Origin of the sequence: Tateyamaria sp. (assembly GCF_039940735.1) — a bacterium.
Lineage (GTDB): Bacteria > Pseudomonadota > Alphaproteobacteria > Rhodobacterales > Rhodobacteraceae > Tateyamaria.
Genome location: NZ_JBDVGB010000014.1, coordinates 1 through 56,186 on the forward strand (window position 1 = coordinate 1; position 56,186 = coordinate 56,186).

Consider the following 56,186-nt stretch of genomic DNA (forward strand, 5'->3'; position numbering starts at 1 on the left):
TCTTTTGCCGATATTGACGACAGCGCACACCCCCTGTCGCCCTTCGCGCCACGAGGGTTTGCAGGCGCGTCGAACGCGTGGGCAGCCGCCGCATCACGATCTGCCTCGGGGGGGACATTACTGGCCAATGACCCGCATCTGGGCTTATCCGCACCTTCTGTATGGTATCTTGCCCGGCTCGAACTTGGCAGTGGCGGCGTTATTGGCGGCACCATTCCCGGCATGCCGATGGTGCTGACGGGGCGCTCTGATCGGCTTGGCTGGGGGCTGACCTCGGCCTATGTCGATGATCAGGACATTCTGATCGAAGAACTGAACCCGGCCAATCCAAAGCAATATCGCACACCCGATGGGTTTAAAGACTTTGAACAGCGCGATTCAATCATTCAGATCAAGGACGCCGACCCAATCACCCTAACCCTCAGCTGGAGCGACAACGGGCCGATATTGCCCGGCCGCTTTCGCGATCTGGAAACCATTACACCACCCAGCCATGTGGCGGCGTTGTCCTGGACAGTGCTGTCCCCTAGCGACACCTCCGTCAGCGCCGCAATTGGTGTGATGAAAGCCCAAACTGTCGCCGAAGCGATCACAGCCGCTGAATCCTACATCGCACCCGCCCAGAACCTAACATTGGCGGATCGCGGATCGATTGCGATGAAAACCATCGGCGCGATCCCGCGCCGTGACACCGCGCATCAAAGCCAAGGGCGGATGCCCTCGCTTGGGTGGCAAAAAGAAAACCGCTGGCAAGGGCGCATGCCCTACGCGACCAACCCCGGTTTTGTGTCACCTGCAGGCGGCATTCTTGGCAACACCAACAACAAAATGATCGATCGCCCGTTTCCAAACCACGTCAGTTTTCTGTGGGGCGACACGCAGCGCGTGCAACGATGGCGGCGCTTGATGCAAGCACGCGAAGTACACACGCGCGACAGCTTTATCGAAGCGCAACTTGACACTGTGTCCTTCACCGCGCGCACTCTGCTGCCACTCATGGGGGCCGAACTGTGGTTCACAGGCGAAGCAGCACCCGAAGGCACGCCCGAACGGCAACGGCAACGGGCGCTGGCCCTGTTGGCTGGATGGAATGGCGCCATGAACGAACATTGGCCCGAACCGCTGATCTATGCCGAATGGCTGCGCGCGCTTCAGGACCGGATGGCACGGGACGAACTTGGCCCCATGGCCGACGCGCTTACCCATGTCGAACCTCTGTTTATCGAACGTAGTTTTCGCAACATCGACGGTGCTGCAAGCTGGTGCGACGTGCGTCAATCCGCGCCTGTGGAAACCTGTGCCGATATGGCACGGCTTGCCTTGGATGACGCGCTGCTATCGATCAATGAAACCTACGGGACGCAATTGGAATCCTTGCGCTGGGGCGACGCGCATCAGGCGCATCAAGACCACCAAGTGCTCGGCGAAGTTCCCGTGCTGAAGCATTTTGTGAATATTCGCCAATCCACCTCCGGAGGTGACAACACACTTCAACGCGGATTGACTAAGGGCAGCGGCCCGAACCCATTCGCAAATATTCACGGAGCCGGGTATCGCGGCGTCTATGACTTTGCGGACCCCAACAGCTCGGTCTTTGTCATCTCAACAGGACAATCGGGACACTTTCTGTCGCGCCATTATGACGATCTCGCGCAGCTTTGGAGACGCGGCGAATACATCCCAATGTCACTCGACGAAGGTCTGGCACGCGCCGCAAGTGTCGGCGTCACCCGCCTCGAACCTCTAAAGTGAAACGCAGCCTGATGCTTCATTGTTCAAAAAATACTCATGTACTGTCAGCCAATTTGACATGACCACGATCTTGTTCAACAAACCTTTCGGAGTGCTTTCGCAGTTCACCGACAAAGGCACTGAAGGCTCTCCGCGCCCAACCCTGTCACACTATATCGATTTGCCCGGTGTCTACCCCGCAGGACGTTTGGATCGTGACAGCGAAGGGCTGATGGTTCTAACCAGCGATGGGGCCTTACAGGCACGTATCGCAGATCCAAAGTACAAAGCCGCAAAGACTTATTGGGTACAGGTCGAAGGCACAATCACACACGATGCCTTACAGGCCCTCGCAACGGGCGTAACACTGAAAGATGGGCCAACCCGCCCAGCAAAAGCGTTGGCAATTCCAGAACCCAAAGGGCTCTGGCAACGCGACCCGCCCATCCGCATGCGAAAGACCGTACCAGACAGCTGGCTGAAACTCAGCATCCGTGAGGGGCGCAACCGACAGGTGCGACGCATGACGGCCCATGTTGGGTTCCCCACCCTACGGCTCATCCGGGCCGAAATCGGTGCCTGGTCTTTGGACGATTTGCCAGTCGGGACTTGGCGCAAAGTCGGAGACTGACACAGTCTCCGACCCAGAAATCGTTACGATTTCTGATACGGTCTTTGTTTCAAAGACCGTCGTAGCGCGCCTTTTGAATAGCCGTCCAACGCACCCTCAATGTAAATCCGTTTTCATCCTGCGTTTCGTCTTGCACCACATCCTGATCATACAGCCATGCGCGTTTACGCCCGTCTGCATAAGGCAAAACAAACGTCTCGAATGACACGGTCGCTTGCAGCGTTTCGGCCACATGTTCCAGCACAGGCGTCAGCCCCTCGCCAGTCAAAGCCGAGATCGCAAAAACATTTTCCTCTCGCGCGGCGCGGGCACGCGCTGCATCAGCAGCATCATCCGACAACACGTCAAGCTTGTTCCAAAGTTCAATCTGCACGCGGTCGTTCCCAACCCCGAGATCGCTTAGAATGGTCGCAACATCTTCGGCCTGCGCTTCGGTTTCTGGGTGCGAAATATCGCGCACATGCACAATGATGTCAGCGGCCAGTACCTCTTCCAATGTCGCACGGAACGACGCGACCAATTCCGTGGGCAAATCCGAAATAAAGCCCACTGTATCGGACATGATCACTTCGGGACCTGTCTCCAACTCCACTTTACGCATGGTTGGGTCAAGCGTGGCAAACAGCATGTCTTTGGCCAGCACCTCCGCCCCGGTCAGACGGTTGAACAGCGTCGACTTACCTGCGTTCGTGTAGCCCACCAGCGCAACGATTGGATACGGCACTTTGGCTCGTGCCGCGCGGTGCAGGCTGCGGGTTTTAACCACTTTCTCAAGTTGGCGTTTCAGACGTACAAGTTGGGTGTCAATGGCGCGGCGGTCCGCTTCGATCTGCGTCTCGCCGGGACCACCAACAAACCCAAGCCCGCCACGCTGGCGTTCAAGGTGGGTCCATGCGCGCACCAAACGGGTGCGTTGATAGCTAAGTGCGGCCATCTCGACCTGCAACACACCTTCGCGGGTGGCGGCGCGATCGCTAAAAATCTCAAGGATCAAACTCGTACGGTCGAGTAACTTGACCTTCAACGCCTTTTCCAGATTGCGCTGCTGCACAGGCGTCACCGGGCCGTCGATCAACACCAATTCGATCTCTTCGTCGTGAAACCGTTTGGCAAGCTCTTCGATCTTGCCCTTACCGAACAGCAAACCGGCCTGCGGGCGTTGAAGGCGTACGACGTCGCTGCCCACGACCTCAAGTTCGTGCAACGCATGCGCCAAAGAAACGGCCTCAGCCAGCGCGAGATTGGCCTCGCGCCGGTTAGGGTCAGATTTGATTTCGGGATGGATCACCCATACGCGGGTGACGTCCGGCGCGATATCGCTCAAGAGGCGTCTTCGCCCTCATACAAGCTGATCGGCTGGCTTGGCATGATCGTCGAAATCGCGTGTTTGTACACCAATTGGCTTTGCCCATCACGGCGTAGCAACACGCAAAAGTTGTCAAACCACGTAATAACGCCTTGTAATTTCACGCCATTGATCAAAAAAATTGTTACGGGCACTTTGGTTTTGCGCACGTGATTCAGGAATGCATCCTGCAAATTCTGTCTGTCCGAGGCCATTTTTGCTTCGCCTTTTTTTCTTGCTTGGTCTGCGGATCAGACCGTCCCATTGGGCTAAGTATGTCGTGGGGCCAAAGAACATTCCACCCCAAAAAACAGCCCCCCACGCAGGTTGTGCGAACACTGGCCTAGCCGCGCCACAAATCCGGCGTCAAAAGCGCAATAATCGCCAGCATTTCCAGCCGCCCAAGCACCATGGCCGCTACAAAAATGCCCTTGGCCAAACCTGCCAGATCAATCAACGAAATTGGCGTGCTGGTGGCCACATCCAAAAGCGGACCCGTCGTCGAAAGTCCTGCGACGGCAATCACAAGGCCGGTTTCGAAGGGCACGCCAGTTGCTGCCAAAGCGACCGTGATCACGGCCAGCGTCAAAGCGAACAACATGAAAAAGATCCATGCGATGAATGCGCCGCCCTTTTGAATACGGCGCCCCATTACGTGACCGCCCCCGATAGAAGACGGGTGCACAAGCTTTTCCATCTCGCGCAACCCATTGAGGTATAACGCAAAAACGCGCAGCAACTTGACCCCACCAGCCGTCGTCGCCACCCCACCACCGATCAATGCAAGCCCCATCAGCAACAGCCCCGGCGTCGCAAGGCCAGACCAAGATTGCGCATCAGACCAATTGGCCGAACTGAACCCCGTGGTGGTCAGAAACGACATCACCGTAAACGCACTGCCCCAGAACGCGCGAAATGCCCCCATCAGATCGGTTTCGGCATTCACATCGACCGCGCCTATAAAGTGACGCGCAAACAACACCACCGGCACCGCAATCACCAAGGCCAACCCGATCCGAAATTCAGGGTCGGCGCGCAATCCCCCCATATCCGACGTCGCCGTGTCCGTCGAAAACGTCAGGCGCGACAGGGCAAACAGCATGAACAAAAACATCACCATTTCACCCGTCAGGCCCGACTCTGCGCCAGTCAGTCCCCCCACAGGCGAAATTCCTGACGTTGCCAAGACCGACATGGCGTGAATGACCGCAACCAGCCCCGCATCGCCCCCAATTGCCAGCAGGACCCACAACAACAGCGTCAACGCACAATAAATAGGCACCAAAACCGCCGCGACTTTGGTGATACGAACACGCGCCTGCGGGGCGCTAATACTTGTGTCATGCGATGTGGTGCGCCCCGGCTCGGCCCGGGCTGTGACTTCGAAACCGCCAAGGTTGAGTGGCGCCAGAATGGCAGAGGCTGCGATCCACATCAAAAGCCCCCCCATCCACGCCACAAGCGCGCGCCACAGGTGCAGTGCCCCGTTCAAGCGCTCTGGGTCTTCGAATACCGTGGCGCCCGTCGTCGTGATCGCGCTGACCATCTCGACATAGGCGTTCAGGAACGTCGTGGTCCCCAATCCTTCGTAGAAAGGGACGGCCAAAATGGCAGGCAGAAAAACAAAGGCGGAAAACAGCGACATCAATGGCCCCAACGCCCCATGGCGTGGATCACGGCCCGCATGCGCCAGCCCAATCATGGCAAAAATGCTGAGCCCCAGTATCGCGCTGTATAGAAACGCACGCGCCGTTTCCAATTCGCGCACAACCCCGCCATAGATCGCCGGCACCAACATCATCGCCGAAAACACCCCAAACAGCAGCAAAAAAAGCGGCAATCGAATGAGTGTGCTGGAAAAACCGGTCGGGACGCGTTGATAAAGTTGCATTAGAAAAAGTCGATCGAGACCTGCATCAGGCGCTCTACCTCGGGGACATCTTTGGCCAGTGCAAACAATGCGATCACATCGCCCTCATCGATGCGGGTGCGTCCGACGGGGCGAATAACTTTGTCGCCCTTCCGCACTGCGCCGACCAACACGCCCTCTGGAAAGTCTATCTCGTTGATATTTTTGCCTGCCATTGGTGATGTGCCCAGCACTTCGGCCTCGATCACCTCGGCATCTGCGTCGCCAATGGAATAGACGGCGCGCACCCGGCCATGACGGATGTGGCGCAAAATAGAAGACACAGTGGTCGAACGCGGGTTGATATAGGCATCAATCCCAAGCGGTCCCATCATCGGCACAAGCGTTGGATCATTGATCAGAGCGATGGCATAAGGGCAACCTTCGGCCTTGGCGCGCACAGCCGCCAGCATGTTGGTTTTGTCATCGTCCGTAACGGCCAGCATTGCATCGGCGCGCGCAACACCCGCTTCAGTCAAAAGCGCCACATCCAGCCCGTCGCCATGTAGCACGATGGTCCGTTCCAATGCCTCAGCGGCGTGTTCGGCGCAATTGCGGTTGCGTTCAATCATTTTGGTGCGCACGCGGTTAGTGCGGTTTTCCAAAGCACTGGCCACAGCCAGCCCCACGTTACCGCCTCCAACGATCACAAGACGTTCCTGTTTGGCCATGGTTTTGCCAAACACCTCCATCGTGCGCGGCACGTCATCCACATGAGAGAACACATAGGTTTCGTCGCCAGGCAACAAATGATCCCCAGCATCCGGGGCAAAAAGCGTACCGTCACGGCGCACCCCAACCACCACAGCGCGCAGTGTCGAAAACAAGTCGGTCAACTGTTTCAACGGCGTGTTGAGTACGGGACAGTCTTCGTCCAATGCGATGCCAAGCAGTTGCGCTTGGCCGTCAATGAACATTTCGGTGTCAAATGCAGCTGGCGCGCTGAGGCGCTGCAAAGCGGCGGCCGCCACTTCGCGTTCGGGGCTGATGACCACGTCGATGGGCATGTGATCGCGTCGATATAGGTCAGCATAGATGGCCGAAAGGTAAGCCTGCGATCGCAGACGAGCGATCTTGCGATTGATGCCAAAGACCGAGTGCGCGACTTGGCAGGTGACCATGTTAACTTCGTCAGAATAGGTGGCGGCGATGATCATATCCGCATCCCGCGCCCCTGCCCGGTCCAGCACGTCTGGATAGCTGGCGAAGCCCGCAACGCCCTGTACGTCAAGCGTATCAGTGGCGCGGCGCACCAGATCTGGATCGTTGTCCACGACGGTGACGTCGTTGCGTTCTCCTGACAGATGGCGGGCGATTTGCCAGCCAACTTGACCTGCGCCGCAGATAATGACCTTCATGAGCGTCCCCGGTTTCGCGCGTTCAAAGTCGCCTGTTTCACCGGGGGTGCATGACAGACAGCACGCCTTCGGTCAACACAGGCTAAACGGGATCAAACGGTGCGAACAGTGGTTGTTGTCGCAACCTTTGCACAGCTCAAAACAGCCCAAGACCCCATTTATTTTCGCCACTATCTACGAAATGTAAATCGCCAATAAAACGATGCGTTTTCAGATCGCTACAGTTAAAGAGGTGTGGCTTTCTATGTTAGAAAACACCCGCAAACCGCATCGATTTGCGTCTTCTCAGTCTACATCAGCGTCAGCGTCTTCATCCAAATGCGCGACACGCGCACCTGCCTTTGATGACGTCACGACTCCCAGTGATTTCAGCTTACGGTGCAATGCCGAACGCTCCATGCCTACAAAATTCGCCGTCCGGCTGATATTGCCACCAAATCGGTTGATCTGTGTCAGCAAATACTCGCGTTCGAACGCCTCGCGGGCCTCGCGCAGTGGCAACGTCGCCAAAGCGCCAGACAAAACAACGCGCCCCTCTTCACCCGTTGGTTCCTCAGTACCGGGCAATTCGCGCGCCTCGATTGGGCCCGTGCCATCGCCAAGGATCAGCACTCGCTCCACCATATTTTTCAGCTGGCGTACATTGCCCGGCCAGACCATCGTTTGCAGCAAAGCCGAGGCATCATCGCTCAAATCTCGTTTCGGCAGACCTTGCGCCGTGTTGAATTCTTCGATGAAATAATCCGCCAGCAATGGGATATCTTCACGCCGTTCTTCAAGGCTGGGCACCGGGATCGGCACAACGTTTAGGCGGTGATACAGTTCTTCACGGAAGGTACCCGCTTCGATGGCCTGATCCAGATCGCGGTTGGTCGAGGAAATGACTCGCAAATCTACGCGCACTTTGTCCGTGCCGCCCACGCGTTGGAAGGATTGATCAACCAGCACTCGCAATATCTTGGTCTGGGTGCCAAGAGGCATATCCGCCACTTCGTCAAAATAGATGACACCGCCATGCGCCTGTTCCAACAGGCCTTTTTCAACACCCCGTTCGCCCGTTTCGCGACCAAACAACACGTCTTCCATGTTCTCGGGCGCAACACCCGCGCAATTGACGGTGACAAAGGGCGCTTCGGCTCGGTTCGAATTGGCGTGGATATAGCGCGCCGCGACTTCTTTGCCCGCACCCGCAGGGCCCGTCAGCATCACACGGCCATTGGATTTCGTAACTTTGTCGAGCTGCCCAACAAGGCCGCGAAAGCATGCGGATGCGCCCACCATCTTAGCTTGCGCCGCTTCCGGGCGACGCAACGACTGGTTTTCGCGTCGCAAGCGTGACGTTTCCATCGCGCGCCGGATTACCACAAGCAATTGGTCAATATTAAAGGGCTTTTCGATGAAATCGTACGCCCCTTGCTTGATCGCGGCGACTGCAATTTCGATATTGCCGTGACCAGAGATAATCACGACAGGCACATCCGGATTGTCGCGTTTCACAGTCTTGAGGATATCGATCCCATCCATCTGGCTGTCTTTCAGCCAAATATCGAGGATCATCAGCGCCGGCGCCTCGGTGTTCACGGCCGCCATCGCGTCGTCGGAATTGCCCGCCAAGCGCGTGGCATAGCCTTCGTCCTCCAAGATGTCCGAGATCAGTTCCCGAATGTCGCGTTCATCGTCGACAATTAAAATATCGCTCATACCGCTTGCTCCTGCTCAACGTGGGCCGAGGCATCGAACGGCAGTGTCACCACCGCCATGGCCCCGGAATGGGTGTGGCCCGTAAAAAGGGCCGCATCATCGAGGGTCAAAGTGCCCCCGTGTTCTTCGATAATCTTTTTGACAATCGGCAAACCAAGGCCGGTGCCTTCGTCGCGCGTCGTCACATAGGGTTCAAACAGCCGCGCCCGATCTTCGGGTAGCCCGATGCCGTTGTCAGAAATTGTGATGACAGCGCCAATCGCTTCAGACCGCATCGCCACCTCAACGCGGCGTTTATGGTCTTTGGGCGCTTTGTCTTTTCTGTAAAGCGTTTCAATAGCTTCACCGGCGTTCTTCACCAAGTTTGTAAGGGCTTGGGAAATCATCGTCGCATCGACGTCTATCAGAACTTCAGCCTTAGGAAGGTCGGCCACGATTTCGACTTCGGGTTGGCCGGATTGTTGCAAAACCACGGCATCTCGGACAATCGCGACAAGGTCATGGCGTTTGCGATCAGGTTCCGGCATCCGCGCGAATTTTGAAAATTCGTCGACGATACGACGCAAATCACCCGTCTGACGGATGATCACATCGGTCATCTGTTCAAGGCTATCGCTGTCCTCGCCCACTTTCGGTGCGAACTTGCGCTTAATCCGTTCCGCGCTCAGTTGGATCGGCGTCAGTGGGTTTTTGATCTCGTGCGCAATGCGGCGCGCCACATCGCCCCACGCGGCCATGCGCTGCGCGCTAACCAGATTGGTCACATCATCAAAGGCAACAACATAGCCCTCAAGCCGTCCATCATCGCGGCGGCGTTTCGCCATACGAACAAGCAGATTTTCCAATCGCCCGGCGCGCGTCACTTTAACCTCGTCTGCGGCCACTTCGGATTTACCTGCCCGCAACAGTGCAAATAGTGCTGCAAATTCCGGCACCGCAACGGCCAAAGGCACGGATTCGCGGTCTGCTTGCCAGTTTAGCAGCCGCGCGCCCGACTTGTTCACAAAGGTCACTTTACCCTTAGCATCGACCCCGACGACACCCGAAGTTACCGACCCCAACACAGAATCAAACAACCGCCCACGGCGCTCAATCTGTTGGGTGTTGTCCATCAAAGTTTGACGCTGCGCCTTAAGCTGTTTGGTCATTTGGTTAAAATATCGCGACAGCATGGCGATTTCGTCATCGCCTTCTTCTTCGCGCACTTGCACATCCAAATCACCCGCCCCGACGCGCTGCGCGGCACCTGTCAGGCGACCCACAGGACCGGACAGGCGTTCGGCAAACCAAAGGCCTAGCCAGATCGCCGCCAAAATTAGGATGACGGCAAATCCGATGTACAACAGGCCAAACTCGAACAAGACCCGGCCGCGATCGTTTTCCAGCTGTTCGTATAGCCGTACGGTTTCCTGCGTTTCATCCAACAAAGACAGGATTTCGCCGTCGACTTGTCGGCTGACGTAAAGAAACCGGTCAACATAGCTGCCCAATGGCACAAGTGCGCGGAACTCGTTGTTCGTCCAATCTTCTATGACCGTCCCACCTTCGTCGATGGCGACTGCAACTTGTTCGACTGAAGGTTGTTCAAAATCAAATAGATAAGATCGGCTGCCACGTGCGCGCATATCGCCTGTGCCATCCACTAAATAGGCTTCGCGCAGGCCGCGTTGAACTTGAACTTGCCCTTCGCTTAAAACTTCTCGGTCGCCGACCACTTGCTGTGCGCGCACCGTATCGATGTAGCGAGCCAATGCCCGTGCATCGGTCATAAGGTCTTCGCGCTGTTCGGCCTCGTAGGCTTCGGCCGCCGCCAAAGACGCCCCAACAACGCGGCTGACCCGATCCGAAAACCACCCCTCAAGCCCGATATTAACGGTCAGGCCGGCAAAGACCGCAACCGTCACCGTCGGGATCAGCGCCAACAATACAAACGCCCCAGTTAAGCGTAAGTGCAGCCGCGACCCCGCGGATTTTGCCCGGCGCGCCGCGATCAATCGCCCGACTTGCGACAACACAAGGGCGGCGACGACCAAAATGTAAACAAAATCCGTAAGGATCACCAAGCGCAACGAAGGAGAGCTGGACCCCTGTTCAAGTGGGCCAAGCACCAAAAACGTCAGCAACGCCAATACAGGCCCCAGAACCACCAAACCCAGCGTCGCGGCATTGCGCACACGTCTGCGACGACGCAAACGTCCAAGCTGCAACCACCAATTGGTGCGTGTCCGCGATGCCACGTGGCATATCCTCGATGATGTAGCACAGTGTGCCTAAACCGCTAAGTCCTGTGATCTATCACGCCATCACGGCGCAGATGCCACAGGTTGTGTGGCAGTATTACATCAATTTGCGGCGGCGTGTCACCTCTATATCGAGATCCGTGATTTTCTTACGCAAGGTATTGCGGTTAATACCAAGAAGATCGGCACATTTCGCCTGATTGCCACCTGTGGCGTCCAGTGCGATCTCGATCAATGGGATTTCCACTTCGCGCAGGATTCGCTGGTACAAACCCGGAGGCGGCAACATATTACCGTGCAAATCAAAGTAGCGCTTGAGATGGCGCGCCACGCTTGCCCCCAGTTTTTCCGTATCACCAGCGCTGCGGATCGGTTCAAGTTCGGGCTGGTTGCCAAGCACTTGTTCGACCTCAGCGGCGCTGATTTCGACCGCGCGGCTTGTCAGCCCCAAACGACGCACGGCGTTTTCCAACTGACGCACGTTGCCCGGCCACGAATAGGTGCGGAAAATCTCGGCGGCATCTTCGGACAAAACCCGGCGCGACTGGCCGCTTTTTTCGCCGCGCACAAGGAAATGTTCGGCCAACAGCGGGATGTCTTCAACGCGTTCGCGCAATGCCGGAACATTCAAAGTGGCCCCCGACAGGCGATAATAAAGGTCCTTGCGCACGTGCCCCGCTTCCATGGCGGCCGTCAAATCGCTTTGGCTTGTGGCCAAAAAGCGCGGCGCATATTCACCTGGCGTGTCCATCATGCGCACGACACGGGCCTGAAGTTCTTCGGGAATGTCGCCGATTTCATCCACCAACAACGTCCCCCCCTTAACCCGCGCCAATACGCGTGCCGGGCCTTCGAGGTCCTGTAAATCCACAGCCGTCGCCGTCACAAACGGCAACGAACGACGGTCGGAAAAGTCGTGAATGGCTTTGGCGATCAAAGACTTACCTGTCCCGCTTTCGCCCCAGATCAACACAGGCAAGTCGGTGTTCATCACCCGCGCAACGACACGGTATAGCGATTGCATGATCGCCGTGCGCCCCACCAAAGGCAATTCATCCGGGCGCCCGTCTTCGGGCACCGGCACGCGATTGTGGCCTTTTAATTCCAACGCCTTTGCCGTGCGTTTCATCAAGTCCGGAAGGTCAAAGGGTTTGGGCAAATAGTCATATGCCTCGGCCTCGGCTGCCTGAATCGCTGTCATGATGGTGTTTTGGGCCGAGATGACGATAACAGGCAGTCCGGGGCGGTCTTCGGCAATCTTTGGAAGCATTTCCAAACCATTGCCGTCCGGCATCACCACATCAGAGATCACCACATCACCTTTGCCCTCGCCCACCCAACGCATCAGGGTGGTCAGTGACGAGGTCGCATGCACTTTACACCCGGCGCGTGTCAAAGCTTGGGTTAGAACAGTGCGGATCGTGCGATCGTCATCCGCGACAAGTACAGTGCCATCCATCTGCTAGTCCTTTGTTTGTTCGTTACTATTGGTGTGGGTGGTGTCAGGTTTTGACGCCCGCGGCAGCGACAGGCGGAACACAGTTCTACCCGGCACGGACGTCACCGAAATCCAACCGCCATGGTCGGAAATAATCTTGGACACCAGCGCAAGGCCAAGCCCTGTGCCGTTTTCCTTGCCCGACACGAAGGGATCAAAGATGTCACCCGCAATGCCGTCCGGCAGGCCGGGGCCGTCGTCGATGATCTCGACTTGTAAGGGCAGCGATTGGCCCGTACCGTCAGCCCGGCGCAAGCGGAACGAGTGTTCAAAATAGCTGTGCAAACGGATTGTGCCCGTCGATCCTGCCGCCTCAGAGGCGTTTTTCAACAGGTTCAACACCACCTGCAACAGCTGATCCGCATCCCCCAACGCCAGCGGCAGCGAGGGGTCGTAATCTTCGATGATGTTCATGTGCCCGCCAAAGCCCAGCAAGGCTGAACGCCGCGCGCGATCCAACACATCGTGAATGTTGACGGGGTTGCGCACCGGTGGTGACAGGTTGCCAAACTGTTCGACCTGTTCCAGCAATTTGACGATCCGTCGGGATTCACCAACGATCAGGTCAGTCAATTCCAAGTCTTCTTGGCTAAGGTTCATCGACAACAGCTGTGCCGCCCCCGTGATGCCTGCCAGCGGGTTTTTGATTTCATGGGCCAGCATTTCGGCCATGCCAATGGCCGATTTAGCCGCCGATTTCACCGAATGGTTCTGCGTCATCCGTCCAGCCAATTCGCGCGGCGAAATCATCATCAACATGTGTTCAGGCGCACCCATCAGCGGCGAAATCTGCAATGCGCATTGCAAGGGTGCGCGCTGGCCATTGCCCACATCCACATCATTTACAAACAGTGGCGTGCCGTTCTTGCGCGCCCGCGCCAGGCTGTTTTCCAGCGGGGCATCGACCGCCAATTGGTCCCACAACGGCAGGCCAACCATGGTTTTGGCAGAGGCGTTAAAGAACCCTTCGGCTGCGGAGTTGATATCGACAATCTCGTCGCCCGGCCCGATCACAATCGTCGGCACCGGCAACGAGGCCCAAAGATCACCAACCCCGGTCATGCCGCGGCCTTCCCGGTACGCGGCATGAGCGCAGCGGGCAGCAAGGCCAGCGTTTCCTTGGGTGTTTTAGCAGTCAGTACGGCACGGCGCGCGGCGGTTTCAGTGCCTGCCGTGTCCATAAACCAACCCAAATGCTTGCGCGCGACACGCAGGCCCAGCAGATCGCCATAGAACTTTAGCATGTCTAAATAGTGCCCTATAACCATATCCACAAAATCCTGCCCTTTAGGCACATTTGGCGCGGGCGTGCCGTAAAGCGCGTGCGCCACTTCGGCCAACATCCAAGGGCGCCCCTGTGCACCGCGCCCGATCATCACCCCATCCGCGCCGGATTGCTCAAGCGCTTGGCGCGCCGAGGCCGCATCAACAATGTCACCATTCGCAATCACCGGGATGCCAACTGCGTCCTTTACGGCGCGAATTGCAGCCCAATCCGCCTGCCCTTTGTAAAACTGACACCGCGTGCGCCCATGGATCACGATTTGCTGGATGCCAGCGGCTTCGGCCCGCGCGGCGATTTCGGGCGCGTTCATCATCGCGTCATCCCACCCCAGTCGCGTTTTCAATGTGACGGGCACATCCACGGCCTTCACCACGGCCTCGATCAAGGTCAGCGCGTGGTCCGGGTCGCGCATCAACGCAGAGCCTGAATAGCCTTGGGTCACCTTTTTGGCCGGGCACCCCATGTTGATGTCGATCACTTGTGCGCCCTGCCCTGCGACCATCCGCGCGGCTTCGGCCATCGGTGCGGCCTCGCGCCCGGCAAGTTGCACGGCAGTGCCCGCAGCACCAAGCCCCAGTTCCGCCTTTTCACGGCTGCCAGGGCGCGCGTTCAGCATATCGTGGCTGGCCACCATTTCGGATACGACCATACCGGCCCCGAACCGCGCCACGAGGGTGCGGAACGGCAGGTCAGTAATACCTGCCATCGGTGCCAGCATCACCGGGGGTGTCATGTCGAGAGGGCCATGGGCCATGGATTCTGCCTAATCCTTGTGCGTTCAACCTGACGTATCGCTTTGCAGCGTCAGCCTCAATCCAAGCAAAGCTTTTAGACGCTGTGACTTGGTGCGATTGCACAAAATTTAGGCACTTTTACCCAAGCATGGACAGCCCCCCCGTGACCGCCTAGAGAAACCATCATGAAAACCAAAGGCCAGACATGACCAAAACAGCAGCGGTAATTGTCGCCGCAGGTCGCGGTGTGCGGGCGGGAGGCGCTGTGCCCAAGCAGTGGCAGATGCTGGAAGGCATGCCTGTTCTGGCGCATACACTCGCCGCGTTTCAAACCCATGCGCAGATTGGCCAGATTGTGCTGGTCTTACATCCCGACGAACTTAACCGGGCTGATGCGTTCCTTGATGCGCGAACGTCAGTGGTGGCTGGCAGCGCAGATCGCGCGGGTTCTGTTCGCAATGGATTGAACGCCCTTGATCCCGACGGTCTTGTTCTCATCCATGATGTGGCGCGCCCGATGGTCAGCGCCGCTATGATCACGGATGTAATTGGCGCGCTTGCAGATCACAAAGGTGCCGCACCCGCGTTGCCCGTTACAGATGCGCTTTGGTCTGGATCCGACGGGCGCGTGACGGGCAGTCAAGATCGCACCGGTCTGTTTCGCGCCCAAACGCCCCAAGGCTTTGACCTGGCAACGATCTTAGCCGCGCACGCCGCCCACCCCGGTGGCGCCGCCGACGATGTCGAGGTTGCGCGCGCTTTTGGGGTGGATGTTGCTATTGTAACAGGTGACGAAGACAATCTGAAAATTACGCACCCTTCAGACTTCGATCGGGCTGCGCGCATATTACGAGGACGCGATGGACATTAGATATGGATATTAGGCTAGGTAACGGATTTGACGTGCACGCCTTTGGCCCTGGCGATCATGTGACCCTGTGCGGTGTGAAAGTCCCGCATTCCAACGGGCTTGTGGGACATTCCGATGCCGACGTGGGCATGCATACAGTGACCGACGCAATTTATGGCGCGTTGGCGCAGGGCGACATTGGCCAGCATTTCCCGCCCACAGATCCGCAATGGAAAGGCGCAGAAAGCCACATCTTTTTGCGCCACGCCGTCGAATTGGCGCGCGATATGGGGTTCACTATATCTAACGTCGACTGCACCTTGATCTGCGAATTCCCCAAAATCGGCCCGCATAGCGCGGCCATGCGCAACGCCATGGCAGAAATCACCGGGCTTGAAATCGACCGCGTGTCAGTCAAAGCCACCACATCTGAACGGCTTGGCTTTACAGGGCGCGGCGAAGGCATCGCTTGCATCGCCACAGCCGCTTTGGTGCGCACATGATCGCGCGTTTGATCGGCACTGTGGGCGGCGTTGGTTATATTCGCCCGGCCCCCGGCACATGGGGATCAGCGGCGGCGCTGCCGTTGGCGTGGTGCCTGCACATCTTAGGCGGCTTTCCGTTGTTAATGATCGCATTGGTCACTGTATTTGCCGCTGGCTGGTGGGCTACGATCCAAATGACCGCAGGGCAATCCGACCATGATCCGTCCGAGATTGTCGTGGACGAAGTCGTCGGTCAATGGATCGCCCTTGCGCCCCTTAGCTTTGCCGCTTGGGACCGCGGCATCGACATATTGGCAATGTGGCCGGGTTGGATCGCAGCCTTTGGGCTGTTCAGGCTGTTCGATATCTGGAAACCTCTTTGGGTTGGTGCCGCCGATCGGCGTGGCGATCCGCTGGGCGTAATGCTGGATGATGTGATCGCAGGTGTCTTTGCCGCCGTCGGTGTTCTTATCATGGCAGCCATTGCGCATGGGGTTTTAATGTCATGACGTTGGCTGCACGCATTGTCGAACTTGCTGCAAAAAGCGGAACAATAGTCACTGCTGCGGAAAGCTGCACAGGTGGTCTGGTCGCGGCGGCCCTGACGGACATCCCCGGCAGCTCAGCCGCATTTGAGCGCGGCTTTGTCACCTATTCAAACGACGCCAAGATCGAAATGTTGGGCGTCACCAAGGCCAGCCTTGATGCATTTGGTGCCGTCAGCACTCAGGTCGCCGCAGAAATGGCCACCGGCGCTTTGGCGCATTCCAAGGCACACATCGCCGTATCCATCACTGGAATCGCAGGCCCCGGCGGGTCCGAACACAAACCCGAGGGACGCGTTTGCTTTGCCATGGCCGATGCAAGCGGCGTTCTAAGCGAAGAAACGATCGAATTTGGCGCTTTGGGGCGAAACAACGTACGACTGGCCGCAAGAGATCACGCATTGGAATGCTTGCTGTCAGCTTTGAAAAAGCGCTGAAGCGGCACCTTTACGACCCGCTCAATACTTAAGCAATTAACCCACAAAAGCGCACAAAATTTAATCTCTTTGCATTTTGCTGCGATTTTCAGCGAAGAATCCGCACCTCGCCTCTTTTTATTGCACAGGTCCTGCCGCAATCCCCTCGCAACCAAAAAATTGGAGAGTACAATGAACGGAGCCGATACAGCCTGGATCATCGTGGCAACTGCACTTGTGTTGCTGATGACTTTGCCAGGACTTGCACTTTTTTATGGCGGTCTTGTACGCGCCCGCAACGTGCTGAGCGTTTTCATGCACTGCTATGCCATTGCCTGTTTGATGAGCATTCTATGGTTCGTCGCGGGATATTCCATCGCCTTTGGCGGCGGGGAAAGCGGATTTTGGGGCGGTTTTGATAAGCTGCTGCTGAGCGGCATTACCACCGACACCCTATCCGGCACGCTGCCGGAAATCCTGTTCTTTGCCTTTCAGATGACCTTTGCGATCATCACACCGGCTTTGATTGTTGGCGCTTATGTCGAACGCATCGGCTTTGGTTTTGTGCTGCTGTTTTCCGCACTGTGGATGCTGCTGTGCTATGCGCCGGTGGTTCATTGGGTTTGGGGCGGCGGAATGCTGGCCGATGGCGGTATCTTTGGCGAAACCGGCGTGCGCGACTTTGCCGGCGGTATCGTGGTGCACGAAACGGCGGGGATCGCAGCGCTTGTGCTGGCGGTTTTCCTTGGCCCACGCAAGAACCAGAACGTGCCCCCGCACAATCCCGGCATGGTGATGATTGGCGCAGCCCTACTGTGGGTTGGCTGGTTTGGCTTTAACGGCGGTTCGCAACTGGCTGCTGATGGTGGTGCGGCGATGGCAATGACGGTCACGCACATCTCGGCCGCTGCCGCGTCCTTGACTTGGGCCCTGTGGGAACGTGTGAAGTTTGGCAAATCCAGCCTTGTTGGCATGGTAACAGGTACGATTGCAGGCCTTGCCTCCATCACCCCTGCCAGTGGGTTTGTTGGCCCGATCGAGGCTTTGGTCATCGGTTCGGTTGCAGGCATTCTGTGCCAAGAAGCCGTAGGCGTCATCCGCAACATGTTCAAAATCGACGACACGCTGGATGTGTTTGCGGTTCACGGTGTGGGCGGTATCTTTGGTACGATCATGATCGCGCTCTTTGGGGCCGGAACATGGGCTGCGCAACTTGGTTCACTGGCCATCGTTGGGGTTTACACCTTGGTGGTGTCGGTTGTTCTGGTGCTGATTGTGCGCGCTGTGACACCACTGCGTGTGGACGAAGACACCGAAGTCGCAGGTCTTGACCTCGCCGTGCACGGCGAACGGGCCTACGACATCAGCAGCTGAGCAAAACTGCGCAGGTCATCGGTTTCGATGGCCCGCCAGATATCATCCGCCCGTGCGCCCACCAGCGCGCGGGCTTTTTGTTGGATACGGGTACGACGCACATCCAGCGGCAGGGTCGCATCAAGGTCATGGTGAAACGCGTGCCCGTCGATATCGACGCGCGCTTGCATTTCGCTCAAACTCTCGTCGCCAATCACACGCACCCGATCGCGCAGCGCAACCAATTTGGGATCCCGCGCACAGGCATCACTAAAGGCCGTGATGTCACCTGTATCGATGCCATAAGCAGCCATCGCCAATACGTGGGCATAAGAAAACTTGGCCCCCAAACCGGTGTCCGGTGATCGTTGATTGCACACCGTCAACCAACGCGGATGGGTGGTGACAACGATGCTTTGCGCAGCTGCAAAGGCGTGCCCTCGCACGGCCTCAAGTGCGGCATGCAACCCATGACAGCACGCATGAAACTTATGGCTGACCGCCCCCATGCGCCATTCAAAGAGCACCTCGGCTCCGGCACCGTGATGCGTCTCACCAAAGCCCAAAGGCCCGGCCAAACCATCCACCGCAGACGTCATGCCAACCTGCGCCCATGTTGCGGCCTCAACACCGGTGCGCGCTGCAAGGCCCGCGTTCAAAGGTTTGCCCATAGTGCCAAACTGCGACTTCAACCCCGACGCCATCGTCGCACAAAGCCCAAGCGCGTGCTGCGTCTGCCCACCATCCAAGCCCATCAATCGCGACGCCGCAATCGTGGCGCCAAAGGCCCCGGCCGTCGCCGTCTGATGAAAACCCACCTGATAATGCCCACGGCCCAACCATAAACCCGCCGCAACCGATGCCTCTGCGCCAACCAAAGCGGCGTCAATCATCTGCGCCATACTGGCCCGGCGCGCCTGCGCAACAGCCAAAGCGACCGACACCACAACAACCGTTGGATGCCCGATGTGCACAAAATGCGTGTCATCGTAATCAAGGCTATGGGACAAAGTCGCATTCACCAAGGCCACCTGCGCGACGTCCCCGTGCCGCCCATCAAAACGCGTCGCAACCCCTTCGCTGCGCAGCGCGCCGCACCAGTCAGCAAAACTGCCCTCGGCCTGCCCCGCAATACCGCAAGCCGCCCAATCCAATACAGACAGGCGCATCACATCACGCACATCTTCAGGCGGCGCGGCCTGCGCATAGCTTTGCAATAATGCGGTGATCCCCTGCTTCATCTTGCCCAAAAAACTCCCCCCGGAGGGTCGGTCAGCAACACGCACAGACCTTACCCGTAAAGCGCCGTAGCCCGCCGCTCAAACGCGCGTACAATGCGCTGCATCGCTTCGTTGAACACAACGCCAATGATGCCTTGCAGAATGGCATTCTTGAACTCAAAGTCCACGAAAAACGCCACATCACACCCGCCTTCCGCGGGAGAGAACGCCCAATTCGACTTCATATAGCGAAACGGGCCATCCAGATATTCCGTTTCGATCTTGTGCGCATCCGACCACAACACAACGCGACTGCCAAAACGTTCACGAAAAACTTTGAAGCTGATCACCAGATCGGCGTCCATCACTTCGCTATCCCCTTGCGGCGTTACTTTACGCACCCTCGCAGCGGCACACCAAGGTAGGAAATCGGGATAAGACGGCACATCGGCCACCAAAGCGTACATCTGTTCCGGAGAATATGGTAGGAAGCGGGTTTCGGAATGGGTGGGCATTGGTTTAGAAAGAACCTCTGTGTGGCGTTCAACGTCGATGTGTCCCGGTTGGACCACAATTTCAAGGGGATCCCCATGTCAGATCGTCCATATGTGATAGACCAAATGATATCGGCCAAAGCCATTGCAGCCCGGATCGAGGATCTATGCGGCGAAATTCAAAGTGAATTTGGCGACACCGACAAGCTCATCGTCGTCGGGTTGCTGCGCGGAAGCTTTGTGTTCATCGCAGATCTCGTGCGTGAATTGGACCTCCCGATTGAGGTCGATTTTCTTGAGGCGTCGTCTTATGGTGACGGCATGGAAAGCAGCCGAGAAGTACGCATTCTCAAAGACTTACGCGGCGCGATCGAGGGGCGCGATGTGCTTGTCGTCGAAGACATCGTTGACACCGGGCACACCATGCACCACGTGATCCGGCTGCTAAAAGGGCGCAACCCAGCCAAGTTGCGCTCGATCGCGTTGCTAGACAAACCGACCCGACGCGAAGCGGATGTGCGCGCCGATTGGACCGGCTTTGAAATCCCAGATGAATTTGTCGTGGGCTACGGTATCGACTTCGCCCAACGCAACCGCAACCTGCCCTTTATTGGCAAAGTGCGCTTTACTTAACTTCGGTTGATGAATCTCTAAATGCCGGAAACGTGACCTTGGCAAACCCTCCAAACGCGTTAGACTTCTCACATCAAATCCCAGCCCAAAGTCAGGACTTTCAGAACATGCGCCTTTTTAAACTGTCTCTCACATCCGCCGCCGTTGCCACCTTCGGATTTGCAGCTTTCGCAGATGGCCACACCGCTGCCCTCGAAGGGGCGGTCAAAGCCCGCAATGGCCAAATGGGCGTCATCGGCTACAGCCTTGGTCTGTTGGGCGGCATGGCGAAGGGCGAAGCACCCTATGATGCGGCAACCGCATCGGCGGCAGCAGAAAACCTGAATGCAGCAGCGTCGATGAACCGAATCGTCATGTGGATCGACGGCACGGAACAGGGTGTTGTTGCCGGATCGCGTGCCTTGCCCGAAGCCTTCAGTGACCACGCAGGATTCGAAGCAAAATTTGTCGATCTTGAAACGGCAACTGCGGCAATGGTGACGGCGGCCGGTACTGATCTTGCATCGTTGCAAGCCGCTATGGGCCCCGTTGGTGCTGCCTGTGGCGCATGTCACAAAGCCTACCGCGGCCCTAAAAACTAAGCGCGAGTGATACGTGCTTTCAAAACGCTGGCAGCGTTCGCGCTGCTGGCCATTGTCGCCGGGCTATATCTGACAAGCCCAGACACATTGCCCGACAATTACGCCAAGGATCATGAGCCAGACATAGACGCAGGCGCGCTTGTGTTCGCAGCCGCGGGCTGCGCTTCTTGCCATACGGCACCAGATGCCACATCTGAAGGCGCGCCAATTTTGGCAGGTGGCAAAGGTTTTCCCAGCGATTTCGGCACATTCTATGCGCCCAACATCTCTTCGGACCCCGATGTTGGCATCGGCAGCTGGACCCTCGATGGCTTTACACGCGCCATCACTTTGGGTGTTTCACCCCAAGGCCAACACCTTTATCCCGCCTTTCCCTATGCCGCCTATCAACACATGACATCGGACGATGTTGCGGACCTGTTTGCCTATATCCAAACTCTGCCGGGTGATCCAACGGCCAGCATCGCGCATGACGTCGGTTTTCCCTTTAACATTCGACGGGGTCTTGGCTTGTGGAAACTGGCCTTTATGCCCGATGATTTTGCAACGCCAGTCGGCAAGCCCACCTTAGAACGCGGACGTTATCTGGCCGAAGGGCTTGCCCATTGCGCAGAATGCCACACGCCCAGAAATGCCTTGGGAGGTTTGGATCGTTCTGCTTGGATGGCAGGCGCGCCGAACCCATCTGGTAAAGGTAAAATCCCCAACATCACCCCCGCCGCCCTTGATTGGAGCGAAAGAGATCTGGTGGAATACTTCACCTCTGGCTTTACGCCTGAGTATGACAGCGCAGGTGGCGAAATGGCCGAAGTCATTGAAAACCTAAGCCAATTGCCTGAATCCGACCGCGCCGCCATCGCGGCCTATGTCAAAGCGCTACCAGCAATCCCTTAATATTGGCCGTACGCCTTGCCACCAGCCGACTGCGGATGGTCGTGCGGTCAGTTCAAATTCAACGGTCCGGACTGAGTCAAGGAACTCTAGAATCCCGCCCATCTGCCACACGCGGGGCTATTGCCCGGCGCAAAAATCATCACCACAGTTTCACGCCAGCTTTGCGTTCCGCGCGGCCCGAAGGCGCGCAAAGTCATCACCTGCGTGATAAGATGACCGCGTCAGTGGCGTCGCTGAAACCATCAGGAACCCTTTGCCAAAAGCCGCCTTTTCGTATGAGGCGAACTCATCCGGCGTCACAAAACGATCGACACGGTGGTGTTTTGGGGTGGGTTGCAAGTATTGACCGACGGTCAAAAAATCGATGTCCGCGGCGCGCATGTCTTCCATGACTTGGACAACCGATTGGCGATCTTCGCCAAGACCAACCATGATACCAGACTTGGTAAACATCTTCGGATCCAACTCTTTGACACGCTGCAACAAGCGCAAAGAATGGAAATACCGCGCACCCGGGCGGACCTCAGGATATAGGCCCGGCACAGTTTCAAGGTTGTGGTTAAACACGTCAGGGCGCGCTTCAACAACGACCTCTAACACACTCGGATCACAACGAATAAAGTCAGGCGTCAGAATTTCAATGGTCGTATTCGGGCTGCGGTGCCGAATGGCACGAATGGTTTGGGCAAAGTGATCAGCGCCACCATCCTCAATATCGTCACGATCCACCGATGTGATCACCACATGGTTCAATCCCAGCTTTTCAACCGCATGTGCAACACGCCCTGGTTCAAAAGCATCTAAGTCCTCTGGCGGTTTACCGGTGGCGATGTTGCAAAAAGTGCAGGCACGGGTACAGACCTCGCCCATGATCATCATGGTGGCATGCCCCTGCGACCAGCATTCGCCAACATTCGGGCAGCCCGCTTCTTCACAGACCGTGACCAGCTTGTTTTCACGCATAATGCGCGCGGTCTCAGTATAGCCCTCTCCGCCTGGGGCTTTGACGCGAATCCAGTCGGGTTTCTTGGGCTGAGGGTTGTCCGGGCGACGTGCTTTTTCCGGGTGGCGCTGCTCAGGAATTTTCAAATCGCGCATGGGGGCCTGCCATTTGGTTTAACGTTCAACTATATCTAACATAGGTCTACATAAGATGAACACCAACTGCATGCAAAGCGGCTATGCATCACGAAAATGCGCCCACCTTCATTGTTCGCAAAATACTCCGGGGTCTGGGGCGGCGCCCCAGCCCTGCCCTAACATCACACGCCACACATAAAAATGGCGCCGCGATGGAGGGACCGCGACGCCATTCTTGCTCGAAAAGCTGGGGTATTACCCAATCAGCCCGCCCCCCGGTCCCGTCGTTTCGTCATAATGTTGCTTGAGACGCATCAGCGCGATGCGCAGTACAATTTTGCCCGAACGTGCCGACCAACCAAGCCGCTTTTCCGCGGATTCCAATCCTTCGAGATAGCAACAGCACCGCAGAACCACATCAGACAACCCCGGCCCCATATCCTTTAGCGCATGGGCAACGCGGGTACGCGCACGCTCAGGGCCATTTCCAATACCGCTGTCTTGAGCAAAGCCACCGCGCCCGCCACCGGTCAAAAACCGATCCCAGTTTTGCGCTACACGCGGCCCCATCTGCGCCAATTCAAAATCCTCACGCAGGCGTTCGCCGGCACTTACCAGATCGTCAGTCAAAAACACGGCGCCATCCTTGTTGCGACGACGCGCAAGGGCAGTCAAAGGCGATTCCGCTAGGTTGTACCGCACCTTGCGGCGCTGGCCCGTTTCATTGTCGCGCACCGTGCGCTCACCCCAAACACGGTGTTGATCAGCAAACTCTGCAGGCGCTTCCGCCAAACCGGGTGCGTTTTCCTCGGCACCGTCCAACATTTCTGCAAGCACTGTACGCCCGGCGGCCGTGATCTTATAGCGCGTGATTCGCCCCGTGGTTTCGGCGACGATCCAATCTTGCAGCGCCATGGCTTCGGCCACTTTGCGATCAACAACTGCCGTTCGCGTGCTGGTGCCTGTCGCACCATCGCGCACCACAACTGCCTTTTCCATATCCACCGCGACTGCCAGTACCGCCCCTGTTTCACACAATCGGCGCAGAATTCGACGCGCATCACGCGTCAATGTAGGAGTATCGGGGCCTTGATCCTTGATCGCATATTGCATCGGATCGCATTCCTTATGTTGCTCAGTTCCAGCCGACGAAGCCTTTTGAACCACATGTGCACCCAACTTACGCAGAACCGCATCAATCAGCGGATCGTCGCGGCGCGTCTCGTATTTACGAATTTGACGCAACACAGTTGACGCGTGACAGCCCGATTTGCGGGCCAGTTCCCGAATGGGCAAACCCGCTTCGGTGTGGGCCAGGTAGTGCATTGCTGCATCTGGCACCCACCCCGGTAAACCCGCGAGCACGGGAGAAGATCCTTCAATCTGGCGCATTGTGTCTTTTGTCCTCTGTTCGAGTGCGGCGGGATCTGTGCGCCCCGGTTATCCACAAGTTATCCACACAACCTATGGGTGTATTAGTTACCTGTTCGTTAACATTCGTCGGTATACGCAGCATTGTTTCTAAATGATAAACAGTCGCTAAACGAACGAACGGCATCAAACGGCCCTACGCAACACCCTCATGGATTGTGTCATGGTGAAGTTGTCGGCGCGGCCAAGTTCGGATCGACACGCAGCTTTAGGAGTACCGGAAATGCAAGATATTCTGTCGATGTTAAACGCCCTGCACCGCCCACGCCTGTTGATGCGGGCGGCAAGAATCGGTGCCGAAGATTACCGCCGCGCTGCCCATTTGCCGCGCCTTTTGGGCTACGGCCAGCTGCCACGCCATGGTGCGGCCCTTGTGCGCCTGATGGAAATAGAATCAGAACTGAACACACAGCGTCTGGCCGAAGATTCGTCCTATAGCTTGTTGCGCCATATCGATGTGTTGATCGCCATTGTCGGTGAAAGCCGCATCTTGCGTGCAGCCCAAGCACCTCAGGCCACCAAGGCCCCTGCCTAAGCCCGCGCGGTCTTGTTCAGGAAAAATACAGCGCCGCCGGCGCGGCCTTACATAAAGCTGTCGGGCTCCGCTTCTTTCTTCTGCGCGACGTAGGCATCAAGCGCCTCGCGCGTGGCGGGATCCATGGCGGGTTGCTGATAATCGTTCAGCATTTTGGCCACCCGCTCGGTTGCCAGTGTTTGCGTGTCACGTGCGCCCTCGTCCGACCATGTCTCAAACGGTTTGTAATCCAACAAGTCAGATTTCCAGAACGCCGTTTTGAAATTTGCCTGCGTGTGCGCACATCCAAGGTAGTGCCCGCCGGGGCCGACTTCGCGGATCGCGCCCAGCGCTTGGGCCTCTTCATCCATCTGCACGCCTGCCGCCATATGGTGCAACGTGCCCAACTGATCTGCATCCATCACAAACTTTTCAAAACTGCTGACCAACCCGCCTTCGAGCCATCCACAGGCGTGCAGCATAAAGTTCACCCCCGACAACAGCCCCATATTCAATGAGTTCGACGTCTCATACGCCGCCTGCGCATCGGGTAATTTTGAACCACTAAACCCGCCTGCTGACCGGAATGGCAAACCAAGGCGCCGTGCCAATTGCCCAGCGCCATAGGTGATCTGCGATGCTTCGGGCGTGCCAAATGTAGGTGCACCCGAGTTCATATCGATCGAGGTCACGAATGCACCCATGATCACCGGTGCGCCGGCGCGACACAATTGCGAATATGCAATCCCTGCCAGCACTTCGGCCATCACTTGGGTCAGCGTGCCCGCCACCGACACAGGCGCCATCGCTCCGCCGACGATAAAGGGCGAAATGATGCAGGCCTGACCCGCTTGCGCATAGACTTCAAGCGCGCCCATCATCACATCGTCAAAGGTCATGGGCGAGTTGATGTTGATCAGCGACGTCATTACTGTATTTTCAGCAACAAAGTCCTTACCAAACAGCACTTCGGACATCTCAACGGAGTCGCGCGCGCGCGATGGTTCGGTCACCGACCCCATGTAAGGCTTGTCACTGAGCGTCATATGCGCATGCAACATATCCAGATGGCGTTTGTTCACGGCCACATCTGTGGGTTCGCAAACCGTGCCACCGGAATGGTGCAACCACTTGGACATATAGCCAAGCTTCACGAACTTGCGGAAATCCTCCATCGTGGCATAGCGCCGCCCCCCTTCTGCATCGCGCACAAAAGGCGGACCATAGACCGGTGCCAATACAAGGTTCCTGCCCCCCACGACCACATTGCGATCAGGGTTGCGGGCATGTTGCGTATACGTGGACGGGGCAGTGGCACAAAGCTGACGCGCCAGCCCGCGCGGAATACGCACACGTTCACCATCAATATCGGCCCCCGCATCCGCCCAGCGCTTTAGCGCCGCCGGGTTGTCAGGAAAATTAACGCCGATCTCTTCTAGAATCACCTCGGCATTGTGCTCGATCACCTCAAGGGCTTCTTCGCTTAGCACTTCGTAGTTGGGAATGTTGCGTTCGATATAACGCGCCGTTTCAAAGGACACGGCAGAGAGCGCGGCGCGACGTGCAGCACCACCCCCACCACGAGTCCGTCTGCTGGGTGCTGTTGCGTCGGCCATGCGTGATCCCCTTGAACACATTTGATCTGTGGACAGTGTCCTAGCCTATCCCGCCCGCACAGGTACGCAGGAAGCGCCACAAGAGAGAAAAAAGCGACATTGCCCGGCCTCAGGCTTAAAAAACCCTTTGGGTTTGTGGTCTGGCCGCTGTCGGGTCCTTGCCAGCATCGCAGACCGCGCATATTGCACATGACATGACAGATCAGATTCACGACCGCCTCCTCATCATAGACTTCGGCAGCCAGGTTACGCAGCTTATCGCGCGCCGCCTTCGCGAGTTGAACGTTTATTGCGAAATTCACCCCTATCAGAATGTCACGATGGACTTCGTGCGCGATATGGCACCGCGCGCGATCATCCTGTCGGGTGGCCCTGACAGCGTGACCCGCGAAGGTTCGCCCCGCGCGCCGGACGAAATCTTTGACATGGGTCTGCCGATCCTTGGCATCTGCTATGGCCAACAGCTGATGATGGAACAGCTTGGCGGCGAAGTACGTGGCGGCAAAATCTCGGGTGGCGGCGGCACTGCCGAATTTGGGCGCGCTTTTGTCACGCCCTCTAGCGACCTTGATCTGCTCAACGGCTGGTTCGAAACCGGCCAAGAACAAGTCTGGATGAGCCACGGCGATCACGTCTCGCGTCTTGCACCGGGGTTTGAGGTCTACGGCACCTCCCCCAATGCGCCTTATGCCATCACGGCTGATGCAAATCGCCACTTCTATGCGGTTCAGTTCCACCCCGAGGTGCACCACACGCCGCGCGGGGCGAAACTGTACGAGAACTTTGTGCGTATCGCCGGGTTTAAAGGCGATTGGACCATGGGGGCCTACCGCGAAGAGGCCATTCAGAAAATCCGCGCCCAAGTTGGCGACAAGAATGTGATCTGTGCGCTGTCTGGTGGGGTCGACAGCTCTGTCGCGGCCGCACTGTTGCACGAAGCGGTGGGTGATCAGCTTACCTGCGTCTTTGTGGATCATGGCCTGTTGCGCAAAGACGAAGCGGCCGAAGTCGTCGCCATGTTCCGCGACAACATGAACCTGACAGTCATCCACGCAGATGAAGCAGATCTGTTCCTTGGCGAACTTGATGGCCAATCGGACCCCGAAACCAAGCGCAAGATTATCGGACGTTTGTTTATTGACGTGTTCCAAAAATACGCCGATCAGATTGATGGCGCTGAATTTCTGGCCCAAGGCACGCTGTACCCTGACGTGATCGAATCCGTGTCCTTTAGCGGCGGGCCATCCGTTACCATCAAAAGCCACCACAACGTGGGCGGCTTGCCCGAAAAGATGGGCCTGAAACTGGTCGAACCGCTGCGCGAGCTGTTCAAAGACGAAGTGCGTGCATTGGGGCACGAGCTGGGCTTGCCTGCATCCTTCATTGGGCGACACCCCTTCCCCGGTCCCGGCCTTGCGATCCGCTGTCCCGGAGAAATCACGATCCCTAAGCTGGATATCCTACGGGAAGCGGATGCGATCTATATCGACCAAATCCGCAAACATGGGCTTTATGACGAGATTTGGCAGGCCTTTGTCGCGATCTTGCCTGTACGCACAGTCGGTGTGATGGGCGATGGGCGCACCTATGATTATGCCTGCGCATTGCGGGCCGTTACTTCGGTCGATGGAATGACCGCGGATTATTATCCGTTCACGCATGAATTCCTTGGCGAAACCGCGACGCGGATCATCAACGAAGTTCCGGGCATCAATCGGGTGACCTACGACATTACGTCTAAACCTCCCGGCACCATCGAATGGGAATGACCCTGCCGGCATCGCGCGCGTTTTCTGACGCAGAAAACGGATCGGAATTTGATACAAATTCCGCACCCTCCTCGGCGAGCGCGCGTTAAGATGAACCCGGTGTTGCGCGCTGCTCTTTGGATGTCCGGCTCCATTGCGTCGTTCTCTCTTATGGCGGTGGCCGGGCGCGAAGTATCAAGCAGTCTCGATACGTTCGAGATCATGATGTATCGCAGCGTCGTCGGCGTCATCATTGTCTGTATACTTGCCGCAGCAACCGGTGCTTGGCGAGGTATCAAGACCGACCGCCTTGGCGTACACCTGATACGCAACTCGGCCCACTTCACAGGGCAAAACCTGTGGTTTTACGCGGTCACGGTCATTCCACTGGCGCAGGTCTTTGCTCTCGAATTCACCTCGCCCATTTGGGTGATCGTGCTTAGCCCGTTTATTCTGGGCGAACGGCTGACACCTGTACGCGCGTTGGCGGCCCTTATGGGGTTTGCCGGAATCCTAATTGTTGCGCGCCCCGACATGCAAAGCCTCAACCCCGGCCTGCTCACTGCCGCCTCCTCCGCGATCTTCTTTGCTATTACCATTATGCTGACCAAACGGTTAACCAGAAATGAAAGCATCACGTCCATTCTGTTCTGGCTCACATTGATGCAACTGGTCATGGGCGTTGCTTTGGCGGGATGGGACGGCAATATCACTTGGCCAGATGCGCAAACCGGCTCTTGGGTCTTTCTGATCGGCTGTGCGGGGCTGCTGGCGCATTACTGTCTCACCAATGCCCTTGCCATTGCGCCCGCAACAGTCGTGGTCCCGATTGACTTCATCCGACTGCCGACAATCGCTGTTATTGGCATGCTCGCCTACGGAGAAGCTATTGATATCTGGGTTTTTATCGGTGCGATGGTGATCTTTGCGGGTAACTATCTTAACATCTGGGTCGAAACGAAGCGCCCAAAGACGCTGTGACTGCAAAGGCACAGTTTTAGGGTGCAAGGGGCGATGCCGAAAAAGTGCCCTAGGGTCATTATTGACGCAGGCACCTTGAAAATTGCTTATTGGCGCCCAAAGCGCAGACACTCCGCTCAAATTCTGCGCCATTTTGGGAGGAATGAATATGAAAACGCGTCTTATCACGGTCGCCGCACTGCTATCGTCAACCGTCTCGGCTGGGGCTGTCAGTCTTGACCGCTCAGGCCAAAGCATTACTCCGCTTTTTCTGGACGGAAACCAAGTTCAACTTTCGTTTGGCTTCACGGACCCCTCGATCGATGGTCAAAACCAAGCCGCTCTTGGCGGCGCGCCTATCGCAAATGTCGCAGAGAGTTTTGTGACCGCTGGTTTGGCCATAAAATATCAATTCAATGAAAAATTGTCGTTTGCCTTTATTGTCGACGAGCCATACGGCTCAGACACTTTCTATGTTGAAAGCCCCGTCTTCTCGACTTTGGGCGGCACTGGGGCAACTGTCGATAGCACCGCCTATACGGCATTGGGGCGTTACAAGTTTAATGACGCTTGGTCGGTGCACGGCGGTATTCGCTATCAAGAAATCTCCGCGAGCGTCACACTAGGTGGTCTTGCCTTCAATACACCAGGCACCTTCACACCTGGCACAGCGACAGGTGTGAACGGATATAGCGGCAACTTCGGCTCTGACGGTGCGTTTGGCTATGTCATTGGCGGCGCATACGAAAAGCCCGATATCGCGCTTCGCGTGGCACTGACGTACAATTCGGGCACCACACATGATTTGCCAACCGTTGAGTCTCTCCCCTTCGGACAGATTTCCGCGCCAGGTGCAACAACCGAAGTCGAAACGCCAGAATCAATCAACCTCGACTTCCAGACCGGGATTGCGCCAAATACGTTGCTATTTGGGAACGTGCGCTATGCTCGCTATAGTGATACGGATGTACAACCAGCAGGCTTCTTTGGTGCAACGGGTAGCTCATTGACAGACCTAGAAGACGGCTTTGACTTTTCGATCGGTATTGGCCGCCGCTTTAACGAAAAGTGGTCTGGTTCGATCTCCGCTGGCTTCTCGACAGAAGGCGACGATGATCTGATATCACCGTTAGCGCCGACCAACGGTTCGCAATTCATCGCGATCGGCGGAAAATACGATGTCAACGAAAGCTTCGCGATTGCTGGTGGTGTACGTTACACATTCCTCGGTGACGCGATCGCTGCACCCGGCGACAATCCGGTTGCAGACTTTGAAAGCAACGACGCGGTTTCGGTTGGTCTGCGGTTTGAGTACGCATTCTGAATGAAAGCATAGCTTTTTAAGCTCTATTAACCCTGCCCCTTCATCCGGGCGGGGTTTTTCTTTGCGCAGGTTCCGGGTGGCGTTAAGGCACACGCGCTGCCATTGATCCTTTCATGACTGTTCAAAAGACCATGACAGGCCGAGCCTGGGCCGAGATGATCCTGCTGGCTTGCATCTGGGGTGGCTCTTTCCTCGCCATCCGCATTGCGCTGGACGAAGTATCGCCGCTGACGTCAGTGGCGCATCGCACAGGCTGGGCTATGCTGGTGCTTTGGGGCGTGGTGGCGTTGATGCGCTTACCTATTCCCCGCGCGCCTCGCATCTGGATCGGTTTCCTTGGCATGGGGCTGCTTAACAACGTGATCCCCTTTGGCCTTATGGCATGGGGCCAGCTTTACATCGAAACCGGACTGACCTCGATCCTGAATGCCTCAACTGCGATTTTTGGCGTGATCGCCGCCGCCATTTTCCTCGCGGATGAACGCATAACACACCGAAAAGCCGTTGGCGTCACCTTGGGCTTTTTCGGGGTCGCGACAGCCATCGGGCTAGAAAATTTCACCAGCTTCGATCTGCGCAACCTCGCGCAATTGGCCGTGATCGCAGGGACCGTGTCTTATGCGTTAGCAGGTGTCTGGGCCCGTCACTTTTTGGGCGATCTACCCCCACAAGTCGCAGCTGCAGGCATGCTTACGGGGGCGACGTTGGTGACAGTCCCGCTCGCATGGATGATCGAAGGCCCAATCAGCCTTGATTTGCAGCCCACCACAATGGCGGCCATCGCCTATTATGCCATCATCGCCTCTGCCGGTGCTTATCTGCTGTATTACCGCGTGCTTGCCATGGCCGGTTCGGGCAATCTGATGCTGGTCACACTTTTGGTAGCCCCCATCGCCATTACCCTTGGCGCAATTGTGCGCGGCGAAACCCTAAGCCCCAATGCCTTTGTTGGCTTTGCGCTTCTGGCCCTTGGGCTTATCATTCTGGACGGGCGCGCGTGGGCATGGATAAAGCGCATACGTTGACCGGGCCGCCGCCCCCGGCTAGGACAACGTCGCGACTGCAAAATCAAGGGACTAAGGCCATGTTATACCGCGACGCAGACGATTGGCGCGCCTCATCGCAAAAGCGGGTGCTGGTCTATGGCATGTCAGGCCTTGGCAAAACGCACATGTCAGGCACTGTGCGCGCATCAGGGCATTGGTTCCATTACTCCATCGATTACCGGATCGGCACGCGCTATATGGGCGAACTGATCGCGGACAACGCCAAAGCCGAGGCAATGAAGGTCCCGTTCCTGCGTGACCTGCTGCTCAGTGACAGCATCTATATCGGATCAAACATCACCTTTGATAACCTTACACCTGTGTCGACCTATCTGGGCAAGCCGGGCGACGAAGCACACGGCGGGCTGGCGATCCAAGAATATCGCCGCCGCCAAGAACAATTTCGCCAATCCGAACTGGCCGCGCTCAACGACACACACCACTTCGCGCAGCGCGCACAGGCGCTTTATGGCTACCCGCATTTCATCTGCGATACGGGCGGATCGATTTGCGAATGGGTGGACCCAAACGATGACAACGACCCACTGATGACCGCGCTGAGTGCCACGTGCCTGCCCCTGTGGATCAAAGGCGACGCCGCTCATACCCAAGCCCTGATTGCGCGCTTTGACAAAGCGCCCAAACCAATGGCCTATCAGCCCGAATTCCTTCTGAACTGCTGGCAAGAATACCTTAGCGAAACAAACACACCCGCGGACAAAGTAAACCCAGACGCCTTTGTGCGCTGGACGTATGCGCGCGCGCTTGCGCACCGCCAACCACGTTATGAAGCCATGGCGCGCTGGGGCGTGACAGTCACAGCCGACGAAGTTGCCTCGCTCAAAGGTGAAGCAGATTTCATCGATCTTGTGGCCATAGCCCTTGAGCGGCGCACAGCCTAAGACTATCTCCACCACCCTACGGCTTCATTGTTCCAAAAATATGCCAAACCCAAACCCCGCCACACGCGCCTAGGTCCAGAAAGCAAGACATGCCCCTCAAACTGCCCCGCACCCTGCCCGCTTACTCCGTTCTCGAACGCGAGGGTGTTATGGTGATGGACGAAGAGTTGGCAGCAAATCAGGACATCCGGCCCCTTAAAATCGGGCTGCTCAACCTGATGCCCAAGAAAATCCAGACCGAAACGCAGTTCGCACGGCTCATCGGCGCGACACCGCTGCAAATCGAACTGACATTGATCCGTATGTCCGATCACGAGGCCAAGAACACCTCGGCCGACCATATGGACAGCTTTTATCGCCCCTTCAGCGAAGTCCGCGACGAAAAATTCGACGGGCTGATTATCACTGGCGCTCCGATCGAACATCTTGCCTTTGAAGATGTCAGTTATTGGAACGAACTGCACGACATCATGGATTGGACGCAAACGAACGTGCATTCGACCTTTGGTGTGTGCTGGGGTGGTATGGCGATGCTGCACCACTTCCACAAAGTGCCCAAACACCTGCTGGATCACAAACTGTTCGGCGCTTATCGGCACGTGAACCAAGCGCCTGCCTCACCTTACTTGCGTGGGTTTTCCGATGAATGTGTCATTCCCGTCAGCCGCTGGACCGAAGTGCGCAAAGCCGAGGTCGAAGCCGCAGGCCTGCCTATTTTACTTGGTTCAGACGCAACCGGGCCGTGCCTGATCGAAGACCCAGAGCACCGCGCGCTTTATATCCTGAACCACTTTGAATACGACAGTGACACGCTGAAACAGGAATACGACCGAGATCTGGACAACGTGCAGGTCGAAGGTGCAGAAATCTCCCTGCCCGTCGGCTATTTCCCCGAAGACGACCCCACCAAACGCCCCGCCAACCGCTGGCGCAGCCACGCGCATCTACTTTATGGCAACTGGTTGTCCGAGATCTATCTGACCACCCCGTACGACATGAACCGCATTGGGCAGGATCGCACCGATCTGCGAGGGTAAAAGATGAAAACGACCTTGATTGTGTTGCTGGGCCTTGGCTTGCTGGTTTTTGGCTTTGTGCAAATGTTTGCGCTGAAACGCGACCGGGTTGCCGCACGCAACTTTCCCCCAATGGGACAATTGATCGACGTGGACGGTGTCACAGTTCACGCCGTGCAGATGGGGCAAGGCCCCGACCTTGTGCTGTTGCACGGCGCATCTGGCAGCACGCGTGACTTTACCTTGGCCTTTGCCGATCTGGTCAAAGATCGCTACCGCGTTACGGTGCTGGATCGTCCCGGTTTGGGCTGGTCTGGCCTGACGGACCCAAGCCATGCGCGTGCTTGGTCTACAGGCCACGCCACACCGCGAGAACAGGCCCGTGTCTTGCACGACGCAACGCAAAAGCTGGGCGTTACAAAACCCATCGTGCTTGGGCATTCGTTCGGCGGTATTGTCGCCTTTGCGTGGGCGCTGGAATTTGACGATCTGGCGGGCGTGGTGTCTGTCGCCGGGGTCGCAATGCCGTGGCCCGACGGTTTGGGTTGGACCTACCGCCTGAACGGGTCAGCTTTGGGCGGCGGGCTAGCCGTACCGGTGTTTTCGGCCTTTCTGCCAAAGTCATACGTCGACAGCTCTTTGGATGCGATCTTTGCACCGCAAAAGCCACCGGCCGGTTACCTAGCGCATGTGGGGGCCGCCATGTCACTGCGCCGGCAGTCCATGCGTGCCAATGCTCGCCAAGTGAACTTTTTACGTCCGCAAGTTGTTGAAATGTCATCCCATTATGGCGAAATCAACGTGCCTGTTGAAATGGTGCACGGCGACGCTGACACCATCGTCCCAGTTTCGATCCATGCCGCGCGCATTCCCGACTACATCAAAGGCGCAAACCTGACCGTCCTGCCCGGCGTCGGCCACATGCCGCAACACGCCGACCCTCAGGCTGTGATTGACGCAATTGATCGTGTGGCGTCGCGTAGCGGTTTGCGTTAACGCCCCGCCTACCCCATATTACATGTTAAGAGCAGTAACTTGGACGACGCCATGAGCCTTCCGTTTGACGGTGCAATCACCGGTTTCTTTGAAACGCATGCCCCTGATGCGGTGCGCGAGACAATTCGCAATGCGGACAAGAAGAAGATTCTAGCCCCCACCTATCCCCATGCGGAACGGATGAAAAGCAAAGTCTATGAGCCCCAAATGGAGGCTTTGCAGATCGAGTTGGTCAAGATGCAATCGTGGGCCAACGACACAGGCGCACGCATCGCTTGCGTCTTTGAAGGGCGTGACGCGGCAGGCAAAGGTGGCACTATCCAACGGTTCACCGAAAACCTGAACCCACGCAGCGCGCGCGTTGTGGCCCTGTCTAAACCGACCGAAACGGAATCCTCTGAATGGTATTTCCAACGGTACATCAGACACTTACCTTCGGGTGGAGATTTGGCCCTATTTGATCGCAGTTGGTACAATCGCGGCGTTGTCGAACATGTGTTTGGCTTTTGCACCCCTGCACAGCGCGCGCATTTCTTTGACCAAGTAAACCCGTTCGAACAGATGCTGATCAATGACGGCATCTATGTTTTCAAGTTCTGGCTGAACGTATGCCGCGCCGAACAATTGCAACGCTTTTTGGCCCGCGAGCGTGATCCGTTAAAGCAGTGGAAGCTTAGCAATATCGACGTCAAAGGCCTGCAAAAATGGGACGCCTACACCGATGCAATTCGCGAAACGTTAACCCTAACCCATTCGCAACACGCCCCATGGACCATCGTGCGGTCCGATGACAAACGTCGTGCACGCCTGAATGCAATCCGCACTGTGTTGCATGGGCTGGACTACACAAACAAAGACCCGCAAGCCATTGGTGCGATTGATAAAGACATTTGCGGCGGGCCGGATATTTGGGATGCCTAAACGCGGATACCACCACGGCAACCTGCGCCAAGCCTTGATCGAAGCCGCCCTCAAGCTGATCGAGGACAAAGGCCCCACCGGCTTTACCTTGTCTGAGGCCGCCAAACAGGCCGGCGTAACCCCCGCTGCCGTCTACCGCCATTACGAGGGGCGCGTGGATTTGATCGCGGAATGCGCGCGCCAAGGGTATGGTATCTTTGCTGACCTGATGGAGCACGCCTATCAATCAGGCCAACCATCGGCTTTGGCGGCGTTTGAAGCAACCGGGCGCGCCTATCTGGCGTTCGCCCGCCGTTTCCCGGGCCATTACATCGCGATGTTTGAAAGCGGTATTTCCATCAACCGCACGCCAGAATTGGCAGATGTGGCAGGCCGCGCCAATGCGGTGTTGGAAAAGGCGGCAGGTGATTTGTCCCAACACATTCCCGAAGATAAACGCCCGCCTGCGTCGATGTTTTCCGCCCACATTTGGGCCATGAGCCACGGCGTGGTTGAATTGTTCGCGCGAAATTCTCCCGGTCGCGCGTCGCCCTTCCCACCCGAAGATTTACTGGAAACCGGCATTGGAATTTATCTGCGCGGGCTGGGATTGATCAAGCCGGATGGGTAACGCGTTACTTTGATATCATGGGATGTGACGATATCATGGAATGTGACTGCGCACCAAATCCAGCATGGCATCCTTTTGCTTTTCCAGATTGCGCCGCCGCAACCGTTCCGACAACCATTGTGTCTTGATCAAAACCAACTCACCCAAGCCATCGATCAAGTAAAATCGTTCCCCTCCACCTTGGACGACAATGTTCCCCGAATTGATTCCCGGGGCGATGCAGCCTTGATCGATCAAAAGGTCAAAAAACGCGCCAAGCTTTACGGCAAACTCCTCAGTCGCTGAACCCGCTTTGCACATCGCGCCGACGGTTGGGGCAAGCGATCCGTCATGGTCTGCAATTTTTTCGTAAAGTGCGCCGGGTCCAAGGGTCGTTCCACATATCCCCATCGGGCGGGACAAGAACGTGGGAATCGTCTTATTGCGCCACAACAGTGCGGTGTATTCATCCTGTTCGCGTTGCATGGTGCGCAAATTGCCATAACGCATCAAAGCGGGGCGTTTTAATCCCCAGCTCTTGAGCTTGCGTTCATCTCTGCTGTTGGGTTTGGGCAACTTTATTAGCAGATGATCCTGAGTGGGATGTTGATAAACCAATCGGTTTTCACCCTGCGCGATCAAGTTCGTCCGATCCAGTTTAACTGTATCTTTCCAAGACATCATACCGTCTCCGTGCTGGGCCATTTTGTACAACAATGAAAAATATTGCCATGCCTATCAGACAAAAGAAAAAGGCCGCCCAAACGCAGACGGCCTTTTCCAATGTACTGAGGTAAAGTTTAGCGTTTAGAGAACTGGAAGCTCTTACGCGCTTTGGCCTTACCGTATTTCTTACGTTCCACAACGCGGCTGTCGCGTGTGAGGAAACCAGCCGCCTTCAGCGCGCCGCGCAAGGAGGGATCATAAAGCTGCAACGCTTTGGACACGCCGTGCTTAACCGCACCCGCTTGACCAGACAAACCGCCGCCTTTGACCGTGGCAACCACGTCGAACTGACCCTCAACACCAGCGACCGAAAACGGTTGCGCTAGGATCATTTGCAGCACGGGGCGTGCAAAATAGGTATTCATCTCTTTGCCGTTGACAGTGACCTTGCCCGAACCGGGTTTGATCCAGACACGGGCAACCGCGTCCTTACGTTTGCCTGTGGCATAAGAGCGGCCAAATTCGTCGCGCACTGGGTCGCGTTGAACCATTTCAACAGCTGCGGGGGCTGCATCGCCTGCAACAGCTTGCAGGTCTTCGAGTGTGTTGATTTCGTCTGACATACTCATGCGCTCCGCGTGTTTTTCTTGTTCATGGATGCAACATCCAGAACTTCGGGGCTTTGGGCCTCGTGGGGGTGATCGCTGCCTGCATAGACGCGCAGGTTGGTCATGATCTGGCGGCTCAGCTTGTTGCCGGGCAGCATGCGCTTGACCGCAAGGGTCACAACACGTTCAGGGTGCGCGCCTTCAAGGATCTGTTCCTTGGTGCGGCTTTTGATCCCACCGGGGTGGCCTGTGTGCCAGTAGTGGTGTTCCTGACGCTTGTTGCCGGTCAGCTGGATCTTTTCAGCGTTGATGATGATGACATTGTCACCACAATCCATGTGCGGCGTGAACGACGGCTTATGCTTGCCACGCAGGCGCGTGGCGACGAAAGCGGCAAGACGGCCCAACACGATGCCTTCGGCGTCGATGATGATCCATTTCTTGTCGATGTCCGCAGGTGTCGCGGTATAGGTTTTCATGTGTCGCATCCCTTAGGGGGCTCGAATTTCGGATTTGCAGGGTATACGGGGGGTGCGTGGCTGCGTCAACGGTCACTCAGCACTATAAATCGTTGCGAAACAACGTCTTACAATTATGGTATTATATTACCCCACAAACATGCAGCACTTATCGCCTTGCATCCCCCTGCCCAGCCGTTTCACATACGAACACAGATCGATTGAAGTCAAACGCGCGTCGAACTCACCATGACCTTGTCCCTTTTTGCCCCCTTTCTTGCAGCGCTTGCTTTGGCGGGCGTGTCGACCCTTGTGGGCATGTCTTCCGTCAAAAAGCTAATCACGGTCTATGAGGCCAAACATGAGCTCAAACAGGGGTCGGCCGGGTGGATACGCAGCATTGCAGGTTGGTCGATGATTGCCTTTTGGCTGATGACCACGTGGTTTTTGGCAACCATCATTGGGGATTGGGGCGTCACAGGTGACTTAGACGGAGCGATCAACCGATCATGGCTGCGCCTGCGGGTGCTTTTGGAAATCGCCTCGGCACTCGCGAGTTCAGACAATTGAGCGATGTAAGCGCCATCCAAACCGAACTGCAATGCATGGATTGCGCCGGGCAGTGCTTGTATGATCCAGCACAGCAGGCGCTGGTCTGCTTAAGTTGCGGCAATGCGCGCCGTCTTGAAGAAGAAGATGACGCACGCGCTTGGGTGGAATTCCCGTTCGACCCCATGGCCCCAGCAGTCGAAAACCCCATCACCTTCCGCGGACACGTGCAATCCTGCGAAACCTGCGGCGGCACAGTGACCTTTGTGGCAGGCTCGCTTAGCTCGGCCTGTGCCTATTGCGATGGGCCTGTTGTGTTGCAACGCGCGGACCGCGCATTTGCCCCGATGGCATTAATTCCATTCGAAGTGCCGGAACAAAACGCGCAGGATTTTGCGCTGCACTGGGTCAAGAAACGCATCGCGGCCCCGAATGACTTGCAGGATCACGTGGCAAAGGGGCGCGTTGTCGGCATCTATGTCCCCTTCTGGACCTTTGATAGCGAAGAGGCCGTGGATTATTGGGCCATGTACACCGTGCGGCGCAACAAGCAGACCATAACAAAAAAGATCAAAGGCAGCATGCGCACCAGCTTTGACGACTTGCTGGTGCCTGCCTCGCCACATGTGACGCCGTTGATCCGCGACGGTATTTTGCATGACTTTGACCCAACGCGCCTGCGCCCCTACCGTGCGGGCTATGTGGCTGGGATGGCGGCCGAACAGCACCACCAAACTGTCGCCGAAGGGTTGGCCGCCAACGCGCGCGACAAGGCGTTGTTGATGCGTAACCGTATCAAACGTCACATCAACAGAAGTGGCGTGCACAATATCAACTACAACACCGACACCACCGGCATTCACTTTCGCCGCATTCTGTTGCCGGTTTGGATTTTGCATTACCAGTACAACGGCAAACCGATGAAAGTCGTCGTCTGTGGCATGCGCGGGCGCACCTACGGCGAACGCCCGTTTTCGATGTGGAAACTAGCAGGTTATTCCGCACTGTTGTCGGCCATCGCCGTGGGGATTGGGCTGGCGTGGGGCGCGGCTGGAATACTTTAAACGCCAATCGATTCTGGTGGATTGTCCAATAACGTACGTAGTCGCATAATCGCGGCCTCAAAATCATCTAATCCAACGCCAGCATTGACGGCAAAGCGCACCGAATGGGGGGCGCGCGCCTCGCGGCAGGCATATTCTTCGGCGGCACGGATACGCACACCTTGCGCCTCGGCCGCTTGCACAAAGGCCCCTGCACGCCAGCCCTCAGGCAGACGCAGCCACAAAAACGGCACATCTGCGCGCCACACAAGGTCGTAACTGCCCAAGACATTGACGGCCCGGTGCACATAGACACCGATTTCGCGACGGGCGCGCTCCATTATGCTGGACAATTCGGGGTGCACCAACAGCTTGGCCGCTAAATCCGTTATCGGTGTCGCCAGGCCAAAGAACGAATACTCTGCCGTGCGTCGCAGCACCGATGTGCGCCCCTTTGGCGTGACCACGATCCCCAAACGCAACGCAGGCGTCACAGATTTTGAGATCGACGAAATGTACCAACTGCGTTCGGGGGCGAGCATGCGATAGCTGGGGGCTTGGGCCGCCCCAAGGCGATAACAATCATCCTCAAGAATTTGTAAATCGTGGCGACGGATCACATCGACAAGATCGGCGCGCCGCTGTTCGGGGGTAAACCCCAAAGTTGGGTTATGCACCTCGGGTGATGTGCAAAAGATCTGTGCATCATGGGTTTTGATCGCCGTTTCAAGCGCTTCGGGGATGACGCCGTCAGCATCCATGGCCACAGGGATCACATCTGCGCGCAACAATTCAGCGGCGCGGCGAAAGCCGGGATAGGCCAGTTCTTCGACCAGAACAGCAGGTCGACGTCCCCGCAACAGCGCCTGTAAGACCAGCAAAATCGCGTTTTGCCCCCCATGCGTTAGTTGTATGTCATCCGCGTCAAACGACCCCAAAGGCGCCCCGGCCAGCCATGCCTTTGCGGCCTCACGCGCCGGGCGGGCACCTGCGCGTGTTGGATAGTGCATCATGCCCGAGGGCGGATCAGCCGCCACTTCGCCCAGTAGATTGCGGATCAGCGCGGCCTGCCCAACGTGGGGCAAGTGCGGAGAGAACAGGTTCACTTGGTCGCTTTGCCGCTCACTGTTGTGGGGCGTGGAATCCACTTCGATGGGCAGTTCGGCCAACAACGGCGTTTTGGCGTCAGGCTTGGCGACAAAGGTGCCCCGCCCCACTTCGGCAATCAACGTGCCATCATCCGTCAACATCGTATAAGCACGCGCCACAGTGCCCGGCGTGATCCCCAACTTCCACGCCAGATCCCGCACGGGGGGCAGTTTTTCGCCGGGCGGCAATGTGCCCTTTGCGATTTGATCACGGATCACCAGCATAACAGCTTTGTACTTAGGCCCAGATGTGTCGAGAACGTCAGGCTGCCAAATTGTATCCATTACAATGTTTCCGTTGATGTTGGGTGTATCAGTATTGTACCTCTATGTACATGGCAACTTCGCCATATTGTGTCAATACAATTTATTAGGAGATTCCCATGACACGTGTACAATCGACCCCCGCCCAACACCTCGCGTACCTGTCGGCACAGTCCGTCATGCCAGCGGCTTCGGTGATTGCGTTGCGCGTCGCAGTCACGATGTCAAAATGGGCCACGCGCCGCCGTACGCGGCATGCGCTTGCGCAACTCAGCGATGCTCAGTTGCGCGATGTGGGACTGACACCGCCGGAAGCTTTTCGCGAGTCCCGGCGTGTGTTCTGGCAGGCGTGACATCCCCGTGACGTCTAACCAGACCTCTTCCACTTGCGGCCGAGCTTGTCTCGGCCGTCTTTTCGTTACGTATTTAAATCAACACCTTGCGGCGGAATAGCGTAAGTTAGGCTGGCACGCGCCACAGGGCGTTTATCGCCTTCGGAATAGATCAGCACATCTGACACTGACAATTGCTTGCCCAACTTTAACAGCCGCCCCTTACCGATCAGATCAACACCCGATACCGGCTTGCGCATAAAATCTATTGAACAGTTTGTGGTCACAGCCAACGCGCGCGGCCCAATGTGGGCCAACGTCACCATATAAGCCGTCACATCCGCTAACGCGAACATCGCGGGGCCGGATACTGTGCCGCCGGGGCGCAAATGGCGATCCTGTACCAATAAACGCAGGGTGACACCGGCATCATCCACATGCTCCACATGAAAGTCGCCTGCCACTTCCAAAAAGGCACGCCCCAAAAAGGCGTTCATCTCGGCGGCATCCATCACTAAGCCCATACTTTTCCTCGCTCGCTTTGTCCCCTAGGGTTCACTGCAAATGGCGCGGAGAGCAAGATGGCAATTCTAGAACGCAACGGTACGGGCGCTGTCGCGCATCTGCGCATGAACGCGCCGGATCGCCTAAATGCCCTAAGCGACGAGATGATCGCCGCCCTACACGGTGCACTGAATGAGATTGCAAATGATCGCACAATCCGCGCCGTGATCCTTTCAGGTGCGGGCAAAGCATTTTGCGCAGGCCATGATTTGAAACAGATGACTGCCGCACGTCAGAGCCCAGATGACGGGGCCGCCGCATTCAAAGACCTGTTTGATCGTTGTGCTGCCATGATGGCGCGCATTCAGTCCCTGCCCCAACCCGTGATTGCCCAAGTGCATGGCATTGCGACAGCGGCGGGTTGCCAACTGGTGGCCACTTGCGATCTGGCTGTTGCGGCCCACGGCACGCGCTTTGGCGTGAACGGCGTTAATATCGGCCTGTTCTGTTCCACCCCTATGGTCGCCCTGTCGCGCAATATCCCGCGCAAACAGGCGTTTGAAATGCTGACAACCGGCGAGTTTATCGAGGCCGCGCGCGCCGCCGAGCTGGGCTTGATCAATCGCGCCGTCGATCATGACGCCCTTGAGTCCGAGACCAAAGCCCTTGCAACCCAGATCGCCGCCAAGCTGGGATCAGCCGTAAAAGTGGGAAAAGAAGCGTTTTATGCCCAACTTCAGATGCCGATCACGGACGCCTATACCTATACCGGGCAGGTCATGGTCGACAATATGGCCCACCCAGATACCAAAGAAGGCATAAATGCCTTTATCGAAAAGCGCCCTCCGGACTGGCCGCAAGACACTTAAGTAACTGTTAATAAATACAATTTTCCATTGTTTCCAAAACGTGTGCCTACTATTTCCGAAAAACCACTAGTAATTCAGGCGCAAATGGGGCACAAATAAGACACGGCCTGAGGGTCGGATACGATTTTGGGTCGCCGACTGGCGGAAGGTCCCTCCAGGTCAGCCTCTCACTGACCGACCATCCCCGCAGCGGCGACCCCAAAAATCACCCCCACATAGTTGGACATGCACATAGCAACGAACCGTACGTTCGTCAGCGTGACGCAGTTGCGCGCGCGCGCGCCTTGCCCTACATCCGCGCCATGACACACACACTCAATATCGTCGGCGGCGGCATGGCCGGATCAGAAGCAGCATGGCAAGCGGCAAATATGGGCATCAACGTGGTGATCCACGAAATGCGCCCATCGGTCGAAACCTTTGCACACCAGACGGGATTGCTGGGTGAAATGGTGTGTTCCAATTCTTTTCGAAGCGACGACAGTGAACAAAACGCCGTTGGCCTGTTGCATTGGGAAATGCGTGAAGCCAACGGGTTGATCATGCAAACTGCCGACAAGCATCGCCTGCCTGCAGGTGGCGCGCTGGCTGTCGATCGTGATCCCTTTGCGCAATCTGTGACTGACGCATTGCTGGCGCACCCCAACATCAGCGTCAAATACCGCGAAATCACCACCCTGCCCGAGGATGGCCATTGGATCATTGCCACCGGGCCGCTGACCTCTTCGACCTTAGGCCAAGCGATTGCCGCCGAGACCGGCGCCGAGGCACTGGCCTTTTTTGATGCCATCGCGCCGATCATCTATTTTGACAGCATCGATATGGAAAAGGCGTGGATGCAATCGCGCTACGACAAAGGCGAGACCGAGGAAGAGCGCACCGCTTACCTCAATTGCCCCATGGACAAAGACCAATACGAGGCCTTCATCGACGCACTATTGGCCGCCGAAAAGACCGAATTTCACGAAGGTGAAACGGCAGGCTATTTTGACGGCTGCCTGCCCATCGAAGTGATGGCCGAACGTGGGCGCGAAACTTTGCGTTTTGGTCCGATGAAGCCCGTGGGCCTGACCAATCCGCACCAGCCAGATGTCAAAGCCTATGCCGTGGTGCAACTGCGACGCGACAACAAGTTGGGCACGCTTTACAATATCGTCGGCTTTCAAACCAAGATGAAGTACGGCGCGCAAGCAGATGTTTTTAAAACGATTCCCGGCCTTGAAAATGCGCGCTTTGCCCGACTTGGCGGCATCCACCGCAACACATTCCTGAATGCGCCGACGCTGTTGACGGGTGATATGCGCCTGCGTTCGCGCCCCAATGTCCGTTTTGCAGGGCAGATTACGGGCGTCGAAGGATATGTGGAATCCGCCGCTATGGGCTTGCTCGCCGGTCGTTTGGCCGCCAGTGAACTCTTGGGGCAAACCCTTGAAACACCGCCCAACACCACCGCCATGGGCGCCCTTATCACCCACATCACGGGCGGAGCTGACGCCAAGACGTTTCAACCCATGAACGTTAATTTTGGCCTGTTCCCCCCAGTCGAAGGGCTGAAAGGTGGGCGGCGCGGACGCAAAGACCGCTACAAAGCCTATACAGATCGCGCAAAAGTGGATTGGGCCGCGTGGCTTGCCCCCCAACCTGCCACGACCTAAAAACTGGACTGCGCGCCCTTTACGCCGCTAAACTGCCTGCATGACAAGGTTTCTAAACAAAGCATATACCGTGCGCGATGCATCCCAAACGCGCGCGCTTTATGACGACTGGGCCGCCTCTTACGAGGCTGAATTGGGCGAAAACGGCTATGTCACACCGGGGCGTTGCGCCGAGGCCCTGAAAAACGTCACGCAAGACTTATCCCAACCGCTTTTGGATTTCGGGTGTGGCACTGGGCTGTCGGGCCTTGCGTTGCAGCAGGCTGGGTTCACCGTCATCGACGGTCTGGACCTGTCGGCCAAGATGCTGGCCGGTGCGCGCGACAAAGGCGTTTACCGTCATCTGGATCAGATCGAAGGCGGCGCAGACCTGCCCCGCAACGATTACGCCCTTTGCGCCGCTATGGGGGTTATCGGCTCAGGTGCTGCCCCGATATCTGTATTGCACCAGTTGATGCGTTCTTTGCCCAATGGCGGAAAACTGGTATTTTCTTTCAACGATCACACCTTGGAAGATCCGCTTTTTGAGGCTGGTATTTCAGAGTGGACGGATTGCGGTGCTGCCCGGCTTTTGTTCAAGGAAAGCGGCGACCACATCCCCGGAATTCAGTTAAATTCCACCGTATATGTGCTTGAAAAAACGTGACATTCACCACGAGATTTGCACCGTCCCCAACAGGGCCATTACATTTGGGGCACGCCTATTCCGCATTGTGCGCCTATGAAATGGCGCATGCTGCAAATGGCGCGTTTCTGCTGCGCATAGAAGACACAGACACCAGCCGCGCCCGTCCCGCTTGGGAGGCACAGATTTACGATGACCTCGCGTGGTTGGGCTTGTCGTGGCCAATGCCCGTGCTGCGTCAATCGGATCATCTAGAGCGCTATAATAACGACCTGATGGCATTGGCGGATCGCGGGTTCATTTACCCTTGCAGCTGTAGTCGTAGTGATATCCGTGCCACCCTGTCCGCCCCGCAAGAAGGCGTCAGCGCGCCCGCCGTTTATCCCGGGACCTGTCGCAGTCGGCCCATGTCTTCGCGACAAGCCGGCGACGCGCTGCGCCTTGATATGGCGCGCGCCTTGGATGCGCTGCATGCAGACATTGCTTTTACCGAAACGGGGTCTGAACACGCCGGAACACACAACATCGACGCCGCAACGCTGCTGGCCCAGACCGGTGACGCAGTTTTGGGGCGCAAAGAGATCGAAACCGTATCCTATGCTTTGGCCGCCGTTATTGACGACGCGGCACAACATATCACCCATGTTGTGCGTGGTGCCGACCTGTTCGACACCACCCCTTTGCAAGTCGTCCTGCAAGGTCTGCTGAAATTTCCGACACCGACCTATCACCACCACAAATTGATCCGGGACGAAGCCGGAAAGCGGCTGGCCAAACGTGACGACGCACGCGCCATTGCCACTTACCGCGCCGAGGGCGTCACTTTGACAGATCTACGTCAGCGTATTGAAATTTAACGCATTTAGATCCAAGTAAGCCCAGCTGTTGCGCTGAACGCCCTATTCCGGCTCCATCAATATAACTTCGACGCCATCCTGCACTTCGGTGTAAAAACACGTGCGCCGCCCTGTGTGGCATGCAGGGCCTTTTTGGCGCACCTGCATCAGCAAACAGTCACGATCGCAATCCACCCGTAAAGAAACCAGTTCTTGTACGTTGCCGGAGGTCTCTCCTTTGATCCAAAACGCACTGCGCGAACGCGACCAATAGGTCACCCGCCCCGTTTCAAGGGTCTGGCGAACGGCCTCTGCATTCATCCACGCCATCATCAGCACTTCGCCGCTATGAACGTCTTGCGCAATGGCAGGCACAAGCCCCGCATCGTTGTAACGCAAAGTTGCAGCATCAAATTGTACAGTCATGGCGAAAACCTTTTTGCATCTGTGGCGTGCGGGCTTATGTAGAACAGCAACAGCAATGACACCAGAGCCGGAGGGGCCATGCCCGCCGATACAGATCTGATAAAACTATATTCCACGCGCATTCTCGCGCTGGCCGCAGACATGCCGCACACCGAACGGCTTATGGACCCGGATGCAACGATTAAAAAACGCTCGCCACTTTGTGGATCGACCGTGACTGTGGACCTGCGCGTGGCCGATGGGCGCATTGCCGAGTTTGGGCAAGACGTCAAAGCATGCGCATTGGGTCAGGCGGCAGCGGCTGTCACTGGAAATGCAGCGCTAGGGCGGTCTTTGGATGAACTGCGCGCCGCACGTGACGACCTACGCGCGATGTTAACCGAGCAAGGACCAGTGCCCGGCGCGCCCTTTAACGGCTTTGACGTGCTTGAACCCGCCCGCGAATTTAAAAACCGCCATGCTTCGATCTTACTGGCGATTGAGGCCACAACCGAAGCAATGGAACACGCTTTGCAATCGGATTGCGCGTGACCCTCGCGCGTTAGGATTTTTTGAAGGTTTCGATTCTAAAACGTCTACATCTTTAGACATCGAAAGCTGGCAAATGAACGCGCAACCGGACTTCCCCGAGATGAAAGAGCTGAACGCGCTGGCGCGCGCCGCTTCCGATTTGGGTTATGAGATCGTTGATATTGCCGGATTTCTTGATCTTGTTGAGGTGCAAGCCCGTGAACAACGCGTGGCCCTTAGTGGCGTAGAAGATGGGTCGCGCGACATTGAAGCCGCCAGTACCGCGGTGCAAGGTGCCACACGTGATCTAAGTGCCAGCGTCGAGCGCACGGCACAGGATGTCGACACATCTGCAACCCTCGTGCGCGCATTAGGCGAAGAATCCAACAAAATAGCGACATGGGTACAGTACGTTTCGACACGCAACACTGAAATCAGCGATACATTAAAAGCCGTCAAAAATAACAACACTCAGATCGCGTCCATTTCGATGCAAGTCAACACACTCGCCATCAATGCCAAAATCGAAGCCGCGCGCGCTGGCGACGCGGGGCGCGGCTTTGCAGTGGTCGCTGATGCCATCAACGAATTGTCGAAAAAGACAAAAGACGCCGCCAGACAAATCTCATCCAATATCGAAACACTGACGGGCTGGATCGCCACATTGGGCACAGAAGCCGATGATGTCGCGCAAACCGCCACAAGCCTCATGGAACAAAGTGCCAAGACCGACGATGCCCTATCCCGGATGGAGCAGTCAGTGGGCGACACCAAGCTGCAAGCCGAACGGATCAACAGCAACGGTGTCAAAGTTCGCACCGCAATCGAGGCATTTACCCCCAGCATGCATGGCATGGGGCAAAGCATAGCCACCACGACAGATGGCATCGAAAAAGCGCACAAAAGAATCGGGCGCTTGATCGATACTTCTGAAACTATCGTGGGAACCAGTGCAGCACTTGGTGGCATGACAGAAGACGCGCCCTTTATTGACTATACCCGCGCGCGGGCGGCCGCCATTAGCAAAGCGTTTGAACAAGCCGTATCCGATGGGCAGATAAGCATGCCCGACCTATTTGACCGCAACTATGTACCTATTCCGGGCACTGCGCCGCAGCAGTTACGTACCGCCTACACGGACCTATTGGATCGCATCCTCCCTGCTATTCAGGAACCAGCACTCGCCCTCAACGACAGGGTGGTGTTCTGCGCTGCGGTCGATGTGAACGGTTATCTTCCGACACATAACAAGAATTTTTCACACCCTCAGAGCGCGGACGAAGTTTGGAACACGGCCAATTGCCGCAATCGGCGAATATTTGACGACCGTGTTGGGTTGAAAGCCGGGCGCAGCCCTGCACCGTTTCTGCTGCAAGTGTATCGACGCGATATGGGGGGTGGTGAATTCAAAATGATGAAGGATTTATCGGCCCCCATTATGGTGAAGGGACGGCACTGGGGCGGTCTGCGCCTTGCCTTCAGTTTTTAGGTTTTTACAAAAAAAGCGCCGCACATCCAAAAGGATGGCGGCGCAAGGAAAGCGTGTCTTGCAGGGGACAGATCCGAAACCCCGAGGCAAACAGGGCCGCATCAGCTAGGCAAAGCCAGATGCGTAAACGCCAATTGGGACGGGCGCTGGGATGGATCAAAGCAAGATCGCAGGCAGAACTCAGATCAGGGCCGGCAGGTACAAGCCAACGATCATCATCACTATCAAAGCAGCGGCCCCCATAAGGTCATGAAGCAATGTGGCTTCAGCGCGGGCTGCGGCATCTTTCAGAGTGCGGAGCGTTGTCATATCGGTGCCTTTCGTTCCTGAGTTGCCACTTTGTTCTCATATTCTTAATGCTACGTAAAGAACTTTTTGAGAACATTTGCGAACTTTATGGCATCAATTACGCTAACCCACTGAAATTAAACGAATCGCTTCATCCTGGCGCATAAGCCACAAAAGCACGCGTGCTGCCTTGCCCCGTTGAGATGTCAGTTTGGGGTCATCCGACAGCAATTTTCGCGCATCACTTTGCGCGACAGACATCAACGCGCCCTGCTTTTCCAAGTCCGCAATGTTGAATCGGGGCACCCCCGATTGTGCTGTGCCGATCAGGTCACCGAATCCACGCATGGCAAGATCGGTCTCGGCAATCACAAATCCGTCTTCCGTTTCGCGTAAAACTTCCAAGCGCTTTTGCCCCGCATCCGACAAGGGGACCTGATACATAAGCAAACAGGTCGAAGCCGCATCCCCGCGCCCCACCCGACCGCGCAATTGGTGAAGCTGTGCCAGACCGAATGTTTCGGCGCGTTCGATCACCATAATCGTCGCGTTGGGCACGTTGACCCCGACTTCGATCACCGTGGTGGCGACCAAAACACCTGTCTCGCCAGCTTGAAACCGCGCCATGGCCGCGTCTTTTTCCGCCGACGGCATCTGCCCATGGACCAACCCGACACACCCCTCGCCCAACGCAGCGCGCAGGTGTTTGAACCGTTCTTCCGCCGCGGTCAGGTCAACGATCTCGCTTTCTTCGACCAAAGGACAAACCCAATAACACTGTCGCCCCTCCGCCATCACAGCCTGCAATCGCGCCACAACTTCGTCCATGCGACCAGTACTAACCAACGCCGTCTTGATCGGTTTGCGCCCGGGCGGTTTTTCATCCAGCACCGACACGTCCATATCGCCGTATTGCGCAAGCGCCAGACTGCGTGGGATCGGCGTGGCCGTCATCACCAACACATCCGCCGCCGCGCCTTTTTTGCCAAGCGCAAGGCGTTGACGCACACCAAAGCGGTGCTGTTCGTCCACAACACCCAACCGCAGATCGCGAAATTCAACATCGGCCTGAAACACCGCATGCGTGCCGACCAAGATTTGAATGTCACCAGCAGCAAGGGCTGCAAGTTTCGCGCGCCGTTCCGCCCCCTTGTCGCGCCCGGTCAAAATATCCAGCACGACGCCCGCACTTTCCGCCAAAGGCTGAAGCCCCTCAAGGTGTTGACGCGCAAGGATTTCTGTTGGCGCCATCATCACACCCTGCCCGCCAGACTCGACCGCGATCAGCAACGCCATAAACGCCACAAGCGTCTTGCCTGCCCCGACATCACCCTGAAGCAAGCGGTTCATGCGCGTCGGTTCGGCCATATCAGCAGCGATTTCAGCAATGGCGCGATCTTGCGCACCCGTCGCCTTATAGGGCAAATCGGCACGGACCCGCGCCTGCAAACGTTCTGTTCCATGCGAAATTTGGCCCGGCGTGCGCCGCTCGGACGCGCGCGCGAGGGCAAGTGTGAGCTGATGCGCAAGCAATTCGTCATAAGCCAAACGTGTCCGCGACGGATCGGTCACAGCAAGGTCATCTTGCTGGGTTGGCGCGTGCGCATTTACCATCGCCGCATCAAAGCCAATCCAGTTTGCCTGCGCGACCTGCCCCGGATCAATCCATTCTTCCAGCACCGGCATCCGTGTCAGCGCCGAACGTGTTGCTTTGAACATCGTCTTTTGCGTCACCCCACCGGTCAGCGGATAGGTCGGTTCGAAACGGGGAATGTCGCCCGCCTCCTCCACCGGTACGATGTGATCCGGGTGCACCATGTTGGCAACCCCGTCAAACATTTCGACGCGGCCGGACACAACGCGCTCGGCCCCCTCCGGCAACACTTTGTTCAAATAGTCGCTGCGCCCATGGAAAAATACCAACAAGAAGAATGTCGTCGAATCCTCTACGTGGATGCGATACGCCCCGCCCCGATTGCGCGAAGGTTGGTGCGTGCCAACTTTGACCTTAACGGTTAAAGTTATTGGAAAAACAGCCCCTTGAATCGTATCACGCAAGGCGCGGTCAACGCCGGAATGAGGCAACGTGAACAACAAATCGCGCGGCGTCGCGACACCCAATTGGCCCAAATTCTGTGCCGTTTTTGGCCCGACCCCGTCCAACGTTTCCAGATCGGCAAAAAGTGGGAAAAGGATCTCAGGGCGGCTCATGGTGCGCCGATCAGGTCCAGCCAACCATCTTCGTCCAGCGTTTCAACTCCAAGATCCGCTGCCTTTTTAGCCTTGGATCCCGCGCCCGGCCCGGCCACAAGTAAATCCGTTTTGGCGCTGACCGATCCTGAGACTTTTGCGCCAAGGCTTTCTGCGCGCGCTTTGGCCTCTGCTCGCGTCATTTTTTCAAGAGTTCCGCTAAACACAACGGTTTTTCCGGCAACTGGACTGTTTTGCGTCGCCGGACTGGCGTCAGGCGCAATGTCCAGATGGGCCACAAGGCGATCAATGCTGGCGCGTTCGGCTTGTTGCTGAAACGTCGTGACCAAGGCAACGGCAACGGTCGCGCCGATCCCATCGATGCCGGTCAACGCGTCCCATGCTGCTTTGGCGGCGATGTGCACGCCATCCCATTCGGCATCTCGAGTCGGTTTGATTCGAGCGCGGCGGCCTTGGGATTGGGCCGCAATCCGTTCTTGCGCCTCTGCAATGTCCGCCTGCAAATGACATACGGCGGCCGGTGCCGCGCGATCCACAGCTTCAAGCAACGCATTCCACGTCCCAAAATGGCGCGCCAAATCAGCCGAAGCCACTTCGCCCACATGGCGTATTCCTAAAGAAAGCAGCAGTTTTTTCAGCGGGATGTGCCGCTTTTCTTTGATCGCTTGAAATAGGTTTTCCACACTTTTCGCCCCCCAACCTTCGCGGTTGGCCAGTTTGGTCAGGTTCGCGGAATCGCGGTCTTTCAAGGTGAAGATGTCGGCAGGTTCTTTGATCGGCAACTGATCATCGCCATAGAACATTTCGATCTGCCTAGCCCCAAGCCCTTCGATATCAAAGGTAGCTCGACTGACGAAATACCTTAACTTTTCAACTGCTTGCGCAGGGCATATAAGACCACCCGTGCAGCGCGCCACGGCGTCGCCTTCCTCGCGGATGGCATCAGACCCACATTCGGGACAGGTTTTGGGGAACACGAAAGGCTGTGCGGTGTCATGTCGTTTAGACAAATCCACATCGGCAACTTTCGGGATCACGTCACCTGCGCGATACACCTGCACCCAGTCGCCGACGCGGATATCCTTGCCATCCCGAATGGTGGCGCCTGTGTTGTCGCGTCCGGCGATGTAGTCTTCGTTGTGCAAAGTTGCGTTGGACACCACAACGCCGCCAACCGTCACCGGACTTAACCGCGCCACCGGAGACAAAGCGCCAGTGCGCCCGACCTGAATGTCGATCGCTTCAAGAGTGGTCCAAGCCAGCTCGGCCGGGAATTTGTGGGCGATCGCCCAACGTGGCGTTGTCGATCGGAAACCAAGGCGCGCTTGCAATGCCAGATCATCGACTTTGTAAACCACGCCGTCGATATCATAACCAAGACCCGCGCGCCGTTGTTCAATCTCGCGGTAATGGGCGATCATATTTTCAGGGCCATTGCACAGCGCAGTCAAGGCGTTGGTTTGGAAACCAAGCGAATTCAGTCGCTTAATCGCACCACTTTGGGTATCAGAAAGTGGTTCAGACAGGGCACCCCACGCATAGGCAAAAAAGCGCAGTGGACGCGCGCGCGTGATGTCGGCATTCAGTTGCCGCAAAGATCCAGCAGCCGCATTACGCGGGTTGGCAAAGGGCTTTTGCCCAGCCTCGTTTTGACGTGCGTTGAGCGCCTCAAAGTCGGCATGCGACATGTAAACTTCGCCCCGCACTTCTAGCAATTCAGGCGTATTGGTCAGGTTTTGCGGGATGTCCGCAATCGTACGCGCGTTTGCAGTGACATTTTCACCAACGGCACCATCACCGCGTGTCGCCGCCTGTACCAATCGACCATTTTCATATCGTAAGGACAAAGACAGCCCATCGATTTTAGGTTCCGCAGTGTATGCCAGTGGTGCAGTCGCATCGAGGCCGAGGTATTTGCGAATCCGGTCGTTGAATTCGCGCACGTCATCATCATCAAACGCGTTGGACAGCGACAGCATCGCCATGGCATGCGTGATCTTTGAAAACCCATCAGCAGGCGCAGCCCCCACTTGATCCGACGGGCTGTCGGAGCGTTTGAGGTCTGGGAAACGCACTTCGATCATGGCATTGCGACGCTTCAGTGCGTCAAAATCCGCATCAGTAATCTGTGGCGCGTCTGCTGTGTGATAGGCGCTGTTCGCCATACCAAGTTCGGTCGCGAGCCTAGCCAGTTCGACCTGTGCCTGTTGCCGAGTTAAGTCATCTATGGGCGTCTTGGCTGTCACGTCTTTCCCCGTCCGGTTCAGACCAAGAGATAAAAGCGCATGACCGCCGGGTCCAGCCATTGATCGCACTTATTGGCCAAAAGGCATTGGCCCATCTTTCGCACAAGGGCATTCCATAAAAAAACCACCGCAGAACGAACATGCGGTGGCTTTTTCAATCAACGAACCTTGAGGGTGTCAGGCCCCCATAGCCAAAGGGGCTGGACCCACATCTTGAACCGGTTCGGGATCACGCAAGACATAACCACGCCCCCACACCGTTTCGATGTAGTTCTTGCCATCTGTTGCTGTGCTCAATTTCTTGCGCAGCTTGCAGATAAACACATCAATGATTTTCAATTCCGGTTCGTCCATACCGCCATAAAGGTGGTTCAGGAACATTTCCTTGGTGAGTGTCGTACCTTTGCGCAGTGAAAGCAGTTCAAGCATTTGGTATTCTTTGCCCGTCAAATGTACAGTCTTTTTGTCCACGCTGACAGTTTTGGCATCAAGGTTCACTGAAACCTCGCCTGTGTTGATCACAGATTGCGAGTGCCCTTTTGAGCGGCGGATGATGGCGTGAATGCGTGCCACCAATTCCTCGCGGTGGAAAGGTTTGGTCAGGTAATCATCTGCGCCAAATCCAAAACCCTTGATTTTGTTTTCCGTGTCGTCCGACCCTGACAGGATCAAGATTGGTGTTTCGACACGCGCCAAGCGCAATTGGCGCAGCACTTCGTGGCCGTTCATGTCCGGTAGATCAAGATCCAAAAGGATCAAATCGTAATCGTACAACTTGGCCAGATCGATCCCTTCTTCGCCTAAGTCCGTCGCATAAACATTCAAGTTGGCATGGGTCAGCATCAATTCAATGCTTTTGGAAGTTGTTGGATCGTCTTCTACAAGCAGCACGCGCATTTTTCGGTCTCCACGTTCGTGTCAGGTGTTGAACTAAACGTGAACCCAAAAGGTTAATCACACGTTACCCCCGACAATTGAATAACATAACAACCTATAGTTGTCTATATCTTTGGACTGCCGTCGCCTTTAGGGCATCTTCCCCGTGATCAGATACCGCGCGTACCCACATCAAAAACTCTTCTTCGCTTAAGGAATAGCGTTCAAGCGCTTCTTCCTGAGACAGCAAGTCATAGACGACACCACGCACGACAGCAGCTTTGCGCGATGCAACCCACCGCCGCGTTGACGCAGGAGGCAAGTCAGCCTGCGTCAGCACCGTGCCATCAGGCAAAGTGACAGCACGCTGCCCATCGATTTTTTTCAAATACATTGCTGTGCTCTTTGTTATTTCACAGGCAACATCGTCCCCCGTCTTTAATGACGGGTTAAGCCGCCCCTTGAGACTATTTCGCATTTTCATATATATGCGAACAATTCACCCGGAGACGTAGACATGCTTGACCAGTCCGGTCCGCTTAATTCCTTGGGCTTTACCAAGGCCCCAGCTGACACCCGTGTTGTCGTTGCCATGTCTGGCGGCGTTGATAGTTCTGTTGTTGCCGCCGAATTAAAGGCGCAAGGCTATGACGTGGTTGGCGTCACATTGCAGCTTTATGATCATGGTGCCGCGCTGGCCAAAAAGGGCGCGTGCTGCGCCGGCATCGACATCCATGATGCGCGCCGCGTGGCCGAGGAAATGGGTTTTCCGCACTACGTACTCGATTATGAAAATGTGTTCAAAGACGCCGTCATTGACGAGTTTGCCGATAGCTATTTGGGCGGTGCAACACCTGTGCCCTGCATCCGTTGCAACGAGCGGGTAAAGTTCAAAGATTTGCTGGAAACCGCCAAGGATCTTGAGGCCGACTGCATGGCCACAGGCCACTATATCCAAAGGAAAATGGGCGATTCAGGCCCTGAATTGCACAGTGCGGCCGATGCAAACCGCGACCAAAGTTACTTTCTGTTTTCGACCACGCCCGCGCAGTTGGATTACTTGCGGTTTCCTTTGGGCCACCTGCCCTCCAAGGATGACACGCGCGCGCTTGCGGCCAAGTACGGGTTAAGCGTGGCAGACAAACCTGACAGCCAAGACATTTGCTTTGTGCCCAACGGCGATTATGCGGCTGTGATCCGCAAGTTGCGCCCCGAAGCGGCAGCGCCGGGCGACATTGTCGACACCGAAGGCCGCGTGCTTGCGCAACACGATGGCGTCATCAATTACACCATCGGGCAGCGTCGTGGCCTTGGGATTGGTGGGCTTGCTGATCCGCTTTATGTGGTCAAATTGGACGCAGACACGGCCCAAGTTATTGTTGGTCCAAAGGATATGCTGGCCACCCGAACGGTGCCGGTACGCGAAGTGAATTGGTTGGGCGATGCTCCCTTTGACAGCCAAACCGAATGGCATGTCGCTGTCAAAGTCCGTTCAATGCGCCCACCGACGGACGCTGTGATTCGCCCGATCAGCGCGACAGAAGCCACCGTTGAACTGGTTGCCGCCGAGGCAGGCGTATCACCGGGACAGGCTTGCGTGTTTTACGACCGCGACAGCAGCCGGATATTTGGCGGCGGTTGGATTCACAAAGGGTAAACGCCCCTGCCCAAACCGCTTGTTTTAAATGTTGTGCTTTGGGCGTATCAAAACACTCAGTCACTTTTTAGAACGGGCGGGCTTCATGCAACTCAACTCAACCCTGGCGATAGTCACAGGCGGCGCATCCGGGCTGGGCGAAGCCACCGCACGCCATTTTTCAAGCCTTGGTGCGCAGGTGACCCTGCTCGATCGTGATGCGATTCGTGGTAAACAAGTGGCATCTGAAATCGGCGGGCACTTTGCTAAAACCGATGTGACGGACGAAACGTCGGTGCAAGCCGCCATTGATCTGGCCGTGGCCCGCATGGGTGGCATCACGGTGGCAGTGAACTGCGCGGGCATCGCATTGGGGATCAAAACCGTTGGGCGCGATGGCCCACACCCGCTTTCGGCCTTTCAAAAGACCATCGACATCAACCTTGTCGGCAGTTTCAACGTCGCGCGCCTTGCCGCCGAAGCGATGGCCAAGAATACAGCCGAGCCGGACGGCGCACGTGGGGTGATCATCAACACGGCCTCGGTGGCTGCTTTTGATGGGCAAAAGGGGCAGACCGCCTATGCTGCATCCAAAGGTGGCATTGTGGGCATGACCCTGCCCATGGCGCGTGATCTGGCCAGTTCTGGCATCCGCGTGATGGCCATCGCGCCGGGGATTTTTAAAACGCCCATGTTGGCAGGTCTGCCCGAAGACGTACAAACCGGGCTGGCGGCAGATGTGCCCAACCCTGCCCGCTTGGGCGATCCAAATGAATATGCGCGTCTGGCCGCGTTTATTGTCGAAATGGGCTATCTCAATGGCGAGGTGATCCGGCTGGACGGCGCACTTCGCATGCGCTGAAAGGGCAAACACCATGTGGCAAGGACAACTTCTAAGCAT

At 56.6% G+C, this 56,186-nt stretch carries 57 protein-coding genes (1 of these 57 running past the window's edge); 32 read left to right on the forward strand and 25 right to left on the reverse strand.

Annotation, left to right across the window (positions count from 1 at the left end):
* Window positions 1-1,752 (forward strand): penicillin acylase family protein (locus tag ABJF76_RS01940; protein ID WP_413822498.1); only part of this gene is annotated, 1,752 nt, incomplete at its 5' end.
* 58 nt (window positions 1,753-1,810) lie between these two features.
* Window positions 1,811-2,362, forward strand: coding sequence for a pseudouridine synthase (locus ABJF76_RS01945; protein WP_413821490.1), 552 nt, complete (start codon window positions 1,811-1,813; stop codon window positions 2,360-2,362).
* A gap of 49 nt (window positions 2,363-2,411) precedes the next feature.
* Here ABJF76_RS01945 and hflX read toward each other — a convergent pair whose 3' ends face one another.
* The 9 genes from hflX to dusB all read right to left on the reverse strand — a co-directional run bounded on the left by hflX (window position 2,412) and on the right by dusB (window position 14,452).
* Window positions 2,412-3,677: a GTPase HflX gene (gene hflX / locus ABJF76_RS01950; RefSeq protein WP_413821603.1), complete on the reverse strand. Its 1,266-nt coding sequence runs from the start codon at window positions 3,675-3,677 to the stop codon at window positions 2,412-2,414.
* Between the two features lie 5 nt (window positions 3,678-3,682).
* A complete protein-coding gene (gene hfq / locus ABJF76_RS01955) occupies window positions 3,683-3,922 on the reverse strand; it encodes an RNA chaperone Hfq (protein ID WP_007119530.1) in 240 nt (79 codons plus the stop codon).
* Between the two features lie 128 nt (window positions 3,923-4,050).
* A complete protein-coding gene (locus ABJF76_RS01960; protein WP_413821489.1) occupies window positions 4,051-5,598 on the reverse strand; it encodes a TrkH family potassium uptake protein in 1,548 nt (515 codons plus the stop codon).
* On the reverse strand, window positions 5,598-6,974 hold the full coding sequence (trkA, locus tag ABJF76_RS01965; RefSeq protein ID WP_413821488.1) for a Trk system potassium transporter TrkA: 1,377 nt from the start codon (window positions 6,972-6,974) through the stop codon (window positions 5,598-5,600). Before trkA ends, ABJF76_RS01960 begins: the two co-directional genes overlap by 1 nt.
* Window positions 6,975-7,259: 285 nt before the next feature.
* Window positions 7,260-8,675: a sigma-54-dependent transcriptional regulator gene (locus tag ABJF76_RS01970; RefSeq protein WP_413821487.1), complete on the reverse strand. Its 1,416-nt coding sequence runs from the start codon at window positions 8,673-8,675 to the stop codon at window positions 7,260-7,262.
* Window positions 8,672-10,912 carry an ATP-binding protein gene (locus ABJF76_RS01975; protein WP_413821486.1) on the reverse strand — a complete coding sequence of 747 codons (2,241 nt, stop codon included), beginning with the start codon at window positions 10,910-10,912 and terminating at the stop codon, window positions 8,672-8,674. The genes ABJF76_RS01970 and ABJF76_RS01975 overlap by 4 nt, the downstream gene beginning before the upstream one ends.
* A gap of 100 nt (window positions 10,913-11,012) precedes the next feature.
* On the reverse strand, window positions 11,013-12,374 hold the full coding sequence (locus ABJF76_RS01980; RefSeq protein ID WP_413821485.1) for a response regulator: 1,362 nt from the start codon (window positions 12,372-12,374) through the stop codon (window positions 11,013-11,015).
* A 3-nt stretch (window positions 12,375-12,377) separates the two neighbouring features.
* Entirely contained in the window at window positions 12,378-13,475 is a 1,098-nt protein-coding gene (locus tag ABJF76_RS01985; protein ID WP_413821484.1) for a two-component system sensor histidine kinase NtrB, read from the reverse strand.
* Complete coding sequence (gene dusB / locus ABJF76_RS01990) at window positions 13,472-14,452, reverse strand: tRNA dihydrouridine synthase DusB (RefSeq protein WP_413821483.1); 981 nt, start codon at window positions 14,450-14,452, stop codon at window positions 13,472-13,474. Before dusB ends, ABJF76_RS01985 begins: the two co-directional genes overlap by 4 nt.
* Window positions 14,453-14,637: 185 nt before the next feature.
* On the opposite strand from dusB, the gene ispD reads away from it, so the two are divergent.
* From ispD to ABJF76_RS02015, 5 genes are all read left to right on the forward strand, one after another.
* Complete coding sequence (gene ispD / locus ABJF76_RS01995) at window positions 14,638-15,303, forward strand: 2-C-methyl-D-erythritol 4-phosphate cytidylyltransferase (protein WP_413821482.1); 666 nt, start codon at window positions 14,638-14,640, stop codon at window positions 15,301-15,303.
* A 2-nt stretch (window positions 15,304-15,305) separates the two neighbouring features.
* Window positions 15,306-15,785, forward strand: coding sequence for a 2-C-methyl-D-erythritol 2,4-cyclodiphosphate synthase (gene ispF / locus ABJF76_RS02000; RefSeq protein ID WP_413821481.1), 480 nt, complete (start codon window positions 15,306-15,308; stop codon window positions 15,783-15,785).
* Window positions 15,782-16,276, forward strand: a complete 495-nt coding sequence (locus ABJF76_RS02005) for a phosphatidylglycerophosphatase A (protein ID WP_413821480.1) — start codon at window positions 15,782-15,784, stop codon at window positions 16,274-16,276. The genes ispF and ABJF76_RS02005 overlap by 4 nt, the downstream gene beginning before the upstream one ends.
* Entirely contained in the window at window positions 16,273-16,749 is a 477-nt protein-coding gene (locus tag ABJF76_RS02010; protein ID WP_413821479.1) for a CinA family protein, read from the forward strand. Before ABJF76_RS02005 ends, ABJF76_RS02010 begins: the two co-directional genes overlap by 4 nt.
* Before the next feature lie 171 nt (window positions 16,750-16,920).
* Window positions 16,921-18,102 (forward strand): ammonium transporter, encoded by a 1,182-nt coding sequence (locus tag ABJF76_RS02015; RefSeq protein WP_413821478.1) that lies wholly within the window; start codon window positions 16,921-16,923, stop codon window positions 18,100-18,102.
* Here ABJF76_RS02015 and ABJF76_RS02020 read toward each other — a convergent pair.
* Together ABJF76_RS02020 and ABJF76_RS02025 are read right to left on the reverse strand one after the other, a co-directional pair.
* Window positions 18,084-19,322 (reverse strand): MmgE/PrpD family protein, encoded by a 1,239-nt coding sequence (locus ABJF76_RS02020; protein ID WP_413821602.1) that lies wholly within the window; start codon window positions 19,320-19,322, stop codon window positions 18,084-18,086. The genes ABJF76_RS02015 and ABJF76_RS02020 overlap by 19 nt on opposite strands.
* Window positions 19,323-19,372: 50 nt before the next feature.
* Window positions 19,373-19,816, reverse strand: a complete 444-nt coding sequence (locus tag ABJF76_RS02025; RefSeq protein ID WP_413821477.1) for a type II toxin-antitoxin system RatA family toxin — start codon at window positions 19,814-19,816, stop codon at window positions 19,373-19,375.
* Window positions 19,817-19,891: 75 nt separating this feature from the next.
* Here ABJF76_RS02025 and hpt point away from each other — a divergent pair, with 75 nt between their 5' ends.
* The 3 genes from hpt (at window position 19,892) to ABJF76_RS02040 (ending at window position 21,903) form a co-directional block, all read left to right on the forward strand.
* Window positions 19,892-20,428, forward strand: a complete 537-nt coding sequence (hpt, locus tag ABJF76_RS02030; protein WP_413821476.1) for a hypoxanthine phosphoribosyltransferase — start codon at window positions 19,892-19,894, stop codon at window positions 20,426-20,428.
* A gap of 107 nt (window positions 20,429-20,535) precedes the next feature.
* Window positions 20,536-21,009 carry a c-type cytochrome gene (locus ABJF76_RS02035; protein ID WP_413821475.1) on the forward strand — a complete coding sequence of 158 codons (474 nt, stop codon included), beginning with the start codon at window positions 20,536-20,538 and terminating at the stop codon, window positions 21,007-21,009.
* A 6-nt stretch (window positions 21,010-21,015) separates the two neighbouring features.
* On the forward strand, window positions 21,016-21,903 hold the full coding sequence (locus tag ABJF76_RS02040; protein ID WP_413821474.1) for a c-type cytochrome: 888 nt from the start codon (window positions 21,016-21,018) through the stop codon (window positions 21,901-21,903).
* Window positions 21,904-22,053: 150 nt separating this feature from the next.
* On the opposite strand, the gene lipA is transcribed toward ABJF76_RS02040, so the two are convergent.
* Both lipA and ABJF76_RS02050 read right to left on the reverse strand, forming a co-directional pair.
* The gene (gene lipA, locus ABJF76_RS02045; RefSeq protein WP_413821473.1) at window positions 22,054-23,001 is read right to left on the reverse strand and encodes a lipoyl synthase; all 948 of its coding nucleotides are present in this window, start codon (window positions 22,999-23,001) and stop codon (window positions 22,054-22,056) included.
* 237 nt (window positions 23,002-23,238) lie between these two features.
* Window positions 23,239-24,375, reverse strand: coding sequence for a DUF6456 domain-containing protein (locus ABJF76_RS02050; protein ID WP_413821472.1), 1,137 nt, complete (start codon window positions 24,373-24,375; stop codon window positions 23,239-23,241).
* Between the two features lie 262 nt (window positions 24,376-24,637).
* On the opposite strand from ABJF76_RS02050, the gene ABJF76_RS02055 reads away from it, so the two are divergent.
* On the forward strand, window positions 24,638-24,949 hold the full coding sequence (locus ABJF76_RS02055) for a DUF6477 family protein (RefSeq protein ID WP_413821471.1): 312 nt from the start codon (window positions 24,638-24,640) through the stop codon (window positions 24,947-24,949).
* A gap of 47 nt (window positions 24,950-24,996) precedes the next feature.
* Here ABJF76_RS02055 and ABJF76_RS02060 read toward each other — a convergent pair whose 3' ends face one another.
* Entirely contained in the window at window positions 24,997-26,544 is a 1,548-nt protein-coding gene (locus ABJF76_RS02060) for a trimethylamine methyltransferase family protein (RefSeq protein ID WP_413821470.1), read from the reverse strand.
* Between the two features lie 194 nt (window positions 26,545-26,738).
* Between ABJF76_RS02060 and guaA the strand changes: the two genes are divergently transcribed.
* From guaA to ABJF76_RS02105, 9 genes are all read left to right on the forward strand, one after another.
* Window positions 26,739-28,313: a glutamine-hydrolyzing GMP synthase gene (gene guaA / locus ABJF76_RS02065; RefSeq protein ID WP_413821469.1), complete on the forward strand. Its 1,575-nt coding sequence runs from the start codon at window positions 26,739-26,741 to the stop codon at window positions 28,311-28,313.
* Between the two features lie 90 nt (window positions 28,314-28,403).
* Window positions 28,404-29,273, forward strand: a complete 870-nt coding sequence (locus ABJF76_RS02070) for a DMT family transporter (protein ID WP_413821468.1) — start codon at window positions 28,404-28,406, stop codon at window positions 29,271-29,273.
* Between the two features lie 148 nt (window positions 29,274-29,421).
* On the forward strand, window positions 29,422-30,576 hold the full coding sequence (locus tag ABJF76_RS02075) for an OmpP1/FadL family transporter (protein WP_413821467.1): 1,155 nt from the start codon (window positions 29,422-29,424) through the stop codon (window positions 30,574-30,576).
* 113 nt (window positions 30,577-30,689) lie between these two features.
* The gene (locus ABJF76_RS02080) at window positions 30,690-31,601 is read left to right on the forward strand and encodes a DMT family transporter (protein WP_413821466.1); all 912 of its coding nucleotides are present in this window, start codon (window positions 30,690-30,692) and stop codon (window positions 31,599-31,601) included.
* A gap of 59 nt (window positions 31,602-31,660) precedes the next feature.
* Window positions 31,661-32,524 carry an ATPase gene (locus tag ABJF76_RS02085; RefSeq protein WP_413821465.1) on the forward strand — a complete coding sequence of 288 codons (864 nt, stop codon included), beginning with the start codon at window positions 31,661-31,663 and terminating at the stop codon, window positions 32,522-32,524.
* Between the two features lie 89 nt (window positions 32,525-32,613).
* Complete coding sequence (locus ABJF76_RS02090) at window positions 32,614-33,561, forward strand: homoserine O-succinyltransferase (protein ID WP_413821464.1); 948 nt, start codon at window positions 32,614-32,616, stop codon at window positions 33,559-33,561.
* A gap of 3 nt (window positions 33,562-33,564) precedes the next feature.
* Complete coding sequence (locus tag ABJF76_RS02095) at window positions 33,565-34,536, forward strand: alpha/beta fold hydrolase (RefSeq protein ID WP_413821463.1); 972 nt, start codon at window positions 33,565-33,567, stop codon at window positions 34,534-34,536.
* 51 nt (window positions 34,537-34,587) lie between these two features.
* Window positions 34,588-35,457, forward strand: a complete 870-nt coding sequence (gene ppk2, locus ABJF76_RS02100) for a polyphosphate kinase 2 (RefSeq protein WP_413821462.1) — start codon at window positions 34,588-34,590, stop codon at window positions 35,455-35,457.
* Window positions 35,450-36,067 (forward strand): TetR/AcrR family transcriptional regulator, encoded by a 618-nt coding sequence (locus ABJF76_RS02105; RefSeq protein ID WP_413821461.1) that lies wholly within the window; start codon window positions 35,450-35,452, stop codon window positions 36,065-36,067. Before ppk2 ends, ABJF76_RS02105 begins: the two co-directional genes overlap by 8 nt.
* Before the next feature lie 33 nt (window positions 36,068-36,100).
* On the opposite strand, the gene ABJF76_RS02110 is transcribed toward ABJF76_RS02105, so the two are convergent.
* The 3 genes from ABJF76_RS02110 to rplM all read right to left on the reverse strand — a co-directional run bounded on the left by ABJF76_RS02110 (window position 36,101) and on the right by rplM (window position 37,799).
* Entirely contained in the window at window positions 36,101-36,730 is a 630-nt protein-coding gene (locus ABJF76_RS02110) for a YrbL family protein (RefSeq protein WP_413821460.1), read from the reverse strand.
* A gap of 116 nt (window positions 36,731-36,846) precedes the next feature.
* Window positions 36,847-37,335, reverse strand: coding sequence for a 30S ribosomal protein S9 (rpsI, locus tag ABJF76_RS02115; protein WP_413821459.1), 489 nt, complete (start codon window positions 37,333-37,335; stop codon window positions 36,847-36,849).
* Window positions 37,336-37,337: 2 nt separating this feature from the next.
* Complete coding sequence (rplM, locus tag ABJF76_RS02120) at window positions 37,338-37,799, reverse strand: 50S ribosomal protein L13 (RefSeq protein ID WP_413821458.1); 462 nt, start codon at window positions 37,797-37,799, stop codon at window positions 37,338-37,340.
* Window positions 37,800-38,027: 228 nt separating this feature from the next.
* Between rplM and ABJF76_RS02125 the strand changes: the two genes are divergently transcribed.
* Both ABJF76_RS02125 and ABJF76_RS02130 read left to right on the forward strand, forming a co-directional pair.
* Complete coding sequence (locus ABJF76_RS02125) at window positions 38,028-38,348, forward strand: hypothetical protein (RefSeq protein ID WP_413821457.1); 321 nt, start codon at window positions 38,028-38,030, stop codon at window positions 38,346-38,348.
* On the forward strand, window positions 38,345-39,391 hold the full coding sequence (locus ABJF76_RS02130; RefSeq protein WP_413821456.1) for a hypothetical protein: 1,047 nt from the start codon (window positions 38,345-38,347) through the stop codon (window positions 39,389-39,391). The genes ABJF76_RS02125 and ABJF76_RS02130 overlap by 4 nt, the downstream gene beginning before the upstream one ends.
* Here the strand turns inward: ABJF76_RS02130 and ABJF76_RS02135 are convergent.
* Window positions 39,388-40,803, reverse strand: coding sequence for a PLP-dependent aminotransferase family protein (locus tag ABJF76_RS02135; protein ID WP_413821455.1), 1,416 nt, complete (start codon window positions 40,801-40,803; stop codon window positions 39,388-39,390). The two genes, ABJF76_RS02130 and ABJF76_RS02135, sit on opposite strands and share 4 nt — an antisense overlap.
* A 98-nt stretch (window positions 40,804-40,901) precedes the next feature.
* On the opposite strand from ABJF76_RS02135, the gene ABJF76_RS02140 reads away from it, so the two are divergent.
* Window positions 40,902-41,135, forward strand: coding sequence for a DUF1127 domain-containing protein (locus tag ABJF76_RS02140; protein ID WP_413821454.1), 234 nt, complete (start codon window positions 40,902-40,904; stop codon window positions 41,133-41,135).
* Window positions 41,136-41,200: 65 nt separating this feature from the next.
* On the opposite strand, the gene ABJF76_RS02145 is transcribed toward ABJF76_RS02140, so the two are convergent.
* On the reverse strand, window positions 41,201-41,638 hold the full coding sequence (locus ABJF76_RS02145; RefSeq protein WP_413821453.1) for a PaaI family thioesterase: 438 nt from the start codon (window positions 41,636-41,638) through the stop codon (window positions 41,201-41,203).
* Between the two features lie 57 nt (window positions 41,639-41,695).
* On the opposite strand from ABJF76_RS02145, the gene ABJF76_RS02150 reads away from it, so the two are divergent.
* From ABJF76_RS02150 to gluQRS, 4 genes are all read left to right on the forward strand, one after another.
* Window positions 41,696-42,487, forward strand: a complete 792-nt coding sequence (locus tag ABJF76_RS02150; protein WP_413821452.1) for an enoyl-CoA hydratase — start codon at window positions 41,696-41,698, stop codon at window positions 42,485-42,487.
* A 302-nt stretch (window positions 42,488-42,789) separates the two neighbouring features.
* The gene (gene trmFO, locus ABJF76_RS02155; protein ID WP_413821451.1) at window positions 42,790-44,142 is read left to right on the forward strand and encodes a methylenetetrahydrofolate--tRNA-(uracil(54)-C(5))-methyltransferase (FADH(2)-oxidizing) TrmFO; all 1,353 of its coding nucleotides are present in this window, start codon (window positions 42,790-42,792) and stop codon (window positions 44,140-44,142) included.
* A gap of 40 nt (window positions 44,143-44,182) precedes the next feature.
* A complete protein-coding gene (locus ABJF76_RS02160; RefSeq protein WP_413821450.1) occupies window positions 44,183-44,788 on the forward strand; it encodes a class I SAM-dependent DNA methyltransferase in 606 nt (201 codons plus the stop codon).
* Window positions 44,785-45,624, forward strand: a complete 840-nt coding sequence (gene gluQRS / locus ABJF76_RS02165; RefSeq protein ID WP_413821449.1) for a tRNA glutamyl-Q(34) synthetase GluQRS — start codon at window positions 44,785-44,787, stop codon at window positions 45,622-45,624. The genes ABJF76_RS02160 and gluQRS overlap by 4 nt, the downstream gene beginning before the upstream one ends.
* A 42-nt stretch (window positions 45,625-45,666) precedes the next feature.
* Here gluQRS and hisI read toward each other — a convergent pair whose 3' ends face one another.
* Window positions 45,667-46,029: a phosphoribosyl-AMP cyclohydrolase gene (gene hisI / locus ABJF76_RS02170; protein WP_413821448.1), complete on the reverse strand. Its 363-nt coding sequence runs from the start codon at window positions 46,027-46,029 to the stop codon at window positions 45,667-45,669.
* A gap of 78 nt (window positions 46,030-46,107) precedes the next feature.
* Here hisI and ABJF76_RS02175 point away from each other — a divergent pair, with 78 nt between their 5' ends.
* Both ABJF76_RS02175 and ABJF76_RS02180 read left to right on the forward strand, forming a co-directional pair.
* Window positions 46,108-46,560, forward strand: coding sequence for an iron-sulfur cluster assembly scaffold protein (locus ABJF76_RS02175; protein ID WP_413821447.1), 453 nt, complete (start codon window positions 46,108-46,110; stop codon window positions 46,558-46,560).
* A gap of 73 nt (window positions 46,561-46,633) precedes the next feature.
* On the forward strand, window positions 46,634-48,028 hold the full coding sequence (locus ABJF76_RS02180; RefSeq protein ID WP_413821446.1) for a methyl-accepting chemotaxis protein: 1,395 nt from the start codon (window positions 46,634-46,636) through the stop codon (window positions 48,026-48,028).
* 180 nt (window positions 48,029-48,208) lie between these two features.
* Here ABJF76_RS02180 and ABJF76_RS02185 read toward each other — a convergent pair whose 3' ends face one another.
* The 5 genes from ABJF76_RS02185 to ABJF76_RS02205 all read right to left on the reverse strand — a co-directional run bounded on the left by ABJF76_RS02185 (window position 48,209) and on the right by ABJF76_RS02205 (window position 54,043).
* The gene (locus tag ABJF76_RS02185) at window positions 48,209-48,337 is read right to left on the reverse strand and encodes a hypothetical protein (RefSeq protein ID WP_413821445.1); all 129 of its coding nucleotides are present in this window, start codon (window positions 48,335-48,337) and stop codon (window positions 48,209-48,211) included.
* A 102-nt stretch (window positions 48,338-48,439) separates the two neighbouring features.
* Window positions 48,440-50,527 (reverse strand): ATP-dependent DNA helicase RecG, encoded by a 2,088-nt coding sequence (gene recG, locus ABJF76_RS02190; RefSeq protein ID WP_413821444.1) that lies wholly within the window; start codon window positions 50,525-50,527, stop codon window positions 48,440-48,442.
* Entirely contained in the window at window positions 50,524-52,833 is a 2,310-nt protein-coding gene (gene ligA / locus ABJF76_RS02195; RefSeq protein ID WP_413821443.1) for an NAD-dependent DNA ligase LigA, read from the reverse strand. The genes recG and ligA overlap by 4 nt, the downstream gene beginning before the upstream one ends.
* A gap of 117 nt (window positions 52,834-52,950) precedes the next feature.
* Window positions 52,951-53,670, reverse strand: a complete 720-nt coding sequence (gene ctrA / locus ABJF76_RS02200) for a response regulator transcription factor CtrA (protein ID WP_413821442.1) — start codon at window positions 53,668-53,670, stop codon at window positions 52,951-52,953.
* 94 nt (window positions 53,671-53,764) lie between these two features.
* Window positions 53,765-54,043 (reverse strand): DUF1153 domain-containing protein, encoded by a 279-nt coding sequence (locus tag ABJF76_RS02205; RefSeq protein WP_413821441.1) that lies wholly within the window; start codon window positions 54,041-54,043, stop codon window positions 53,765-53,767.
* A gap of 123 nt (window positions 54,044-54,166) precedes the next feature.
* Here ABJF76_RS02205 and mnmA point away from each other — a divergent pair, with 123 nt between their 5' ends.
* The 3 genes from mnmA to ABJF76_RS02220 form a co-directional block, all read left to right on the forward strand.
* Complete coding sequence (gene mnmA, locus ABJF76_RS02210; protein WP_413821440.1) at window positions 54,167-55,306, forward strand: tRNA 2-thiouridine(34) synthase MnmA; 1,140 nt, start codon at window positions 54,167-54,169, stop codon at window positions 55,304-55,306.
* Window positions 55,307-55,391: 85 nt separating this feature from the next.
* A complete protein-coding gene (locus ABJF76_RS02215; protein ID WP_413821439.1) occupies window positions 55,392-56,147 on the forward strand; it encodes an SDR family NAD(P)-dependent oxidoreductase in 756 nt (251 codons plus the stop codon).
* 13 nt (window positions 56,148-56,160) lie between these two features.
* Window positions 56,161-56,186, forward strand: partial view of an MOSC domain-containing protein gene (locus ABJF76_RS02220; RefSeq protein WP_413821438.1) — the 5' portion only. It continues 451 nt past the right edge of the window; the window shows 26 of its 477 coding nt (coding positions 1-26); it begins with the start codon at window positions 56,161-56,163; its stop codon lies off the right edge, out of view.

Excerpts from the sequence above, each read along its gene's own strand:
- guaA (WP_413821469.1), top strand. The coding sequence starts at position 26,739 with ATGACAGATCAGATTCACGACCGCCTCCTCATCATAGACTTCGGCAGC.
- ABJF76_RS02005 (WP_413821480.1), top strand. The coding sequence starts at position 15,782 with ATGATCGCGCGTTTGATCGGCACTGTGGGCGGCGTTGGTTATATTCGC.
- ABJF76_RS02105 (WP_413821461.1), top strand. The coding sequence starts at position 35,450 with ATGCCTAAACGCGGATACCACCACGGCAACCTGCGCCAAGCCTTGATC.
- ABJF76_RS01980 (WP_413821485.1), bottom strand. The coding sequence starts at position 12,374 with ATGGATGGCACTGTACTTGTCGCGGATGACGATCGCACGATCCGCACT.
- ABJF76_RS01960 (WP_413821489.1), bottom strand. The coding sequence starts at position 5,598 with ATGCAACTTTATCAACGCGTCCCGACCGGTTTTTCCAGCACACTCATT.
- ABJF76_RS01970 (WP_413821487.1), bottom strand. The coding sequence starts at position 8,675 with ATGAGCGATATTTTAATTGTCGACGATGAACGCGACATTCGGGAACTG.
- ABJF76_RS02055 (WP_413821471.1), top strand. The coding sequence starts at position 24,638 with ATGCAAGATATTCTGTCGATGTTAAACGCCCTGCACCGCCCACGCCTG.
- ABJF76_RS02135 (WP_413821455.1), bottom strand. The coding sequence starts at position 40,803 with ATGGATACAATTTGGCAGCCTGACGTTCTCGACACATCTGGGCCTAAG.
- ligA (WP_413821443.1), bottom strand. The coding sequence starts at position 52,833 with ATGGCTGGACCCGGCGGTCATGCGCTTTTATCTCTTGGTCTGAACCGG.
- ABJF76_RS02080 (WP_413821466.1), top strand. The coding sequence starts at position 30,690 with ATGACTGTTCAAAAGACCATGACAGGCCGAGCCTGGGCCGAGATGATC.
- trmFO (WP_413821451.1), top strand. The coding sequence starts at position 42,790 with ATGACACACACACTCAATATCGTCGGCGGCGGCATGGCCGGATCAGAA.
- recG (WP_413821444.1), bottom strand. The coding sequence starts at position 50,527 with ATGAGCCGCCCTGAGATCCTTTTCCCACTTTTTGCCGATCTGGAAACG.
- ABJF76_RS02035 (WP_413821475.1), top strand. The coding sequence starts at position 20,536 with ATGCGCCTTTTTAAACTGTCTCTCACATCCGCCGCCGTTGCCACCTTC.
- ABJF76_RS02050 (WP_413821472.1), bottom strand. The coding sequence starts at position 24,375 with ATGCGCCAGATTGAAGGATCTTCTCCCGTGCTCGCGGGTTTACCGGGG.
- ispD (WP_413821482.1), top strand. The coding sequence starts at position 14,638 with ATGACCAAAACAGCAGCGGTAATTGTCGCCGCAGGTCGCGGTGTGCGG.
- mnmA (WP_413821440.1), top strand. The coding sequence starts at position 54,167 with ATGCTTGACCAGTCCGGTCCGCTTAATTCCTTGGGCTTTACCAAGGCC.
- ABJF76_RS02075 (WP_413821467.1), top strand. The coding sequence starts at position 29,422 with ATGAAAACGCGTCTTATCACGGTCGCCGCACTGCTATCGTCAACCGTC.
- ABJF76_RS02085 (WP_413821465.1), top strand. The coding sequence starts at position 31,661 with ATGTTATACCGCGACGCAGACGATTGGCGCGCCTCATCGCAAAAGCGG.
- ppk2 (WP_413821462.1), top strand. The coding sequence starts at position 34,588 with ATGAGCCTTCCGTTTGACGGTGCAATCACCGGTTTCTTTGAAACGCAT.
- ABJF76_RS02060 (WP_413821470.1), bottom strand. The coding sequence starts at position 26,544 with ATGGCCGACGCAACAGCACCCAGCAGACGGACTCGTGGTGGGGGTGGT.
- ABJF76_RS02010 (WP_413821479.1), top strand. The coding sequence starts at position 16,273 with ATGACGTTGGCTGCACGCATTGTCGAACTTGCTGCAAAAAGCGGAACA.
- hisI (WP_413821448.1), bottom strand. The coding sequence starts at position 46,029 with ATGACTGTACAATTTGATGCTGCAACTTTGCGTTACAACGATGCGGGG.
- ispF (WP_413821481.1), top strand. The coding sequence starts at position 15,306 with ATGGATATTAGGCTAGGTAACGGATTTGACGTGCACGCCTTTGGCCCT.
- ABJF76_RS02110 (WP_413821460.1), bottom strand. The coding sequence starts at position 36,730 with ATGATGTCTTGGAAAGATACAGTTAAACTGGATCGGACGAACTTGATC.
- hfq (WP_007119530.1), bottom strand. The coding sequence starts at position 3,922 with ATGGCCTCGGACAGACAGAATTTGCAGGATGCATTCCTGAATCACGTG.
- ABJF76_RS02185 (WP_413821445.1), bottom strand. The coding sequence starts at position 48,337 with ATGACAACGCTCCGCACTCTGAAAGATGCCGCAGCCCGCGCTGAAGCC.
- ABJF76_RS02095 (WP_413821463.1), top strand. The coding sequence starts at position 33,565 with ATGAAAACGACCTTGATTGTGTTGCTGGGCCTTGGCTTGCTGGTTTTT.
- ABJF76_RS02145 (WP_413821453.1), bottom strand. The coding sequence starts at position 41,638 with ATGGGCTTAGTGATGGATGCCGCCGAGATGAACGCCTTTTTGGGGCGT.
- ABJF76_RS02015 (WP_413821478.1), top strand. The coding sequence starts at position 16,921 with ATGAACGGAGCCGATACAGCCTGGATCATCGTGGCAACTGCACTTGTG.
- ABJF76_RS02140 (WP_413821454.1), top strand. The coding sequence starts at position 40,902 with ATGACACGTGTACAATCGACCCCCGCCCAACACCTCGCGTACCTGTCG.
- ABJF76_RS02180 (WP_413821446.1), top strand. The coding sequence starts at position 46,634 with ATGAACGCGCAACCGGACTTCCCCGAGATGAAAGAGCTGAACGCGCTG.
- ABJF76_RS02205 (WP_413821441.1), bottom strand. The coding sequence starts at position 54,043 with ATGTATTTGAAAAAAATCGATGGGCAGCGTGCTGTCACTTTGCCTGAT.
- rplM (WP_413821458.1), bottom strand. The coding sequence starts at position 37,799 with ATGAAAACCTATACCGCGACACCTGCGGACATCGACAAGAAATGGATC.
- ABJF76_RS01945 (WP_413821490.1), top strand. The coding sequence starts at position 1,811 with ATGACCACGATCTTGTTCAACAAACCTTTCGGAGTGCTTTCGCAGTTC.
- ABJF76_RS02125 (WP_413821457.1), top strand. The coding sequence starts at position 38,028 with ATGACCTTGTCCCTTTTTGCCCCCTTTCTTGCAGCGCTTGCTTTGGCG.
- hpt (WP_413821476.1), top strand. The coding sequence starts at position 19,892 with ATGTCAGATCGTCCATATGTGATAGACCAAATGATATCGGCCAAAGCC.
- ABJF76_RS02090 (WP_413821464.1), top strand. The coding sequence starts at position 32,614 with ATGCCCCTCAAACTGCCCCGCACCCTGCCCGCTTACTCCGTTCTCGAA.
- ABJF76_RS02025 (WP_413821477.1), bottom strand. The coding sequence starts at position 19,816 with ATGCCCACCCATTCCGAAACCCGCTTCCTACCATATTCTCCGGAACAG.
- dusB (WP_413821483.1), bottom strand. The coding sequence starts at position 14,452 with ATGGCCCATGGCCCTCTCGACATGACACCCCCGGTGATGCTGGCACCG.
- ABJF76_RS02070 (WP_413821468.1), top strand. The coding sequence starts at position 28,404 with ATGAACCCGGTGTTGCGCGCTGCTCTTTGGATGTCCGGCTCCATTGCG.
- rpsI (WP_413821459.1), bottom strand. The coding sequence starts at position 37,335 with ATGTCAGACGAAATCAACACACTCGAAGACCTGCAAGCTGTTGCAGGC.
- ctrA (WP_413821442.1), bottom strand. The coding sequence starts at position 53,670 with ATGCGCGTGCTGCTTGTAGAAGACGATCCAACAACTTCCAAAAGCATT.
- ABJF76_RS02020 (WP_413821602.1), bottom strand. The coding sequence starts at position 19,322 with ATGAAGCAGGGGATCACCGCATTATTGCAAAGCTATGCGCAGGCCGCG.
- ABJF76_RS01985 (WP_413821484.1), bottom strand. The coding sequence starts at position 13,475 with ATGACCGGGGTTGGTGATCTTTGGGCCTCGTTGCCGGTGCCGACGATT.
- trkA (WP_413821488.1), bottom strand. The coding sequence starts at position 6,974 with ATGAAGGTCATTATCTGCGGCGCAGGTCAAGTTGGCTGGCAAATCGCC.
- ABJF76_RS02215 (WP_413821439.1), top strand. The coding sequence starts at position 55,392 with ATGCAACTCAACTCAACCCTGGCGATAGTCACAGGCGGCGCATCCGGG.
- ABJF76_RS02175 (WP_413821447.1), top strand. The coding sequence starts at position 46,108 with ATGCCCGCCGATACAGATCTGATAAAACTATATTCCACGCGCATTCTC.
- lipA (WP_413821473.1), bottom strand. The coding sequence starts at position 23,001 with ATGCGCGATTTGAAAATTCCTGAGCAGCGCCACCCGGAAAAAGCACGT.
- ABJF76_RS02160 (WP_413821450.1), top strand. The coding sequence starts at position 44,183 with ATGACAAGGTTTCTAAACAAAGCATATACCGTGCGCGATGCATCCCAA.
- ABJF76_RS02150 (WP_413821452.1), top strand. The coding sequence starts at position 41,696 with ATGGCAATTCTAGAACGCAACGGTACGGGCGCTGTCGCGCATCTGCGC.